Below are 45,728 nucleotides of genomic sequence, written 5' to 3'. Positions count from 1 at the left end.
CCACGGTCAGAAGGTGCAGAGCGCCGGCAACAACATGGCCAACACCGACGCCTCCGTCGGCTCCAGCTGGGCCTGACCAACCAGGGCCCACCGGGGCAGTGCACCGTCACCGGCTGATCGGAGATCCACGCGGCGGCCGATCGACCAGAGGTGGAGGGCATGGATTTCGGAGCATTGCCACCGGAGATCAACTCGGGCCGAATGTATTCCGGCCCCGGTTCGGGACCGTTGCTGGCGGCCGCCGCAGCGTGGGACGCATTGGCCGCCGAATTGAGTTCGACCGCGTCGTCGTACAACGCGGTGGTCACCAGCCTTACCCAAGCGTGGTCCGGGCCGACGGCGGCGACGATGTCGGCGGCCGCACGGCCCTACGCCGGCTGGATGGGCAGCACGGCCGTGCAAGCCCAGCAGGCCGCCGCTCAAGCCCGGGCCGCTGCGGCCGCCTACGATGCCGCGTTCGCCGCGACGGTGCCGCCACCGGTGATCGAAGCGAACCGCAGTCTGTTGCTGTCGCTGATCGCCACCAACATCCTGGGCCAGAACACCGCGGCGATCGCCGCCGCTGAGCTGGAATACGCCGAAATGTGGGCCCAGGACGCCGGGGCGATGTACGGCTACGCCGGCGCCTCTGCCAGTGCCACCGCCTTGCCCCCGTTCGCCGCGCCGCCCCAGACCACCAACCCGGCCGGCTTGCAGGCCCAGGCCGCGGCAGCCACCCAGGCGGCGACCGGAACGGCTGCCCAGACGCAGTCGTCGTTGAGCCAACTGATCTCGATGGTGCCGCAGGCGCTGCAGAGCATGGCGGTATCGGGGCCCGCGCAGGCGGACCCGACGGCGATACTTGATTTTCTGGCCGGCCCGCTGTCGCCGATCTCGCTGTTCGGAGTGGGCGGCATTCCCTACCTGCTGGCGATCCAGTGCGTGCTGCTGCCGATGAACGGCGCGAACGTGGTCTCCGCGGTCAACCGGGCGATGGGGCCCAAACCCTGGCTCGACGAACCGAAGGCGCTTCCGGCCGGGGCGCTGGCAGGAAGCCGATTGGCCGGTGCCCCGATGGTGTCAGCGGGATTGGGCAACGGCGGGGCGATCGGGCGACTATCGGTGCCGCAGGGCTGGATCGCCCAGACCACGACCGCCAAGGCTGTCGCCGCGGTCTTCCCGGAGGCCGGGCCGCAAGCCGTCGCGGCGGTTGCCGCGGAGGGCGAAACCGGTCTGGCCGGCGATCTGGCCCTGAGTAGCCTGGCCGGACGCGCCATGGCGGTCAGCCGGGGAGCCGCCGGTCGCGACGTGGGCGGGGCGACCGGCCTGGCGGCGGCGAGCAAGCCCAGTAAGCCGAGCAAGGCGACCATCATCGTGATCCCCCCGTCGGCGGAGGACTGAGCGGTGTCCGGCGTGGACTTCGGCGCGCTGCCACCGGAGATCAACTCCGCGCTGATCTATGCCGGCCCCGGTAGCGGCCCGATGCTGGCCGCGGCCGGCGCCTGGCGGGGGCTGGCCGGGGAACTCAGCGCGGTGGCCGCGTCCTATCAGGCGGTGATCGCCGAGCTCAGCGGGCAGAGCTGGTTCGGTCCGGCATCACAGGCGATGGCGGCCGCGGCGACGCCGTACGCGAACTGGCTCCGCACCACCGCGGCGGCGGCCGAGCACACCGCGAGCCGAATGATGCTGGCGGTGAGCGACTTCGAGCAGGCGTTTGCCGCGACGGTGCCGCCGCCGGCCATCACCGCCAACCGGGCCCAGTTGGTGGTCCTGGTGGCCTCCAACGTGCTCGGGCAGAACAGCACAGCGATCGCGGCGACCGAGGCCGAGTACCACCTCATGTGGCTGCAGGACGCGACGGTGATGTACGGCTACGCGGCCCGCTCGGCCGCCGCGACGACGCTGCAGCCCTTCACCCCGCCGCCCCCGGTGACCGATGGGTCGGCCGGAGGGGACACCGCGGCCACCCAGAACCAGCTGTCCCCACTGCTGAACGCCATACCGCAGACACTGCGCGGGCTCTCCGGCTCCGGGGGTGCGCAGGCCTCGCCGATCGGTGCGCTGGCCTCGGCGCAGAGCACCGACCCGGCGGCGCAGGCCGCCTCCTACATCGAGACGTTGGCGCGCACCGTCCTGCCCGCCAACGACACCAACATCTCGGTGCTCTACGGCATGGGCCAGTATGCCCGCAACCTCAACACCGACCTCGACATCTCCCAGGCCACCGGTGGCAGGGCCGGGTTCGGTTCCGGCGCAAGGGCATTGGCCGGTGCCGAATCGACTGCTCTGACCGAAGGCGTTCGGCCGGTGGTGGCCGCGAACGCAGGGAGCGCGCGAACTGTCGGCAAGCTCGCGGTCCCGCCGACCTGGGCCGAGTCGCTACCCGAGACCGCGCCCACCGCGTGCGCGGCGCCCACCGCCGCGTCGGCGGCCGCGGCCGCACCCGCCGGACATGGTGCCGGCGTCGCTGCGGCCGGCTTGGCCGCCGGACGGCCGGGCCGTCGCGCACCTGCAGGCCGGGCGGAGGCACCCAGCGAGCGAATCGCCGACCGACTCACCGGGATCGAGGTACGGCACTGGCACGTCGAGCCGGGCGAGCTCAAGAGCCTGTTGGGGGAGGTGGCCGGGCAACCCGGTATCCACGAGGTCTACTTCGACACCGGCGAACCGGTTCCGGGTCAGGAGTGATCGCCATGGATTTCGCCGCACTGCCGCCGGAGGTGAATTCCGGGCGCCTGTATGCCGGCCCCGGATCGGGACCGATGCTGGCCGCTGCAACGGCGTGGGCGCGTCTGGCCGCCGAAACCGGTTCGGCCGCCAGGGCTTACCGGTCGGTGCTGACCGGCCTGACCGACCAGGGGTGGCTGGGACCGACGTCGGAGGCGATGGCGGCCGCCGTGACGCCCTACCTGGCCTGGCTCGACGCCACCGCGGCGCTGGCTGAGCAGACCGCCGCGCGAGCCATCGCGGCCGGAGCCGCGTTCGACCAGGCCTATGCGGCCGTCGCGCCCCCGCCGGTGATCGCCGCGAATCGCAGCGCGCAGACGACTTTGGTCGCGACGAACGTGCTCGGGCAGAACAGCGCGGCGATCGCGGCGCTCGACGCCGATTACGCCCAGCTGTGGGTGCAGGATGCGATCGCGATGTACGGATACGCGGCCCAGTCGGCGGCCGCGACCACACTGACCCCGTTCACCGAACCGCCGGCGACCACCGATCCTGCGGGTCTCGGCGGACAGGCGGCGGCAGTCGCCGCGGCCACCGCGGGCAGTGCACACGACCAGCTGTCGCAGCTGATCACCGCGATACCGCAGGCACTGAATGGGCTTGCTCCGGCGGCGGGGCTTGCAGCGGCGTCGACGCAACCGGCACAGACCGCCACCGGCCTGTCGTTGACCCAGGTCGTCTCGTATGTCGAACTGGTGGCCAAGAGCATCGTGCCGTTCAACGATGCGATCAAGACCATCCTTTACGGACTGATCCAGTACTCACGCAATCTCACTATCGACCTCGACATCGCCGCGGCCACCGGCGGCAGCGCCGGATTCGGTTCCGGTGCAACGGTGCTGGCCGCCGATGCGTCCATCCCGGTCGGCTCCGCGCCGATCTCGGCCAGCGCGGGCAATGCGGGCACGATCGGCAGGCTCAGTGTCCCGCCGAACTGGGTGGCGACCGCGCCGGTGGCCAAGATGGCGGCCGTCGCGTTGCCGGGTGCCGGGCCGGCCGCGGCTGCCGCGATTCCCACCGGGGTGTTCGGGGACCTGGCCCTGGCGGGCCTGGCGGGGCGGGCACTCACCGGCGCCGCGCCACGCAGCCGTCCCGCCGCGGCGATGAACGGCCATGCGCAGAGCCGGCTGGAACGCCTGGTCACCGAGCTGGCGGGCACCACCGAGGTGCAGCACTGGCACGTCGACCCCAGCCGCCTCGACAGCCTGCTGGAAGAGCTCGCCGAACAGCCCGGTGTGCACGCCGTACACGTCAAGCGCGACGGTCAGAACACCACCGGACCCGATCGGCAGCCCGGCTGACGCCGGCGCTAATTCTGCTTCGACGACAGGCTCTTTCGGCGCCGGTATAGTCCGGCTGCCGAGAAGCGGTCGGTGACGCGCCGCGCCCGATTGACCATGCCAGCCACCTGGTGCACTATGGTGAGGCAAGCACCTCGTTAGGTGAGGCGTCTGCATGGATACAGGCCACTGACCCCGAACGTCGAAAGACGCCCCGGGTCAGGACAGCTCTTCCCGGATTAAGGGTTGAGCCCAAGTGGCTTCCGGGTCTGCATTGTTTGCGCAGGCCAGGACACGCCGTGCAGTGCCGAAGCTCTGACGAGAGGGGTGCGGGGTCCGGCCGTGTCGCCGGGCGCATTCACCTCTTTGTGCATCAGTGCAGGCACCCGCGTGTGCCCAGGCCGAGAGGAGGTGAGAGCGACATTGAGTCCGAGTGATAGTTCCTATCCGAGATCGATGGTCGTCTCCTTCGCTCTCGGTACCGCTTTCACCAACTGATTCTCACCGGCGCTGACCTATTCGACTGGCGTGACTTCCGTTCGCGGAATGCGCCAGGATCCGATATGTCCTGAAATCGCTTGATGGCTCGGCCTTTTCGCTGAGCGGCGATTCGCTCGTCATGCCCAGCTCCGGCATGTCGTCATGACCTGCTGCCGAGTCTCCTGCCGGCCAACACGGCTGTAAACGCCTCGGGACATCGACCGTGCCCGCACACCCGCCAAGACCACCCAACGATTCACGAAAACCCTCGATCAAAAAGGAGCAATGCCATGGACTTCGGAGCATTTCCGCCGGAAATCAACTCGGCTCGCATCTACACCGGCCCCGGCTCGGGACCGATGATGGCCGCCGCAGGGGCCTGGGACAAGATGGCCGCCGAACTCGGCGCGGCCGAGGCCGCCTACCAGTCGGTCATCAACGGACTCGTCAGCGAAGCCTGGATGGGGCCGGCGTCGGCGGCGATGGCCGCCGCGGCCGAGCCCTACGTCGCATGGATGGGTGCCACCGCCGCCCAGGTGGAGCAGGCGGCGGCACAGGCGAAGGCGGCCGCCGCGGCGTTCGACGCGGCGTACGCGATGACGGTGCCGCCGCCGCTGATCGTGGCAAACCGCAGCCAGCTCGCGACGCTGGTGGCCACCAACTTCCTGGGCCAGAACGCCGCGGCGATCGCGGCCACCGAGGCGCACTACGGCCAGATGTGGGCCCAGGACGCCGCCGCGATGTACGGCTACGCGGCCGCGTCGGCGGCGGCCACCAAGGTGACGCCGTTCAGCCCGCCGCGCGAAGTCGCCGACCCGTCGGCGCAGGGCGCCCAGCAGGCCGCGACCGCCCAGGCTGCCGGCACATCGGCCGCGTCGAACGCGCAATCCACGCTGTCCCAGGCGATCACGAACACCCCGCAGACGCTGCAGGCTCTCGCGGCGCCGGTGCAGCCGCCGACCACGGGAGGCGAGGCGATCAGCGCCGGCGACCTGGGCAACGCGATGACCAACCTGATGAGCAGCTCCTTCAGCCCGATGGGCCTGGCGGGCATCACCCAGGCCGGCGCGGACATCGCGGTCATCCGCGGTGCCATGCTGGCCGCCGCCGACCCGCTGGGCTTGGGTGCGGTCGACCCGATGGACATGCTGCTGCCGAGTCTGGGCCTGCACGGCCTCGGCGCCGGCTTGGGCGGCGGACTCGGCAACGGGTTGGGCGGGCTGGGCACCGCCTCGGCGACCATGGGTCAAGCGGCCTCGGTCGGGGGGCTGTCGGTACCGCAGTCCTGGGCCGCGGCCGTGCCGACCACCGCACCCGCCAGCGGCGTCGCGGCCACGGGGTGGACGGTCGCCGCGCACGCCGCGGAGCCCGGCGCGGCCGGTATGCCGGGGGTGCCGCTGGCGGGCGCCGGGCAAGGCCGCAACTACGGTTTCGCCGCCCCGCGCTACGGCTTCAAGCCCACGGTGATGGTTCGGCCGGTGGTCGCCGGTTAGGCCGTGTGACAGGGTTAGCTCATGCAGACGCTGAGCGTCGCCGAGTTCACGCTGCGACTGGCCGTCGGGTTGGGCTGCGGCGCGCTGATCGGGCTGGAACGTCAGTGGCGGGCCCGGATGGCGGGGCTGCGCACCAACGCGCTGGTGGCTGCCGGCGCAACGCTGTTCGTGCTGTACGGCGTCGCCGCCAACGACACCAGCTCCACCCGCGTCGCCTCCTATGTGGTGTCCGGGGTGGGGTTTCTCGGCGGCGGGGTGATCCTGCGCGAAGGGTTCAACGTCCGGGGCCTGAACACCGCGGCCACCCTGTGGTGCTCGGCCGCCGTCGGCGTGCTGGCGGCGGCGGGAAACCTGCTGTTCGCGGTGATCGGAACCGGTGCGATCGTCGGCACCCACCTGTTGTTGCGGCCGTTGGGCCGGCTCATCGACCGTGACCAGCACATCGAGGAGGACGAGCCGCAGTCGCCCTACCGGGTGCAGGTGATCTGCCGGCCGAAATCCGAGAAGTACCTACGCGCCCAGATCGTGCAGCACACCGCCGGCAACGACCTGGTCCTGCGCGGGATCCACACCGGCCGCGCCGCCGACGACAACATCGCGCTCACCGCGTCGATGCTGTCCGACAGCCGGGCGCCGGACCGTCTCGAGCGCCTGGTCGGCGAACTGTCGCTGCAGCCGGGGGTCTATGCGGTGCACTGGCACTCCGAGGATCAGGCGGCACTGTCGCCGGAATAATGACGGACGGGACACGCCGTTAGGCTGGTGTCGGTGGAGGTGAGCACGGTGGATGCTATCGCTGGTGTGTGGTCGGTGTTGCCCGGGCCGATGCGCGACCCGGTGCTGTTCGCCATTCCGTTTTTCCTGCTGCTGCTGACCCTGGAATGGACTGCGGCCCGCAAGCTCGAAGATCTCGAACGCGGGTCCTACCGGAGCAGGGACGCATGGACGAGCATCTCGATGGGATTGGTGTCGGTGGCCACCACCGCCGGGTGGAAGTTGCTGGCGCTGCTCGGCTACGCGGCCCTCTACACCTATGTGGCGCCGTGGCACCTCTCGCCGAGGGATTGGTACACCTGGGTGATCGCCATCCTCGGGGTGGATCTGCTCTATTACACCTACCATCGGATCGCGCACCGGGTCCGGCTGATCTGGGCGACCCACCAGGCCCACCATTCCAGTCAGTACTACAATCTGGCTACCGCGCTGCGGCAGAAGTGGAACAACAGCGGAGAGATCCTGGTGTGGATTCCGTTGCCGCTGCTGGGGATTCCGCCCTGGATGGTGTTCGCCGCATTCTCGGTCAACCTGATCTACCAGTTCTGGGTGCACACCGAGCGGATCGACAAGCTGCCGCGCGTCATCGAATTCTTCTTCAACACTCCGTCGCACCACCGGGTGCACCACGGCATGGACCGCGAGTACCTGGACAAGAACTACGGTGGCATCCTGATCATCTGGGACCGGCTGTTCGGCACCTTCGCACCCGAGCGGTTCCGTCCGCACTACGGGCTGACCAAGCAGGTCGACACCTTCAACATCGTGAAACTGCAGTTCCACGAATACGCCTCGATCATCGCCGATGTGCGCGGCGCGAGCCGCTGGCGCGACCGGCTCGGATATGTGTTCGGGCCGCCCGGCTGGCAGCCGGTGCCGTCGGGAGCGGCGGAGGCGTCGGCGGCACTGCGGCAATGAGGCGCGCACCGTCCGCGGTTCGCATAGGCTTGCGACGTCGCATCAGCGCGACAACGCCCCGGCGTGTTCGGCCGCGGCGTCCCGACGGGAAGGGAACAACGTGGCACAGAGCTTGGGAGACACGCTCACCGCAGGGAAGAAGCTCGTCAAAGGCGAGTCGCTGACCTCCAAGAACGGGGCGTACACCCTGACATTGCAAGACGACGGCAATCTGGTGCTGGCTTCGCGCGGCAAGGCGGTCTGGGCGTCTGGCACCAACGGCCAGGATGTGGTGCGCGCCGAGGTGCAGCCCGACGGCAACTTCGTGCTCTACACCGCGGACAAACCCGTCTGGCACACCGACACCAAGGGCAAGAAGGACGTCAAGCTGGTGCTCCAGGACGACCGCAACCTGGTGCTGTACGCCGCCGACGGTGCCGCCTGGTCCACCAAGACCGAGACCGACGCTCCGCCGCCACCGGCCGAAGAACCCAAGGCCGAAGCAGCCCCGGAAGCGCCCGCTGAGCCTGCTGCGCCCGCTGCGCGTAAGTACACCGTGGTCTCCGGTGACACGCTGTGGGCCATTGCCGAGCGGTTCTACGGTGACGGCAACAAATACCCGCAGATCGCCGAGGCCAGCGGTATCGCCAACCCGGACTTGATCCACCCCGGTCAGGAGTTGACGATCCCCTGACCGCCGCTGACGGCCGACGCGGCGGCCCGGAGTCCACACGGAGCCGGGCCGCTGCGCTGCGCCGGTGATTACGGCGGTCGAATCCCGGCCGGAACCGAACCGGCCTCAACGATCGGAGTCGACGGTGCGCGGGCGCATTGTGCGGGTGCTGGCGGTGGGTGTTGCAGTCGGGGCGACGGCCGCGGCTCCGGCGATCGGCACCGCTCGCGCCGATCTGGTGCTGGTGTTTCCCGGCATGGAGATCCACCAGGACACCCACGTCTGCACGCTCGGTTACGTTGACCCGGTCATGCGCGTCGCCTTCACCGCCGGGCATTGCCGGGGGAGCGGCCCGGTCAGAGACCGGGACGGCAACGTCATCGGCACGCTGGCGACCTTCCGCGACAACACCCCCAACGGTGCCACCGTCAACACCGACCAGGTGATCGCCGACTACGAGGCGATAGTGCTGGCCGACGGCGTCGACACCAATGACATCCTTCCCGGTGGTTTGCGCCTGGAGGCCGGGCCGGACGACCACGTGGCCCCCGGCGAGCCGGTCTGTCACTTCGGCATCGTCACCGGAGAGACCTGCGGAACCGTGGAGCGGGTCAACAACGGCTGGTTCACCATGGACCACGGCGTCCGCAGTCAACAGGGTGATTCCGGTGGCCCGGTGTATGTGATCCGCGGCCCCGGCCTGGCCCGGATCGTCGGCCTGTTCAACAGCGTGTGGGGGGAGTACCCTGCCGCCGTGTCATGGTCGGCGATCTCCCAGCAGGTCCGCGAAGACGTCGGCGTGCCGACCCCCTGACATGATCCCGACGCCCCGACCACCCGTTCAGATCGCTTGGGTCACCGGTGATCTGGCCGCCACCGAAGCGATGTTGAGCGCGCTGTTGGGGGTGCGCAAGTGGGTCCGCATGCCGGGGGTGCACTTCGCCCCGGACACCTGCCGTTACCGGGGCGAGCCGGCTGATTTCGTCGCCGACATCGCGCTGAGCTATCTCGGCGACATGCAGCTGGAGTTGATCGCACCGGTGAGCGGGCGCAGCCTCTACGACGACTTCCTGCGTGTCCACGGTCCGGGTCTGCACCATGTCTGCATCGAGGCCGAGGACCCCGAAAACTTCGACGTTATGCTGAACGACGCCGCCGAGCAGGGCGCCGACGTGGTTGCCCGGGGCGTGATGCCCGGCGGCATGAAATTCGCGTACGTCTCGGCTCCGGAAGCCGGCATCCCCTACCTGGAGATCGCCTACGTCCCGGCCGAGATCCGTGCGGTCTTCGACTACATCAAACAGGAGCAGCGGCAATGAGCACCCAGATCCCGGACACCACCAGTGCCGAAGCTGTTTCGGAGTGGTCCGACGACGTCGACGTCGTGGTGATCGGCTTCGGCATCGGTGGCGGCTGCGCGGCGGTCACCGCGGCAGCGGCCGGAGCCCGGGTTCTGGTGCTGGAGCGCGCGGCCGAGGCGGGCGGCACCACCGCCATGGCCGGCGGCCACTTCTACCTCGGCGGCGGCACCGCGGTCCAGGAGGCCACCGGGCACACCGACAGCCCGGACGAGATGTACAAGTACCTCGTCGCGGTGTCGCGTGAACCCGAACACGACAAGATCCGGGCCTATTGCGACGGCAGCGTCGAGCACTTCAACTGGCTCGAGGACCTGGGCATCAAGTTCGAGCGCAGTTACTACCCGGAGAAGGCGGTGATCCAGCCCAACACCGAGGGGCTGATGTTCACCGGCAACGAGAAGGTGTGGCCGTTTCTCAACGAGGCCGTTCCGGCGCCGCGCGGGCATAAGGTTCCGGTGCCCGGTGACACCCAGGGCGCCAAGATGGCGATCGACCTGCTGCTCAAGCGCGCCGAAAACCTTGGCGTGCAGATCCGATACGAAACCGGCGCCACCGGTCTGGTCACCGATCCTTCCGGCGCCGTCGTGGGTGTCACGTGGAAGCACTTCACCGAAAGCGGTGTCATCAAAGCGAAGTCGGTGGTGATTGCCGCCGGCGGCTTCGTGATGAATCCGGAGATGGTCGCTCAGTACACGCCGAAGCTGGCGGAGAAGCCATTCGTGCTGGGCAACACCTATGACGACGGCCTGGGCATCCGGATGGGGATGTCGGTGGGCGCCGCCACCAAGCACATGGACCAGATCTTCATCACCGCACCGGTCTATCCGCCCTCGATCCTGCTCACCGGGATCATCGTCAACAAGGAGGGCAAGCGTTTCGTCGCCGAAGACTCGTATCACTCACGTACGTCGGGGTTCGTCATGGACCAGCCCGACAGCGCGGCGTTCCTGATCGTGGACGAGACGCACATGCGCAAGCCGCAAGTGCCCTTGGTTCCGCTGATCGACGGTTGGGAGTCGGTACCGGAAATGGAAGCGGCGCTTGGTATTCCGGAGGGAAACCTGGTGGCGACGCTAAACCGCTACAACATGTACGCGGCGCGCGGGGAGGACCCGGACTTTCACAAGCAGCCGCCGTTCCTCGCTCCGCAGGACACCGGGCCGTGGGGCGCGTTCGACCTGTCGCTGGGCAAGGCGATGTATGCCGGGTTCACGATCGGCGGGCTGGCGACCTCGGTGGACGGCCAGGTGCTGCGCGACGACGGCAGCCCGGTGCCCGGGCTCTACGCCGCCGGCGCGTGTGCGGCCAACATCGCCCAGGACGGCAAGGGCTACGCCAGCGGCACCCAGTTGGGGGAGGGTTCGTTCTTCGGCCGTCGCGCCGGGGAACACGCGGCCAGATCTCGGCGCGAGCAGACATAGAGTCGCACTGAACGGTCTGCGCCGATGCGATTCCGCGTCTGCTCGCCGCGGGAGACTAGACCGCGGAAACCGGACCGCGGGAGACTAGACCGCGGAAACCAGACCGCGGGAGACTAGGGAGACTAGACCGGACTCAAGTCCCAGCGGCCGCCCCCGAGCAACTCGAGCACCTGGTCATGGTGCTGGCGCACCGTGTGCCGGTGGCTCACGCTGACCAGGATGGTCTGGGGAAGCTCGGCGCGCAGCAGCCGGTAGAGCGTCAACTCCAGACCTTCGTCGAGCGCCGAGGTCGACTCGTCCAGGAAGGCCGCCTTCGGCCGGGTCAACAGCAGCCGGGCGAACGCCACCCGCTGCTGCTCGCCGGGAGAGAGCACCTTGGCCCAATCCTCGACGTCATCGAGCCGGTCGACCAGATGCGGTAGCGCCACCTTGACCAGCGCGTCGGAGATCTCGGCGTCGGAGACCTCGCCGGCCGCCAGCGGGTAGGCCACCACCGCCCGCAGATCACCGAGCGGAATGTAGGGCAGCTGGGAGATGAACATGGTTTCGTTGACCGCGTCGGGGCGCCGAAGGGTGCCCGACGCGTACGGCCACAGCTGGGCCAGGCTGCGCAACAGCGTGGTCTTGCCGCTGCCCGACGGCCCGGCGATCATCAGCGCGTCGCCGACCCCCAGATCGACATCCAGGGCTTCGATCAGCGGGTCCCCGTCGGGTTTGCGCACCTCCACGCCCTCGATCGTCACCGTGCCGTCCGGGCTGGGCTTGACCAGCAGCTCGGGCAGGTCGCGGGCCTCGCGGTCGACCTCCACCAGCCCGTGCAGACGGATGATCGAGGCGCGGTAGCCGGCGAAGTTGTCATAGGCGTTGCGGAAGAACGACAGCGAATCGGAGATGTTGCCGAAGGCGGACGCGGTCTGCGCGACCCCGCCGAACATGATCTGCCCGGAGAACAGCCGCGGTGCCTGGATCACCCAGGGCAGCGGCACGATCGCCTGACTGACCGACAGGTTCCAGCCCGCGAACCCGATGGTCCGGTTCACGAATTTCAGGTAGTTGTCGATGATCGCCGAGAACCGCTGCCGCAGCTGGATCCGCTCGGCGAGCTCACCCCGGTAGAACGCGACGGACTCGGCCGCATCGCGTACCCGCACCAGGGCGTAGCGGAATGCCGCGTTGGTGAGCTCGTTGCGGAAGCTCAACCGGATCAGCGGCCGGCCGATCCAGAACGCGACGATGGTGGCGATGGTGACGTAGACCAAAACGATCAGGAACATCGCCCGGGGGATGTCGACGCCCAACACGGTCAGCGTGCCCGACAGGTTCCACAGGATGGCCGTGAACGACACCACCGTCACCATCGATTGGACGGCGCCGAACAGCAGGGTGGAGCCGGTGCCGTTGGCCGGGGCGTTCGGATTGGCGCCGTTGCCGGCGGTGAAGATGTCGATGTCCTGCTGGATGCGCTGATCGGGGTTGTCGATGGCGCCCTCGATGGCCTCGCCGATCGCCGGGTCCAGCGGCGACTTGATGAAGTGGGCGCGGTAGTAGGCCCGCCCCTCCAGCCAGTCGCCGGTGAGCCGCTCGGTCAGCCAGATGCGCCAGTTCACCATGAAGTGCTGGGTCAGGTAGATGTCGAGCATCACCCGCGCCACGTGCAGCACCGCCATCACGCTGAAGATGCCGATCGACATCCAGAAGCCGTGCACCCCGGACTGTTTGATCGCGTCGTCGCCGCCGGCGGCGCCCTGGAACGCGGTCTGCAGCGAGGAGTACATGTCGTTGCCCTGGAAGCTGAACAACACGTTGAGCCGCACGGCGGTGATCACCGAGAGCAGCAACACGCCCAGCATCAGCCAGACCCGGCCGCTGTCACGCCCGGTGAAGTAGGCGCCGGTGATCTCCCAGAACTGGCGCCCCCAGCGGGTGCTCACCCGCAGCAGCGCCGCCACGGCCAGCACACCCACGGCGCTGATGACCCAGGCCATCGCGATCCACCGCAGCGAGTCGGGCAGGGCGTGCGACCAGTCGATGGACGGGTTGAACAGCTTCGAGTCCACTGCCACGTCTCCTTGCTGTCCGGGGTGTATCCGAGTCGAGAAAATCCCGTGCGAAACCTACCCCAGCGGTGTGCCGTCGCGTCGGATGAGCGGAGCCGCAAAGGCCGGTGGACGCGGCGGTGCCCCCGCCTCGCAGACGGTGGCCACCGCGTACGGTTGTGCTGTGGCTAACACCTCCAAAACGGTCTCCGGGACCACACGTGCCAAGTCGGGCCGGCTGAGTGGAAAATTCTGGAAACTGCTGGGCGCCAGCACCGAGAAGAACCAGAGTCGCTCGATGGCCGAGGTCAACGCGGCGGCCGACTACGCCAAGAAGGCCGCCGGACTCGACGACGAGCAGCTGCGCAAAGCCGCACAACTGCTCAACCTCAAGGATCTGGCCGACGCATCGGACATTCCGCAGTTCCTCGCGATCGCCCGCGAGGCCGCCGAGCGAAGCATCGGGCTGCGCCCGTTTGATGTTCAGCTGCAGGGCGCACTGCGGATGCTGGCCGGTGACGTGGTCGAGATGGCCACCGGCGAAGGCAAGACGCTCTCGGGTGCCATCGCCGCCGCCGGCTACGCCATCGGCGGACGGCACGTGCACGTCGTGACGATCAACGACTACCTGGCCCGCCGCGACGCGGAATGGATGGGACCGCTGCTGACCGCGATGGGGGTGACGGTCGGCTGGATCACCGCCGACTCCAGCCCGGCCGAGCGCCGCGCGGCCTACCAGTGCGACGTCACCTACGCGTCGGTCAACGAGATCGGTTTCGACGTGCTGCGCGACCAGCTGGTCACCGACGTCGAGGATCTGGTCTCGCCCAACCCCGACGTGGCGCTGATCGACGAGGCCGACTCGGTGCTGGTCGACGAGGCGCTGGTGCCGCTGGTGCTGGCCGGCACCACCCATCGGGAGACACCCCGCATGGAGATCGTCGAGCTGGTCGGCCGGCTGACCCCCGGCGTGGACTACGACTCCGATGAGGACCGGCGCAACATCCACCTCACCGAGAAAGGAGCGCGGCGCGTCGAAGCCGCGCTCGGCGGCATCGACCTGTACTCCGAGGAGCACGTGGTGTCGACGTTGACCGAGGTCAACGTCGCCCTGCACGCCCACGTGCTGTTGCAGCGCGACGTGCACTACATCGTCCGCGACGGCAAGGTGCAGTTGATCAACGCCTCGCGCGGGCGAATCGCTGCCCTGCAGCGCTGGCCGGACGGCCTGCAGGCCGCGGTGGAAGCCAAAGAGGGCATCGAGACCACCGAGACCGGCGAGGTGCTCGACACCATCACGGTGCAGGCCCTGGTCAACCGGTACCCGACGGTGTGCGGCATGACCGGGACGGCGTTGGCGGCCGGCGAGCAGCTGCGCCAGTTCTATCAGCTGGGGGTCTCACCCATCCCGCCGAACATGCCCAACATCCGCGAGGACGAGGCCGACCGGGTCTACATCACCGCCGCGGCCAAGAACGACGCCATCGTCGCCCACATCGTGGAGGTGCACGAGACCGGGCAGCCGGTGCTGGTCGGCACCCACGACGTCGCCGAGTCCGAGGAGCTCTACGAGCGGCTGCGCAAACGCGGGGTCCCGGCGGTGGTGCTCAACGCCAAGAACGACGCCGAGGAGGCCACGGTGATCGCCGAGGCCGGCAAGCTCGGTGCGGTCACCGTCTCCACCCAGATGGCCGGGCGGGGCACCGACATCCGGCTGGGCGGCTCCGACGAGGCACACCACGACAAGATCGTCGAGCTGGGCGGTCTGCACGTGATCGGCACCGCCCGGCAGCACACTCAGCGTCTGGACAATCAGCTGCGCGGTCGGGCCGGCCGCCAGGGTGACCCGGGCTCGTCGGTGTTCTTCTCCAGCTGGGAGGACGAGGTCGCCGCGACCAACCTGGAAGCCGGCAAGATGCCGACCGAGACCGACGAAGACGGTCGGATTGTGAGCCCCAAGGCCTCCGGGATGCTCGACCACGCCCAACGCATCGCCGAGGGCAAGCTGCTCGACATCCACGCCAACACCTGGCGCTACAACCAGCTGATCGCCCAGCAGCGCGCGATCATCGTGGAGCGGCGCAACACGTTGCTGTCCACGCCGACGGCCCGCGAGGAGCTCGCCGAGCTGGCCCCGCAGCGCTACGCCGAGCTGCGGGAGAAATTCGGTGACGACGCCGATGCGAAGCTGGAGAAGATCTGCCGGCTGATCATGCTCTACCACCTGGACCGCGGCTGGGCCGATCACCTGGCGTTCCTGGCCGACATCCGGGAGAGCATCCACCTGCGTGCGTTGGGCCGGCAGAATCCGCTCGACGAATTCCACCGGATGGCCCTGGACGCGTTCGCATCGCTGGCCGCCGACGCCATCGAGGCCGCCCAGCAGACCTTCGAGACATCCGAACAGATCGAGTCCGAGCCGGGCATCGACCTGTCCAAGCTGGCGCGGCCCACCTCGACGTGGACCTACATGGTGCGGGACAACCCGCTCAGCGACGACACGATGGACGCGCTGAGCCTCCCCGGGATCTTCCGCTAGGGGTAGGCGCGAACATGCCTGTGGGGTCAGACCGTGACCGGGTGCTGACGGTGCCCAACGTCATCAGCCTGGCCCGGCTCGGGCTGATCGGCGCCTTTCTGTACCTACTGCTGGTCGCGCGGGCGGACGGGCCGGCGGTGGCGATCCTGATGCTCAGCGGGTTCTCGGACTGGGCCGACGGCAAATTGGCCCGGTTGCTGGACCAGTCCTCGGCGCTGGGCGCGCTGCTCGACCCGGCGATCGACCGGCTCTACATGGTGGCGGTCCCGGTCGCCTTCGGACTGCGCGGCCTGGTGCCGTGGTGGATCATCGGCGTGTTGCTGGCCCGCGATGTGCTGCTGGCCGCGGTGCTGCCGGTGTTGCGCAGCCGGGGATTGACCGCGCTGCCGGTGACCTACATCGGCAAAGCCGGCACCTTCGCGCTGATGTCGGCGTTTCCGCTGATCCTGCTGGGGCAGTGGGACGCGCTGGCCAGCCGGGTGGTGCTGTCGGTCGGCTGGGCCTTCCTGATCTGGGGCCTGGGCATGTACCTGTGGGCGTTCGTGCTGTACCTGATTCAGGTGGCGCTGGTGGTCCGCACCATGCCCAAGGTCGCACCCCGAGTGGCCGATGTCTGAACCGTTCTTCGCGCTCAGCGGCTACGAAGGCCGCGATGACGGGGGTGCGCACGAGGCCGGCCGCCCGCAGCGGTTCGCGGTGCCCTCGCTGCTGCGCTCGCTGCTGTCCGAGCACCTCGACCCCGGCTACGCCGCCGCGGCGGCCGCCCGCGACGGCGGGCGGGCCACCACGAGGCGGGCCCGGATCGCGGGCTGGGAGGCGCTGGCGGCGCTTGTGGTGGCGACGGTGTTCGCGGTCGCGTTCGCGCAGGCCAAAACGTTGGCGCCCGGCGTGCGTGACGCCCAGCAGGTGCTGGCCACCAACGTGCGGTCCGCCGAAGACGTGACCGGCAGGCTCGCCGACAAACGCGACACGCTGACGAACCGGGTCGATGACTTGCGCCGGCACCGGCTGGCCGACGACGCCGAGGGGCAGCGGGTGCTGGCCGGCCTCGACGCACTGAGTCTGGCCTCCGCCAGCACCCGGGTCACCGGCCCCGGCCTGACCGTCACGGTGACCGACCCGGGTGCCGGGCGAAACCTCTCCGACGCCTCCAAACAGCGGGTGTCGGGCAGTCAACAGATCATCTTGGACCGCGACCTGCAGCTCGTCGTCAATTCGTTGTGGGCCAGCGGCGCGGAGGCGATCGCGATCGGCGATGTCCGGATCGGCCCCAACGTGACGATCAGGCAGGCCGGCGGGGCGATCCTGGTCGACAACAAGCCGATCAGCAGCCCCTACACGGTGCGCGCCATCGGTCCGCCCCGCGAGCTGCGCGAGGCCTTCGACCGGACACCCGGGCTGTACCGGCTGCGACTGCTGGAAGTGTCCTACGGGGTGGGGGTGCGCGTGGACGGCCGGACCGGTGCCGACCTGACCCTGCCAGCGGGTTCGCTGCGAGATGTCCGGTTCGCCAAACAGATAGGGGAGTCGTGACGCAAGCTTGCGCTGCAAGCCGTGGCGCCGTCGGCGTCGCGTCGGAGGTCGGGAGGCCGGGGTGAGTTCTCGATGATCGGTATCGTCGCGCTGATCGCCGGAATCGTGCTGGGGCTGATTTTCCAACCCAGCGTTCCGGAGGTGGTTCAGCCCTATCTGCCGATCGCCGTGGTGGCGGCGTTGGACGCCGTGTTCGGCGGTCTGCGGGCCTACCTGGAGCGGATTTTCGACGCGAAGGTGTTCGTCGTGTCATTCGTCTTCAACGTTCTGGTCGCTGCGCTGATCGTCTACCTCGGTGACCAGCTGGGGGTCGGAACGCAGCTGTCCACCGCCATCATCGTGGTGCTGGGCATCCGCATCTTCGGCAATGCCGCGGCGCTGCGTCGACGACTGTTCGGGGCCTGACGCCGGTGGGTACCGAACCGGTGCCGCACGGGCGGCACGAGCTGCCTGTGACCGACCACGATGCGCCGTCACGGCGCGCCTGGTTCGGCCGCTCCGGGCCGCTGTTCGGGGTGCTGGCGATGCTGCTGTGCCTGCTGCTGGGAGTCGCCATCGTCACCCAGGTCCGGCAGAACGACTCCGCCGACGCCCTGGAGACGGCCCGGCCGGCCGATCTGCTGGTGCTGCTGGATTCGCTGCGGCAGCGCGAAGCCGCGCTGGGCACCGAGATCGCCGAACTGCAGCAGACGCTCAACGCGCTCCAGGAGTCCGGCAGCAGTGACCAGGCGGCGATCGAGAACGCCCAGGCCCGGCTCTCCGCGCTGGCGATCATGATCGGCACCGTCGGCGCCGTCGGGCCCGGAGTGGTCATCACCGTCGACGATCCGGCGCGCGGGGTCGCCCCGGAGACCATGCTCGATGTGATCAACGAGCTGCGCGCCGCCGGGGCCGAGGCGATGGAGGTCCGCGACGACACCAAGGCGGTGCGGATCGGAGTGGACTCCTGGGTTGCCGGTACCCCCGGGGCGCTGGAATTCGACGGGATAGGCTTGGCTCCGCCGTATTCCGTTCTGGCGATAGGCGATCCACCCACCCTGGCAGCAGCGATGAACATCCCCGGCGGGGCAGTCGACAGCGTCAAGCGGCTCGGCGGCGCCATGGGCGTGCAGCAGGCCGACCGGGTAGAGGTGACCGTGTTGCGGCAACCGAAACCCCGCCAATACGCTCAGCCAGTCAAGTGAACCCGACCAGCGCAAGGAGCACGATCACCGTGAGCTCGGAAAGCCAAGTTCCCTCCGATTTGTATTACACCGCTGAGCATGAGTGGGTTCGGCGCACCGGGCAGGACACCGTCCGGGTGGGCATCACCGACTTCGCGCAGGCGGCACTGGGTGACGTGGTTTTCGTGCAACTGCCCGGCGTCGGCACCGAGGTGACCGCGGGGGAGAGCTTCGGCGAAGTGGAGTCGACCAAGTCCGTTTCGGATCTGTACGGGCCGATCTCGGCGAAAGTGGTTGCGGTCAACGCCGAGCTGGACGCCGGCCCGCAGCTGGTCAACTCCGACCCGTACGGCGCGGGGTGGCTGCTGGATCTCCAGGTCGGCGACGGCGGGGCCGAAGCGCTGGATGCGGCCCTGTCGGGACTGCTGACCCCCGACGCGTACCGCGCGACGCTGGCCGAATGAATATTGCTAGCCTGCCTGCCGGGACGCGGGTATTCCGTGACACGATCCCGCGGTGCGGGGCACATTATCGACCGCTGCGCGGTACGGTCGACTCAACGATTGTGGGTCCGGTGCCATGGATGTCCGGCGGGTACGACCAGGTAGCACGACAGTGGCCAGTGAGGAGCAGTGGGTGACGGAGAAGGACTCGGGAAACGGGCACGAGCAGGCAGGCGACGAGGTCACGGTGGAAACCACATCGGTCTTCCGCGCTGACTTCCTGAGCGAACTCGACGCACCCGCGCAGGCCGGCGGTGAGAGCCTGACCTCCGGTGTCGAAGGGCTGCCCGCGGGATCTGCGCTGCTGGTCGTCAAGCGGGGCCCCAACGCCGGGTCGCGTTTCTTGCTCGACCAACCGGTCACCGCGGCCGGGCGCCACCCCGACAGCGACATCTTCCTCGACGACGTCACGGTCAGCCGCCGCCATGCCGAGTTCCGGCTGGAGGGCAACGAATTTCAGGTCGTCGACGTCGGCAGCCTCAACGGCACCTACGTCAACCGGGAGCCGGTGGATTCGGCGGTGCTGGTCAACGGCGACGAGGTCCAGGTCGGCAAGTTCCGTCTGGTGTTCCTGACCGGCCCCAAGCCGGGTGAGACCGAGGCCGGGCCGGGGAGCTGAGTTGAGCGCGCCTGACAGCCCTGAACTGGCCGGGATGTCGATCGGGGCGGTACTGGATCTGCTTCGTCCCGAATTTCCGGATGTCACGATCTCCAAGATTCGCTTTCTGGAGACCGAGGGGCTGGTGACGCCGCAGCGCGCGGCGTCGGGCTACCGCCGGTTCAGCGCGTACGACTGCGCGCGGCTGCGGTATGTGCTGACCGCGCAACGCGACCAGTACCTGCCGCTGAAGGTGATCAAGGCGCGGCTGGACGCCGAGCCGGACGGGGCGCTTCCGCTGACCGAGTCGCCCTATCCCGTCCCGCGGTTGGTGCCGGCCGCCGACGATGCCGCTCACAACGGCACGGCGCTGCCGACGCCGCCGCGACGGGTCCGGCTGAGCCGGGAGGATCTCCTGGAACGCTCCGGCGCCGATGACGCCCTGCTGACGGCGCTGGTCAGATCCGGCGTGATCACCGCCGGGCCGGGGGGATTGTTCGACGAGCACGCGGTGGTGATCGCGCAGTGCGCACGCGGCCTGGCCGATTACGGCGTCGAGCCACGACACCTGCGGGCGTTCCGCTCGGCCGCCGATCGGCAGTCGGACCTGATCGCCCAGATCGCCGGGCCGCTGGTCAAGGGCGGCAAGGCCGGCGCACGCGACCGCGCCGACGACTTGGCCCGCGAGGTCGCGGCACTGGCGATCGCGCTGCACACCGCGCTGCTCAAGTCGGCGGTACACGACGTTCTGCACGGCTGAGGACTAGACTTCGCTTCGGCGGCTTGTTGTGCGATATGCGGTTGTCCGACCGGGTTTCGCAGCGAGTCGGGCTGGCAGACAGCCACTGGGACACAAGCAAATGTGGAGGGCTGACTGGAGATGGGTGAAGTACGCGTGGTCGGCATTCGCGTCGAGCAGCCACAAAACCAGCCCGTGCTGTTGTTGCGCGAAGCCGACGGTGACCGATACCTCCCGATCTGGATCGGGCAGGCCGAAGCCGCCGCCATCGCCCTGGAGCAGCAGGGCGTGGAGCCGGCCCGGCCGCTGACCCACGATCTGATCCGCGACCTGATCGCCGCGCTGGGGCATTCGCTCAAAGAAGTCCGGATCGTCGATCTGCAGGAAGGTACGTTCTACGCCGACCTGATCTTCGACCGGGACATCACGGTTTCGGCGCGTCCGTCGGATTCGGTGGCGATCGCGCTGCGGGTGGGGGTGCCGATCTATGTCGAGGAGGCGGTGCTGGCCGAGGCGGGCCTGCTGATTCCCGACGAGAGCGACGACGAGAGCTCCGGTGCGGTGCGCGAAGACGAGGTGGAGAAGTTCAAGGAGTTCCTCGATAGCGTGTCGCCCGACGATTTCAAAGCAACCTGACCCGGCGCGGCGGCCTCAGCCCAGTCACAGATGCATCTCATCTGCGAGCGGTATGACGACACGCCCACGGCGAACGCGTGGCGCGGAAAACGCGGCCCCCATACTTGATCCAGAGGCGGGAACAACGGCGCGGCGGCTCGCCGGACAGCGTATGCTCACCAGCAACTCGGGCAAGAGCAAACGCGGCCACCGGCCAGCCAGTGGCAACGAGCGCGATCGGCGAGAGGAAGCATCGTGGGCGAGCAACCGGGGCAGGACCAGCTGGACTTCGCGGGTCGGTCCGAATCGGACCGCGATGTCGAGGCTGCCGCCACCGCTTCCGGCGCGGGGGAACCGGTGCAGGCCGGGCTGTTCCCCGACGACTCCGTCCCCGACGAACTGGTCGGCTACCGCGGTCCCAGCGCCTGCCAGATCGCCGGAATCACCTATCGCCAGCTGGACTACTGGGCCCGCACCTCGCTGGTGGTCCCCTCGATTCGGGGCGCGGCCGGCTCCGGCAGCCAGCGGCTGTACTCCTTCAAAGACATCCTGGTGCTCAAGATCGTCAAGCGGCTGCTCGACACCGGCATTTCACTGCACAACATCCGGATCGCCGTCGACCACCTGCGTGAGCGCGGGGTCCGCGACCTGGCCAACATCACGCTGTTCTCCGACGGCACCACCGTCTACGAGTGCACGTCGGCCGAGGAGGTCGTCGACCTGCTGCAGGGCGGCCAGGGCGTGTTCGGCATCGCGGTGTCGGGTGCCATGCGGGAACTGACCGGCGTCATCTCCGACTTCCCCGGCGAGCGTGCCGACGGTGGCGAGTCGATCGCCGCACCGGAAGACGAACTCGCCAGCCGCCGCAAGTTCCGCGACCGCAAGACCGGCTAGCGCCACCTCCCTTCGCGCGGCGCCGCGCGTCGTGATCACGGCGTGCGTTTGCGCCTCGCATCGCCGGGTAAACTGGTCAGCGCATCGCACTCGACGCGGGAGAGTTCTGCGGCAGCCAGCCGCAGACGCCGAAGGAGCAACACCTCTCCGACAACCTCTCAGGCCCACGGACCGCCCGGGATTCCGATGCCTCTGGAAAGTGGCGGCGGCCGGTGACGGCGCCGCCCGCCGATGGGGAAAGGCCCGCACCCGCGCCCGGCGCGGTGGCCGCGGCCGAAGCTCTCAGGCGCCCGGCGTACGGGTGAGGACAGAGGGGGAGGGCCAGATCGACTGACTCGTCATAGCCCGCTCCCGATGCCAGGAGACCCACTCGTGTCCCAACCCACCGAATTCCGCTTTGTCGACCGGCACCTCGGTCCCGACAGCGCCGCCCTCGCCACCATGCTCGCCACCATCGGTGTGGACTCGCTGGACGACCTGGCCGCCAAGGCGCTGCCGGCCGGCATCCTCGACGCGCTGAACCCCGACGGTGTGGCGCCGGGGCTGGACGGTCTGCCGGCCGCCGCCACCGAGACCCAGGCGCTGGCCGAGTTGCGCGAGCTGGCCGACGCCAACACGGTCGCGGTGTCGATGATCGGCCAGGGTTACTACGACACGCTCACCCCGCCGGTGCTGCTGCGCAATATCATGCAGAATCCGGCCTGGTACACCGCCTACACGCCGTATCAGCCCGAGATCAGCCAGGGGCGGCTGGAGGCGCTGCTGAACTTCCAGACCATGATCGCCGACCTGACCGGGTGCGAGATCGCCAACGCGTCAATGCTCGACGAGGGCACCGCGGCCGCCGAGGCGATGACCCTGATGCACCGCACGGTGCGCGGCAAGACAGACCGGCTGCTGGTCGACGCCGACCTGTTCACCCAGACCGCGGCGGTGCTGGCGACCCGCGCCGAGCCGCTGGGAATCGAGATCGTCACCGTGGATCTGCGGGACGGGCTGCCCGAGGGTGACTTCTTCGGGGTGGTCACCCAGTTGCCGGGGGCGTCCGGCCGGATCACCGACTGGTCGGAGTTGATCGCGGCCGCCCACGAGCGGGGTGCGATGGTGGCGGTCGGCGCCGACCTGCTGGCATGCACGCTGATCACTCCGCCCGGCGAGATGGGCGCCGACGTCGCCTTCGGCAGCGCCCAGCGCTTCGGGGTGCCGATGGGCTTCGGTGGACCCCACGCCGGGTATCTGGCGGTGCACGCCAAGCACGCCCGGCAGCTGCCGGGACGGCTGGTCGGGGTGTCCGTGGATGCCGACGGCTTACCGGCGTACCGGCTGGCGCTGCAGACCCGCGAGCAGCACATCCGCCGCGACAAGGCGACGTCGAACATCTGTACCGCGCAGGTGCTGTTGGCGGTGATGGCCGCGATGTACGCCTCCTACCACGGCGCCGAGGGCCTGACCGCGATCGCGCGGCGGGTGCACGGTCAAGCCGAGAAGATCGGCGCTGCCCTCGGTGAGGCATTGGTGCATGACCGCTACTTCGACACGGTGCTGGCCCGGGTGCCGGGCCGCGCCGACGACATCATCGCGGCGGCCAAGTCCGCCGGCATCAACCTGTGGCGCGTCGACGCCGACCACGTCTCGGTGTCCTGCGACGAGGCCACCACCGACGCCCATGTGGCCGCGGTGCTGGAGGCTTTCGGGGTGCGGCCCGCCGAGCCGGTATCGGTGGATATCACCACCCGCACCTCGGAATTCCTCACCCATCCGGCCTTTTCGCGCTACCGGACCGAAACCGCGATGATGCGGTACCTGCGCTCGCTGTCGGACAAGGACATCGCCTTGGACCGCAGCATGATTCCGCTCGGCTCGTGCACGATGAAGCTCAACGCCGCGGCGGAGATGGAATCGATCACCTGGCCGGAATTCGCCTGCCAGCACCCGTTCGCCCCGGCCGGCGACGCCGCCGGGCTTCGCCGGCTGATCGCCCAGTTGGAGCGCTGGCTGGCCGGGATCACCGGGTATGACGCGGTGTCGTTGCAGCCCAACGCCGGCTCGCAGGGCGAATACGCCGGTCTGCTGGCTATCCACGCCTTTCACGCCAGCCGCGGTGAATCCCACCGGAACATCTGCCTGATCCCGTCCAGCGCGCACGGCACCAACGCCGCCTCGGCCGCGCTGGCCGGGATGCGGGTGGTGGTGGTGGCCTGCCGGGACAACGGCGACGTCGACCTCGATGATCTGCGTGCCAAGATCGCCGAACATGCCGAGAACCTGTCGGCGCTGATGATCACCTACCCGTCCACCCACGGGGTCTACGAGCACGACATCGCCGAGATCTGCGCTGCGGTGCACGACGCGGGCGGGCAGGTCTACGTCGACGGCGCCAACCTCAACGCGCTGGTCGGGCTGGCCCGGCCCGGGCGCTTCGGGGGCGACGTCAGCCACCTGAACCTGCACAAGACGTTTTGCATCCCACACGGCGGCGGCGGCCCCGGTGTCGGGCCGGTGGCGGTGCGAGAGCACCTGGCCGGGTTTCTACCCGGACACCCGATGGCCCCTGAGTTGCCCGGCGGCGCACCGGTATCGGCGGCCCCCTACGGTTCGGCGTCGATTCTGCCGATCACCTGGGCCTACATCCGGATGATGGGCGCACAGGGTCTGCGGGCGGCGTCGCTGACCGCGATCGCATCGGCGAACTACATCGCCCGCCGACTCGACGAGTACTTCCCGGTGCTCTACACCGGCGAGAACGGCATGGTCGCCCATGAGTGCATCCTGGACCTGCGGGGAATCACCAAGGCCACCGGCGTGACGGTCGACGATGTCGCAAAACGATTGGCCGACTACGGTTTCCATGCCCCGACCATGAGCTTCCCGGTGGCCGGCACCTTGATGGTGGAGCCCACCGAAAGCGAGAGCCTGGCCGAGGTGGATGCGTTCTGCGAGGCGATGATCGCCATCCGCGGTGAAATCGACCGGGTCGGCGCCGGTGAGTGGACTGTCGAGGACAACCCGTTGCGGGGTGCTCCGCACACCGCGGAGTGCCTGATGGTCGAGAAGTGGGAGCACCCGTACACCCGGGAACACGCGGCCTATCCGCTGGGGCGCGACTTCCGCCCGAAGGTCTGGCCCCCGGTGCGCCGGATCGACGGAGCCTTCGGCGACCGCAACCTGGTCTGCTCCTGCCCGCCGGTGGACGCCTATGCCTGAGCCCGGAAGCATCCGGGCCCAGGCGCGGGGATCGGCTCAGAGGCCGTTGAGGCCGTCGAAGAAACCGTCCAGCCCGTCCATCACGTTCTGGAACTGAGCCGAGAGCTCGTTGCCCATGTCGTTGATTCCGGCAACCATGATCTGGAACTGGTTCGACAGGTCGTTGCCGAGAACGTTGAGGATGTTGCACAGGCTCGGCACCAGCTCACCGGTGGTGGGGTCGGTGTCCATGTTCTCGGCGAACTGCCACATCTGCGCCCAGAAGCCCTGCTCCCACTCGTCGAGATTCGCGCCCAGCGCGTTCATGCTCGCGCCCAGATCGGACCAGTCGAGATCGGCGAGCGAGGAGTTCACCACGTCGTTCAAGCTGGTGAACTGCTGATTGAGCACCTCGGGGACGTACTGCACGAAACGGCCGATCAGCTCGTTGACCTCGGCCATCTGAGTGGCGAACTGCCCCAGGCCCAGGAAGTCGCCCGGTTCCGGCGTGCTTGCCGCGGTGAGTTCGACCGCAGCCGTGGTCGGTTCGGCCGCGGTGTGCGGCGCAATCGGGCTGATGACCATGAACCCGGTCCACAGCAGGGCGATACCTGCCACCGCATCGAGCCGAGTCACCTGCTGTCCGACCATTGATTTCCCCCCAAAAGTCTTGTGCCGCTGTTCAGTTAGCGAGGAAAACCTACACGTGGGCGGAGGCCTTGCGGAAGTCGGAATAAAAACAATCACACTTTGTGCAATTTAGTTGCGTGCCGCGGGGAATCGGGTTGTAATGGCAGCCGACGGTCGACCCGAGCGGCGACCGGGCGATTCCGGGCACCGCTCGGGTCGACCGCTGCGCGCGTTGGGGTGCTGTAGTATAGCGAGGCTGCTGGCTTCCGAAACAGTTGCGCTGGCGAAAAATCAGTGAACTCTCATGTGTGACAAGAAATTAGTTTAAGCTGGTCTCACCTAACCGGTGACGGGGATCACACTGAGGAGAGATCATGCAGCAACTTGCGCTTCGCCCGTATCTCACCGCCGGCATCGCCGTCGCGGGCGCCGGCATCGTCGCGGTCGCGCCGATCGCGCCGGTGACACCGCTGCTCCCGGCCGCCGGCGCCGAGTTCCACGCCGTGCAGCTGACCGATGCCTGGTCGGATCTGTTCACCCACACCACCGCGAACCTGACCAACATCAGTGACAACGCCGACTGGGGCGCCATCACGGCGGTCTTCGGCAAGCTGTTCACCGACCCGTTCGGGGTGATCAGCGCGTTCACCAGCATTACGCCGACCATCACCACCGACATCTCCGACCTGCCGGCGACGGTCTCGGTGCAGCTGCCGCCCGGCCTCGAACTGGCGATCGCCAGCATGGGCGCGCAGGCGCTGACCTCCCAGGCGATCAGCAACGCCGCGGCCCAGATGGCCGGCGGGGACTTCTCCGGCCTGTTCAGCGCGCCGGCCACCATCGCCGACGCCTACCTCAACGGTGCCCAGAACGTCAGCCTGCTCGGCGGCATCATCAACATCCCGGTGCTCAACGGCGTGCTCGCCCCGGTGCAGAACCTGGAGGTGAACCTCAACCTGGTCCAGTTGCTCAACGCCCTGGGTCTGGGCAACCTGGACCTGACCAACCTGGACCTGCAGAACCTGATCGATCAGCTCGGGCTGGGCAACCTGACCCTGGGCAGCCTGCTCAGTGAACTGGGCATCAGCGACGACGGGCTGGGCGACCTGCTCAACCTCGGCAGCGGGATCACCGACCTGGGCGGGCTGCTGAGCTTCCTGGGGCTCGGCAACCTCGGGTTGGGCAGCCTCGGCTTGACCAGCGTCTTGAACGGGCTGGGCCTGGACACCGGAGTCGACCTGAACGATCTGCCGCTCAGCAGCGTGCTGAGCGCGTTCGGGATCGACCCGACGACGCTGCTGTCGCCGGCCAGCCTGCTGGCCCTGGTGGGGCTGGACCCGGCGAACGCGCTGTCGACGACCATGCTCAACAGCCTGCTCGGCACGCTGGGGCTCGACCCGACCGGCGGGGTGTCGACGGATGTGGTGAACGGCCTGTTGAGTTCGCTGGGACTGGACCCGGACGGGGTGATCTCGCCGGCGGTGCTGACCGATCTGCTGAACTCGCTGGGGCTGGATTCGGGCAGCGCCCTGACGCCGGACGTGATCAACAGTCTGCTCGGCGCGCTGGGACTCGACCCGAGCACGTCGGTGTCGACGACGATGTTGAACGCGCTGCTCGGTTCGCTGGGCCTGGACCCGTCGAGCACGGTCAGCCCGGATCTGCTGCTCAGCCTGATCGGCCTGGGCGCCGGCGATGCACTGCCCGGCGGGAGCGTGGTCAGTTTGCTGACGTCGGCTCTGGAGGGCGTGCTGAGCGCGTTCGGCATTCCGTTGAACGGCGTGGTGACCGGGGCGGTCAGCCTTCTCATCACCACTATCAGCGCCCTCATACCTTCCACCGCCCCGAGCATCGGCGGCCTGCTCGACGGCCTGTTCAGCGCCTTGGGTATCACGCCCGCCAGCCTGGGCCTCGACGATCTGCTCGGTGGCCTGGGGCTGTCGACCGCCGGCCTGACACTCGATGACCTGCTGGGTGCGCTGGGACTCTCCGGTGCCGGCACGACGATCGGTGACCTGCTCGGCGACCTGGGCCTGGACGGCAACGGCCTGACCGTCGGTGATCTGCTCGACGTTTTGGGTTCGACACCCGGCGGCCTGACGATCGGCGGCCTGCTCGGCGATCTGGGGTTGGACGGCAGCGGCCTGTCGATCGGCGGCCTGCTCGGTGACCTGGGTCTGTCGTCGAACGACCTGACCCTCGGTGGCCTGCTCGGCGATCTGGGGATCGTGCTCGGTCAGGACCTGACCGTCGGCGGGGTGCTGGAGGCGCTGGGCTTCCCGGCGTCGACCGGCGACCTGTCGCTGAGCGAGCTGCTGGGTGGATTGGGTCTAGGTGGCATCGACATCACCGGCCTGCTCAACGGCCTGGACCTGGGTGGCCTGATCAGCGGCCTGGGTCTCGACGACCTGCCGCTGAACCTGGGTGACCTGATTCCCCCGCTGGACCTGACCCTGACCGATCTGCTCGACAGCTTGGGCCTGGGGAACCTGGACCTGGCCGACATCAGCGTCGGATCCTTCGGTGGCATGATCACCCAGCTGGTGGACGTCATCCCGCAGCAGATCCTCGACGCCCTGGGCGCCTGACGGGCGGGATCAGCCCAGCAGCGTGTTCAGCGCGCCGGCCAGCTCGGGGGTGTTCGCCCCCCGAAGGTTCTGATACGTGCCGCCGGACAGTTGAGCCACCGACTGCCAGGTCGCCTGATCGGCGTCGGCGCCGAAGTCGATGACGTTCACGGCGACCGGGCGTTCGGGGTCGGTGTTCGACCGGATGAACTCCTGCAATCCGGGGCCGTCCAGCGTCCGGTCGGTGTGCGGGCCGGCGGTGATCACCAGCACCGAGTTGGTTTGCCCAGCACGGTAGTTGGACAGCGCCTGGTTGTAGACCAACCGCAGCGTGGTGAACGACACCGCGCCACCGGACGTCGAGCTCAGGCCGTCGAGTTCCCCGACCAACGTCTCGGACCGGAGTCCGCCGTTGACCTGTTCGTCCAGGGGGCCGGCGGTGACCACGTTGCGGCCCTCCACACCGTCAAAGGTCCACAAACCCACCGCGGAGTTCGGCGGCAGCGCCCTGATCCGTTGGTCCAGGGCGGCGATCACGTGGGCCAGCCGGGTCTTGCCGCCCTCGTCGGTGGTCATGGACGCATCGAGCATGATCGTCACCGCCGAACTGCCCGGCAGGGTGGTCAGCGCATTGGCCAAGGTGGCCCGCATCGCGTCGTCGCCCACCGACAGGGTGTCCGACACCGCCGGGAAGTCGGTGACTTCGCTGCTCGGCGAGGCGACGCCCTCGACCCGGAATCCGGCCTTGGCCAACTCCGCGAGCTGGTCCGGCTTGCGGGCGAAGCGGGCGAACTCGCTGGCGGCGCTGACCTGTTCCTGCGACAGCCACGACCCGGCGAGCAGGACGGTGGGGTAGTCGGCCACCGGCACCGGCCCGGCCGGCAGCCAGGAACCGAGCGAGCGCGACGGATCCGACAAGGACTGCGCCCGGGTGAACAGTTGCTGCTCGGTGGTCACCACCGCGTGTACCGGTGCGGCCGCCGGATCGCCTTGGCGCAGCAAAACGTTCATGGCCTCAGCCAGTGAGCTGTCGGCGAGTTGGGGCTGGGCGCCGGCCAGTCGGTGTACCGCGGGAGTCCCGTCGGTGGCGGGGGCGCCCTTCGGGGCGGTGCCGGCCGCCACGGCCTCACCGGCCAGGAAAGCTGCATCGCCGTTGCCGCCGATCGGCAGCGCCAGCCGCAACTGCCCCCAGCCGGGAAGCCCGAGTCGGCCCAAACCGTCGGGGTCGGTCTGCAGCTCCGGCAGGCTCGCCCAGGTCTGCTTCTGCAGAGCGGGCTTGAGTTCGGGTCGGACGGCCAGCAGCACCGGCGAGGTGACCAAAGAGCGGCTGTCGCTGACGGTCTCCTGGCCCGCCGAGGCCTGCAGGCGGGCCGCCGAAATCGAGCTGCCCGGGATCCACAGTGCGGGGCGCTGACCCAACTGGGCCGGCCAGTCACCGATGAATCCGCTGACGACGGCGTCCGAATCCACCGGTTTGACCTGGACCGACACGCAGCGATCGCCCACCGGCTTGGCGGTCTTGTTGAAGCGGTCGGCGAATCCCTGCACGTGATCGGCGATCGAAGGGTCCGCGACAACGGCGACAGTCAGGTCGCCCTCCGCGCAGGCGCCAGCGGCCACGGCCGACCGATGCGACAGTGAGTTGCCGAAGAAGCGCCACAGGATCACGGCGCCCACCACGACGATCACCGTCACCAGTGCGGCGACCACACCGACGCTGACACCACGGGGCCCGGCGTCGTTGCGGTGCCGGCGCCACCGGTCCAGGTTGCGGTGGCCGCCGCGAGGCTCGTCGCGTTCCGCCGAGGGGGATTCGCCGGCATGCGCGCCGAATGCGCCGAAAGGCCCGGTGCGGTAACGCGTTTCTTCGTCGTCGTGGCCGCCGCGCCGCATGTACTGCGCCGGGTCGGCGTCGTATCCGGCTCCGCCGCCGAACGAATCGTCGTAGAGCGCGTCGTGATAGTCGTCGACGTACTCGTCGTCGTCCGGGTCGCCGAAGCCGAACGGATCGGGCGTTGCGGTGTCGTCATCGCCGTAGTCGGGCTCGTCGCGCCCGAGTGGGTCCTCAGCGAAATCGTCCGGGCCGGGCAAACTGTGCCTACCCACGGTGGATGCGTCCTCTCCGCCCGGTCAGCTCTGCGGCCACGGTCAATTCCACTGAAGATCCGCCTGGGGCTCAGACGCCGGCGCGGGCTTTGAACTCTCGGCGGCGCCGGTGCAGGATCGGCTCGGTGTAGCCGTTGGGCTGACTGGTTCCCGACAGGATCAACTCCCGCGCGGCCGCGAACGCGATGCTGTCGTCGAAGTCCGGCGCCATCGGCAGATAGTTCGGGTCGCCCGCGTTCTGCCGGTCCACGGCCGGGGCCATCCGTTCCAGACTGGACTGCACGTCGTCAGCGGTGATCACCCCGTGCCGCAGCCAGTTTGCCAGCAGCTGGGACGAGATCCGCAGTGTCGCACGGTCTTCCATCAGTGCGACGTCGTGGATGTCCGGAACCTTCGAGCACCCCACACCTTGGGAGATCCAGCGCACCACGTACCCGAGGATGGACTGGCAGTTGTTGTCGACCTCTTCGCGGATCTCGTCGGGCGCCCAGGCCAGCCCCTCGGAGAGTGGAATCGTCAACAGCTGATCGATTGTGGCGCGGCGCTTTCCGGCCAGCTCCTTCTGCACCTCGAAAACGTCCACCTGGTGGTAGTGCATCGCGTGCAGGGTGGCGGCGGTCGGCGAGGGCACCCAGGCGGTGGTGGCACCGGCGCGCGGATGCCCGATCTTCTGCTCCACCATGTCGGCCATCAGGTCCGTCATCGCCCACATGCCCTTACCGATCTGGGCGTGGCCGGTGAAACCGGTCGCCAGGCCCGCATCGACGTTGTTGTCCTCATAGGCCAGGATCCACGGCTGCGATTTCATGGTGGCCTTGCGGACCATCGGCCCGGCCTCCATCGAAGTGTGGATCTCATCGCCAGTGCGATCCAGGAAGCCGGTGTTGATGAACACCACCCGGTCGGCGGCGGCTTTGATGCAGGCCCGCAAGTTGACGGTGGTGCGCCGCTCCTCGTCCATGATGCCGATCTTGAGAGTCGCCTGCGGCAACCCCAGGACATCTTCGACCCGGCTGAACAACTCGGCGGTGAACGCCACCTCGTCGGGCCCGTGCATCTTGGGTTTGACGATGTAGATCGACCCGGTGCGGCTGTTGATCAGCGGCCCGGTGTCCTCGGAGGCGGACAGGCCGTGCATGGCGATCAGGCCGGTGAACAGCGCATCCTGAATGCCCTCGAACACTTCGGCGCCCTCGTCGCCCTCGGCGCCGTAGAGGATGGCGTCGTTGGTCATCAGGTGGCCGACGTTGCGGACGAACATCAGGCTGCGCCCCGGCAGGGTCACCGTCGCCCCGTCCGGCCCGGTGAACTCACGGTCGGCGGCCAGGGTGCGGGTGAATGTCTTGCCGTCCTTGCTGACCTCTTCGGCCAGGTCCCCGCGGTTCAGGCCCAGCCAGTTGCGGTACCCGAGCACCTTGTCGTCGGCGTCGACGGCGGCCACCGAGTCCTCGAAGTCCATGATCGTGGTGACCGCGGACTCCAGCACCACGTCCTTGATGCCCGCGGCGTCTGTTGCCCCGATCGGCGACGACGGGTCGATCAGGATCTCGATGTGCAGTCCGTGATGGGCCAGCAGTACCGACGACGGCGATTCGGCGTCACCGGTGTAGCCGACGAACTCTCCCGGCGCGGCGACCGTTGTCTCCAGGCCGTCGCCCAGCGTGACCACCAGCGCGCCGTCCTTCACCGCGAAGGCCTTGACTTCGGTCCACGCGCCGTTGGCCAGCGGCACCGACTCATCGAGGAACTTTCGCGCGTAGGCGATCACCTTGTCGCCACGCACCGGGTTATAGCCGCTGCTCTCCCCGGGGGGCACCTTCGTGGCGCCGTCGTCCTCGCTGATCACGTCGGTTCCGTACAGCGCGTCGTACAGTGACCCCCAGCGGGCGTTGGCGGCGTTGAGCGCGAACCGGGCGTTGAGCACCGGCACCACCAGCTGTGGGCCGGCCTGCGCGGCGATCTCGTCGTCCACACCCGCCGTGGTGATCGTGAAGTCCTCCGGCTCGGGCAGCAGGTAGCCGATCTCGGTGAGGAATTCCCGGTAGGCCTCGGTGTCCAAGGGCTCGATCACCCGGTGCCGGTGCCACTTGTCGATCTGTGCCTGCAACTCGTCGCGACGCGCCAGCAGTTCCTGGTTTTTCGGGGTCAGGTCGGCGACGACCTTGTCCACACCCGCCCAGAAGCTGTCCGGGTCGATGCCGGTGCCCGGCAGCGCCTCGTCGGTGATGAAGTTGTACAGCACGCGAGCCACCCGCAAATCGCCCACCGACACCCGGTCCGTCATCATTTCCTCCCTCATAGCCAATCCACCACCTTACCGGCCGACCGCCTGACTATCCGCATCCGGCGACTGCCAATAGCAGGTCACACCGCTTGAGCAGGGCTGCCCGCAACGGCGCGGCCCGTTGCGCGATCCCGGTCTGGCAACGGACGTATTCGGCACGGCCGGCCGGGTTTTCGATGCGGATCGGCTCATAGCCGTACCCGCTCAGGTCATATGGGCTCGCCCGCATGTCGATCTCGCGCGCCGCCGCCGCCAATTGCAGGCAGTCCAGCAGCAACTCGGAGTCGATCAGCGGTCCCAGCTTGTAGCACCACTTGTACAAGTCCATGGTGGCGTGCAGACAACCCGGCTGTTCCCACGCGGTCTGGGTGGCCCTGCTCGGCGTCCCGGCGTTGCGGGGCACGGCCGCCGGAGTGAAGAACCGGAATGCGTCGAAATGCGTGCAGCGCAACGGTATTGCTTCAACGACCCGGTCCAGTTCGGCTGTGGTCAATCGCAGCGGAACGTGGCCGTGCCGGACGGTCTCGCTGCGATACAGCATCGCCCACTCGTGCAGGCCGAAACAGTTCAGCTGCGCCGGGCGGGCGGCGGTGGCCCGTAACAGCCGTGCGACAAACATCACGGTGTCGGCACGCTCACGGACGAACGCCTCGGCGACACCGACGCGGCCGTTCGCCACGGCGTACCCCCGGCGACCCCGGTAGTCGCGCAGCGCCGCGGCCCCCGTCAGCGCCACCCCGAATCCGGGGTTCCAGGCGCGCAACTGCCGCGGGCGCAGGCTGTAGTACCCGAACAGGAATTTCGGTACCGGATCCCCCGCGGCGATTCGGCGCAGCGCAGGGGTGAGAAAGTGCTCCAGTCGCAGCCGGTAGGCCGTCGCCCGGGCCTGCCACTGCTCGGTGTCCAGTGCGGATTCGCTCTCGTCACACACGATGCGTTCCATCGCGGACGGTGCCGACGACGTCCTGGACCAGGTCCTCGAGGGCCACCATCGCCACCACGGCGCCGTCCTCATCGACCGCCAGGGCCAGATGGCTGTTGGTGCGCCGCAGCAGGGTCAACGCGTCGGCCAGCGGCAACGACGCCGGAACCCGGGGCAGCGGCCGCACCACGCCGATGTCGACTACCGCCTGGCCGGCTCCGGAGCTCTGCGGGCTCTCGGGGCCTTCGAGAAGCGGCAGGACGTCCTTGATGTGCAGGTAACCGACGAATTCGCCCTGGTCCACGACGGGAAACCGCGAGTAGCCGGTCTGCGCGAGCGCTAGTTCGACGGCGGCCACGGCGGGGCCACGGCCGGCGGCCGCCGCCGGAACGGCCCGGATGTCGCCGACCGGGAGCGCCACGTCGGCGACGGCACGGGTGCGGATCTGCAGGGCGCGGGTCAACCGGGTGTACTCCTCGAGATCGAGCAGCCCCGCCGAGACCGACTCGGCGATCATCTCGCTCAGTTCGACGGTGGACACCGTGATCTCCAGCTCGTCCTTGGGCTGCACCCGCAGGGCGCGCAGCACGGCGTGGCCGCACCGGTGATAGAACGCGATGAACGGCCGGGCGGCCGCCATATAGATCAGATAGGGCGGGATCAACAGCATCGCCGCCGTCTCCGGGCCGGCCAGGGTGATGTTCTTCGGCACCATCTCGCCGAACAGCACGTGCAGCGTGACCACGATCGACAGCGCCACGACGAACGCGACGGTGTGCAGCAGCGGGTCGGGGATACCCGCCAGCCGGAACGGCTGCTCGAGCAGGTCGGCGACGGCGGGTTCGCCGATGCGGCCGAGCAGAATCGAGCACACCGTCACACCGAGCTGGAAGCCGGCCAGCATCAACGGGAGCTGCTCGCCGGCGCGGATCACGGTGACCGCGGCACGGCGGCCCTGTTCGGCCAGCGCCTCGAGCCGGTCCCGGCGCGCCGAGATCAGCGAGAACTCCGCGCCGACGAAGAAGCCGTTCGCCCCGATCAGCAGCACGGTCAACATCACGTTGAACAGGTCAGCCATTGCCGGCCCCCAACTGGGTGAGCGCCAGCAGGTCGATGCGTCGACCGTCCATCCGGACCACCCGGGCCAGCCAGCGGGGCGGGTGGGCGGACAGCTCGTCGGGGTCGAACGCGGTCAGTTCGACGGTCTCGCCGACCGCCGGAATGTGCCCGAGTTCCTGCAGCACCAGCCCCCCGATGGTCTCGTAGGAGCCCTCGGGGGCCCGGTAACCGGTGGCGGCGGCCACCTCGTCGATGCGCAGCAGACCCGACACCTGCCAGCCGCCGCCGGCCACCACCACGTCGGGGGTGGCGTCGTCGTGTTCGTCGCGGACGTCGCCGACGATCTCCTCGATCAGGTCCTCCACCGTGACTATGCCCGCGGTGCCGCCGTACTCGTCGACGACCAGGGCGGCCTGCTGGCCGTTGGCCCGGACCTGTTCCATCACCGCATCGCCGTCGAGGGTGGACGGCACCACCGCCACCGGCTTGGCGATGGCGGTGACCGGGGTGGTCGCCCGCTCGGCGGCCGGCACCGCGAAGACCTGTTTGACGTGCACGATGCCGACGGTGGCGTCGAGGTCGCCGTCGACCACCGGGAAGCGGGAGAAACCGGTCTCGATGGCGGCCGCGGCCAGATCCGCGACGGTGTCACCGGCCTGCAGGCTCACGATTTTGGATCGCGGTGTCATGAGCTCGGCGGCGGTCAGGGCACCGAACCGCAGGGACCCGCCCACCAGGGCGGCGGTGCTGGGGTCCAATGCTCCGCTGCGTGCGGAATTGCGGACCAGCGAGGCCAGCTCCCGCGGCGAGCGGGCCGATGCCAGCCGATCGGCGGGCTCGATGCCCAGCCGCCGCAGGATGAGGTTCGCCGCACCGTTGGTGAGCTTGATCGCGACCGTGAACACCCGCGAGAACAGCAGCTGTGGTCCGGCCACCGCCCGGGCGATCGGCAGCGGCCGCGCCACCGCCAGGTTCTTGGGCACCAATTCGCCGAAGACCATCGACAGCGAGGTGGCGACCACCAGGGCCAGGGCCAATGCCACCCCGGCGGCGGTCGCTTCGGGGAGGCCCAGTGCGGCAAGCGCGGGTCTCAGCCACCGCGCCAGCACCGGCTCGGCGAGATAGCCGGTGGCCAGCGTGGTGATCGAGATGCCCAGCTGGGCGCCGGACAGCTGGAACGACAGCGTGCGGTGGGCGTCTTGGATGTAGAGGTCGCGGCGTCCGCCGCGGCGGGCGTTGGCCTCCACGGCGCTGCGCTCCAGCGTGGTGAGGGAGAACTCGGCGGCGACGAACACCGCGGTGCCCAGGGTGAGGACCAGAAACGCCAGCAGGCTGAGCAAGGTCAAGGCGGTGGTCATGACGATCCACTGCTGGCCGCTAGGGGTCTCACCGGGGCCTCACCAGCCGAACGGGAGCGGATGGCCCTCGGCGAAGCCGGCGGCCGACTGTACCCCGAGCACGGCACGCTCATGCAACTCGGCCAGGTCGGTGGCGCCGACGTAGGTGCAGGTGCTGCGGAGGCCGGACGTGATGTGGTCCAGCAGGTCCTCGACTCCACCGCGATCGGGGTCCAGCGCCATCCGCGACGTCGAAATGCCTTCCTCGAACAGCGATTTGCGGGCCCGGTCGAAGGCACTATCGGCGGCGGTGCGCGCGGCCACCGCCCGCTTGGACGCCATTCCGTAGCTTTCCTTGTAGGGCCTGTCCTCGTGGTCGAACATCAACTCGCCGGGGGATTCGTAGGTGCCGGCAAACCAGGAGCCGATCATCACGTTCGACGCGCCGGCGGCCAGGGCCAGGGCCAGGTCGCGAGGATGGCGCACCCCGCCGTCGGCCCAGACGTGGGCGCCGAGCTCGTGTGCCGCCGCTGCGCATTCCAGTACCGCAGAGAACTGGGGGCGCCCGACTCCGGTCATCATCCGGGTGGTGCACATCGCGCCGGGGCCGACACCGACCTTGACGATGTCCGCCCCCGCGGCGACCAGTTCCCGGGTGCCGTCCGCCGACACGACGTTGCCGGCCACCAGGGGGACGCCCGGTTTCATGGCGGCCACCGAGCGGATGGCCTGCATCGCTTTTTCCTGATGCCCGTGCGCGGTGTCGATGACCAGCACATCCACCCCGGCCGACAGCAGCGCAGCCGCCCGGGTCGTCACCTCGCCGGTGATGCCGACCGCGGCACCGATCCGCAGCCGGCCGGCCGCGTCGGTGGCGGGGGTGTAGATGCCGGCCCGGATCGCCCCGGTGCGGGTCAGTACGCCGGCCAGCGTGCCGTCGGGGTTGGTCAGCACCGCGACGCCGATCGGTGCGTGCTCCAGTAGGTCGAAGACCTTGCGCGGTTCGGTTCCGATCGGTGCGGTGATCAGGTCGGAGATCGCGACGTCGCGAACGCGGCTGAACCGGTCCACGCCCTCGCAACACGCCCGGGTCACCAAGCCCGTCGGGCGGCCGTCGACCGTCACCACCGCGGCACCGTGGGCCCGCTTGGGGATCAGCGCCATCGCGGCGGACACCGAGTCGTCGGGGGAGAGCACCACCGGGGTGTCGGCGACCAGGTCGCGGCTTTTGACGAATTCCACGGTCTGGCCCACCGCGCCGATCGGCAGGTCCTGGGGCAGCACCACGATGCCACCGCGCCGGGCCACGGTCTCGGCCATCCGCCGGCCCGCCACCGCGGTCATGTTGGCCACCACCACCGGGATGGTGGTTCCCGATCCGTCGCGGGTGGACAGGTCGACGTCGAGGCGCGAATCCACGGCCGAGCGGTTGGGAACGATGAACACATCGTCGTAGGTCAGGTCGTAGCCGGGGTCGTGCCCGCGTGCAAACCTCATCGGACGCACACTCTCGGGCCGTTGGGTTCCGACGAGCCCATCTGTTCGCCTCCACAGGGTCCTGAGCCGGGGTTCGGGCAAACACCGGCGCCTCTCCGACCGCCGGGCGACACGTCGCGGCCCGGTCAGCCACGGTACCGCCAGCGCGCCGTCGGGCACCACTGGGTTTGGGGCTGGGTGAACCCGATGAAAAATTGATCTTCCTCACAGTCGGATAGTCGGGTAAGCTCATGACGTCGTTTAGGGGATCAGACATGACAGTTAGCTACGGCTGGCGGGGTGTGGCCATTCGGACCCCGGTCGGATCCCCGGTTGTCCCGCGGCTCGCGCCGTTCGGGCCTGCCGCCCTCAACCGGCGCGGGCCAGAAACTCCAGCGTTGTGGCGGGGGTGCGACGTCGAAGGCTACCTGCAGCGCAAACTGCACCGGCAGTGGCGTAACCGCGGTTCGTAGCCGGTCAGTTCCGAACCGATCTCCGGCCACCGCCGCGGGCACCGGGTGCGCACCGATCAGTTTGTAGCGCAAGGGTTATGGGCGTTCTTCTGACCACTGACGAGTAGGCGACGCAGGACTGGAACCCGGCGAAGCGCAGACTGCCGCCCGCGGTGACCCCGATAGGGACGAACAGCTCGCAGACGCCTCCGCGTTGCCACCTGCCCGATCGCGCCGTCCCGCTGCCGGTATCGGCTCCCGTGGCCGCCGGAGTGCCCGGAGAATGTCGGTGGATACCGCGGACACCCCGTCGATCAAAGTTAGCTAGCAGCAAATTCAATAGGCTCCCGCGATACTTAGAAATGACCAAACTGCGGAAATTTCTGGGCGTTAACTTCGCAGGTGAACCCACGCTACTTCCCACCAAAAGAGGTACGCACATGCAGGCAAACCATCTCCTGTCCCTCACCGCCGGTGCTGCCCTGGTCGGCGGCATCGCGGTCGCTCCGGTGCCGGCGCCGGTGCCCGCGGCAGCACCGGACATCCAGCTCACCAGCGGCGAGAACCAAGACGTCGTGATCGATGTCATCCGGCACGCCCAGATGATCTCGCCCTATGAAAACCTGCTCACGCCGTCACCGGCGTTCCCGGGGGCTCCGCTGAGCGACCTGGGCCTGCAGCAGGCGCAGGACGTCGGGCAGAAGCTGTTCGACGAGCTCGGCCCGGTCGCCGGGATCTTCGCCGGCCAGGGCCTCCGTGAGATGCAGACCTCCGCGCCCTTCGCGGCGCTGGAGAACATGTCCGACAACGTGCAGATCCTGCCGGGTCTCAACGAAGTCGACAGCGGAATCTATGCGCTGGACCCGATCGAAAGCCTCGGCGGCCGGCTCGCCTTCCTGACCGTCGGTGCGTGGTCGCTCGGCGCACCGCTGGGGTTGGCGCTGGTGCCCGGGCCTGGGTCCGAGGACGGCAACGGCCTGATGTTCAACGCGCGCTTCACCGACGCCATCAACACGATGTACGACCACGCCATCGCCAACCCGATCGTCAGCGACAACGGCCAGATCACCGATGTGGCGTTCAACAGCGAGGCGTCGATCTTCGCCTGGGTGCTGATGAACGTCAAAAACCCCGACATACCGTTCTTCCTGCAACGCATCATGGAGTCGCACACCGTCGCCAACGGATTGTCCACCATCCTGTTGCCCAACGCCGGCATCGTGCAGATCGAGGGCAATCCCACCGACGGGTGGACCCTGCTGAGCTGGGACGGCGAAGCCATCCCGGAAGATCCCGACCTGGCTAGCGCATTCTTCGTCGACGTGCGTGATGTGGTCCTGCCCTCGCAGACGGCGCTGTGGAATATCGGCGAGGCCATCCTCACCAGTGACCCGACCACGATCATGAACGCGGTTCAGAGCGGCTTCGAGCAGATCAGCTCGGCGCTGACCCAATTCCCGGGGGCGGTGCTGAACGACATCATCAACGCCTTCGGCGGCAGCGGCGACGCGCTGGGCGATTTGTTCGCCGGACTGTGATCAGGAGGTACCCATGAAGGTAGACGCACTCGCGACCGCCATCGCGCTGGCCGGCGCCGGCTTCATCGGCGTCCCGGCGCAGCCCGTCGGACCGGCCGTAGCCGGCGCCGGCTGGGCGCTGGCCAGCGCTGAAGCCCAGGACATCGTGATCGACGTCGTCCGGCACGGGCAGCGGATGCCACCGTTCAACGACGTCATCACGCCGTCGCCGGACCATCCGGGCCCGCCGCTCAGTGACCTCGGAGTGCAGCAGGCGCAGGAGGTGGCCGATCGGCTGCACAGTGAGCTCGGGGACCACGTCGCCGGGATCTTCTCCGGGCAGGCCATTCGCGACGTCGACACCGCCGCGCCGTTCGCCGCGCTGGAGAACATGGCGACGCAGATCCTGCCCGGGCTCAACGAGATCGACAGCGGTATCTACGCCGGCCAGCCGATCGCCAGCCTGTCCGGTTTCCTCTATCAGTTCACGCCGATGCTGTGGACGCTGTTCGGGTTGGTGCTGGTGCCCATCCCGGGCTCGATCGAGGACCCCAACGGGGTGGTGATGAACCAGAAATTCACCGACGCGGTCGACGCGATGTACAGCGCCGCGATGGCCAACCCGGTCGAAAGCGACAACGGGGACATCACCGTGGTGGCGTTCAACAACGAGGCTGACATCGCCGCGTGGGTGGCGCTCAACGTCAAGAACCCCGACATCTCGCTGCTGCTGCCGCTGACGCTGCAGACGATGTTCGCCAATGACGACGGCTCACCGCTGCTGCCCAACACCGGTGTCGTGCAGATCGCGGGCAACCCGACCGACGGCTGGACACTGGTCAATTGGAACGGGATCGCCGTCCCGGCGGATCCGGGGCTGCTGACGTCGCTGCTGATGGACCTGCGTGAGGTGATCATGGCTCCGCAGGTCGCGGTGTGGAACCTCTATCAGGCGCTGCTCGACGGCGATCCGGCCGGCATCACGACCGCGCTGCAGACCGGCCTGCAGGACGTGGCCTCGACGTTCCTCGGGTTCCCGGAAGCCGTCTTCACCGACATCACCGACGCGCTGACGAATCTCGGTGAGGCAGCCGGCGCCGGGTCCGCGCTGGACGATCTGCTGGCGTTAATCTGAGCCATGGCCCTTTCGAGCATGGCGCCCAGCGTGCGCGAATGGCTGGACGGCGGCAGGTTCGTGCCCACCGACGTGGGGCGGGTGTTCGTACGCTCAGCCTCCGGCGAGGGGCCGACTGTGCTACTGCTACACGGCTTTCCGTCTTCCTCCTACGATTTCCGCGGTGTCGTCGCCCGGCTGGCGGGCCGGTCCTGGCTGACCATGGACTTTCTCGGGTTCGGATTGTCGGACAAGCCGCGCCCGCACCGCTACAGCCTGTTCGAACAGGCCGATCTGGTGCAGCAGGTGGTGGCCTCGACAGTGACCGGTCCGGTGGTGCTGGCCGCCCACGACATGGGCACGTCGGTGACCACCGAGTTATTGGCCCGCGACATCACCGGCACGCTGGGCTTCGACCTGCAACGCGCCGTGCTGTCCAACGGCAGCGTCATCCTGGACCGGGCCAGCTTGCGGCCCAGTCAAAAAATGCTGCGTAGCCGCTTCGGCGCCCTCGCCGCTCGGGTATCCAACCGGCGCGGCTTCACCCGCGGCTTCGGCCGGCTGTTCTCCGCGCGGCACCCGATGTCTCCGGAGGAGGCTGCCGCCCAGTGGGATTTGTTGTCCCACAACGACGGTCATCGAATCCTGCACCTGCTCACGGCCTACCTCGACGAACGGGTGCGCTACGCGCAGCGCTGGCACGGCGCGGTGCGCGACTGGCCCAAACCGTTGGGGTTCGTGTGGGGGCTGGGCGACCCGGTCGCCACCACCAATGTGCTCGACGGCCTGCGTGAGCTGCGCCCGGCCGCCGACGTCGTCGAACTGCCCGGGCTCGGCCACTACCCGCAGATCGAGGACCCGAAGGCTTACACCGACGCCGTGTTGGGGTTGCTGGTCTAGGCCGGCACTTCGCTGCGGTCGGCGCTCCACTGCGTGTGGAACTTACCCTGCGCGTCCACCCGGCCGTAGGTGTGGGCGCCGAAATAGTCACGTTGGGCCTGGGTCAGGGCGGCCGGCAGCCGCTCGGTGCGCAGGCCGTCGTAGTAGGCCAGGGCCGAGGAGAAGCCGGGGGCCGGGATGCCGAGGCTGACCGCTGTGGTCACCACCCGCCGCCAGGAGTCGATGGCCGCCTCGACCGCGTTGCGGAAATACGGGGCGGCGAGCAGGCTCACCAGGTCGGGGTCGGTGTCGAAGGCCTCTTTGATGCGGTTGAGGAACTTCGCCCGGATGATGCAGCCGCCACGCCAGATCGTCGCCAGGTCTCCCGGGGTGACATTCCAGCCGTACTCGGCGCTGCCGGCCTGAATCTGGTTGAAGCCCTGGGCATAAGCAACGATCTTGGAGGCGTACAGCGCCTGCCGGACGTCTTCGGTGAAGCGGGCCGCATCCGCGGGGCGTTCGCCGAGGCTGCCGGCCGCCAGCCCCACCGCGGCGCGACGCTGCGGGACCGATCCCGACAGCGCCCGGGCGAACACCGCCTCGGCGATGCCGGTGACCGGAACACCCAGATCCAGAGCGGACTTCACGGTCCAGCGTCCGGTGCCCTTCTGCTCGGCCTCGTCGACGATGACGTCGACCAGGGGCCGGCCGGTCTTGGCGTCGACCTGGCGCAGCACCTCGGCGGTGATCTCGACCAGGTAGCTGTCCAGCTCCCCGGCGTTCCACTCGGTGAACACCTCGGCGATCTGCGGCGCGGCCAGACCCAGCCCGTCGCGCAGCAGGTGATAGGCCTCGCCGATCAGCTGCATGTCGGAGTACTCGATGCCGTTGTGCACCATCTTCACGAAGTGCCCCGCGCCGTCCGGCCCGATGTGGGTGCAGCACGGCACGCCGTCGACGTGGGCCGAGATCTCCTCGAGCAGCGGGCCCAACGACTCGTAGGACTCCTTGGGGCCGCCCGGCATGATCGAGGGCCCGTTCAGTGCGCCTTCCTCGCCGCCGGAGATTCCGGCCCCGACGAAGTGCAGGCCGCGGGCGGCCATCGCCTTCTCCCGGCGAATGGTGTCGGTGTAGAGCGCGTTACCGCCGTCGATGATGATGTCGCCGGGCTCCATCGCGTCGGCGAGTTCATTGATGACGGCGTCGGTCGGGTCACCGGCCTTGACCATGATCAGGACCCGGCGCGGCTTTTCCAGGGCGGCCAGGAATTCCGGAATCGACTCGCTGCGCACGAAGCTGCCTTCGGAGCCGTAGGCGTCGAGCAGTGCGTCGGTTTTGGCGACCGACCGGTTGTGCAGCGCCACGGTGTAGCCGTGGCGGGCGAAGTTGCGCGCGATGTTGGACCCCATGACTGCCAGTCCGGTCACGCCGATCTGGGCGGTGCCAACAACTTCCGACGCGCTCATGTATTCGCCTCTCGGTGGTAGGTGATTCGGTGCCCGGCCCGCCGGGCGGCGCGGGTTACCCCGCGATCAGTCGGTGCAGCTCGGTCAGCCACGGTACCGCCAGTGCCACCGTGGGCACTGTCAGCACCCCGGCTGCGGCCGTATAGGCGGCCGCAGCCAGCACCGGGCTGTTGCCCCGCCCCGACAACCGCTGCACGCGCAGCACCGTGTTGGTGCCACCGGCCGCCAGCGCCCCGGCGGGGACTTTGGTGGAGGCACAGGTCACCAGGGCGCGGGCCAGGGGAGGGGCCCCGGCCACCCGAACGGCGGCGTCGTCGGCGAGCAGTTCGATCAACAGCCGGACCGCGCCCAGGGCGCTGGCGCTGCGCACGAACCAGGGGAACGCGGTGTGCACGGCCGAGAAGGCCTCGAGTACCAGGTCGTGCCGGGCGCGCAGGTGGGCCCGCTCATGGCAGAGCAGCGCGGCCAACTCGGTGTCACCGAGTGCGTCGAGCGTGCCGGAACTGACCACCACCCGGCTCCGCACGCCGGGCAGGCAGTAGGCCAGCGGCTGCATCACCTGCAGAATGCGCAGCCCGCTGGCGCGCACCGCGGGCGGTCGGTCGGTGACGCTCACCAGGTCGACAAGCATGCGGTGGTGGGCCCGGCGCTGCCGGGTGCGGATAGCGACCCGCAACACCGTCCAGGTCAGGCGCATCCCGACCATCAGGGTCAAGACGAAGACCGCGACGTAGAAGGTCCACAGCGGCCAACCCAAACGATCCAGGGAGCCGAGGATGGTCGACGTGAGGCGGCCGTCCGGTCCGGGCATCAGCAGCCGGCTTGCGGTGGCCAGGCCGGCGCTGAACGCGGACAGCACCGCGGCGATGGCGATGGCCTGCCAGAGCACCAGCGCGGCCCGAGGAGCGCGAAGTGGCCAATCAGCGCGTGCCAGCAGGGCGGGTACCGGCCCCACGAGCAACAGCGCGACGATGGAAAAGGCCAGCGCGGACACGCTGTAAGTCTCCCTCAGGACGCAGGTCGGCCGCTACCTGGGAGGCGGATGCGATGTTTGGCCTCCAGTTCGTCCAGCGCACGCCGCAACGCGTCGGCCTCGTCCACGCCGACGCGTTCGACGAAGTGCACCAGTGCGGCCCGGCGGTCACCGGAGTCGGCGGCCTGATCGAGGGCTTCGACCATCAGCCCGGCGACCAGCTCGTCGCGGCCCCGGACCGGGGTGTAGCGGTGCGCGCGGTCGTCGCGGATCTGGGAGACCAGATTCTTCTTGGCCAGCCGCTGCAGGACTGTCATCACGGTGGTGTAGGCCAGGTCCCGCCGCGCTGACAGCGCCTCATGGACCTGGCGCACGGTCTGGGCCTCCGGCGCGGACCACAGGTGGTCCATCACCGCTCGTTCCAAATCCCCTAAGTGGGTCTGCTTCGCCATGTGGTAATCAACTCCCTGGGCAACGGAGCAAGCCTACCCTCAATTACTACCGGCTGTCGTATGGGCGGCTGTGCGTCTACTGGGCTGTGCAGGCGGACCAGAAGCCGTCGTGTACAACCATGACATGTCTGCAACCGGCCTCACGCCCGCCGACTTCGCGCCGTTCGACAGCGAAATCGGCCTGGTCTTCACCGAAATCAGCCCGGACGGCGCCAGCGCCACACTGGAGTTGCAGCCCAAGCTGTGCCAGCCGGCGGGCATCGTGCACGGTGGGGTGTACTGCTCGATCGTCGAGAGCGTGGCAAGCGTCTCGGCGCACACATGGCTCAACTCCGACGGTGGCCAAGCGGGCGGAACCGTGGTCGGGGTGAACAACAACACCGACTTTTTGCGAGCGGTCTCCTCGGGGACGGTGTACGCCGCGGCCACCCCGATCCATCGCGGCCGTCGCCAACAGCTGTGGCTGGTGACCATCACCGATTCCGAGCAGCGGATGGTGGCCCGCGGCCAGGTCCGGTTGCAGAATCTGCCGGCTGATCCGACCGCGGCTAACTGACCGCGCGTTCGGTGCCGCGTTGCGCCTCGGCGGCCAGCACTTCGAGCTGTTCCAGGCGGGTTCGCGCGAACGCCTGCTGCTCGGTGATGGTGAGCTGCCCCCGCCGGGTGCTCAGGAACGTCACGTTCCACGACAGCAGCGTGCTGATCTTGTTCTTGAACCCCACCAGGTAGATCAGGTGCAGCCCCAGCCAGGCCAGCCAGGCGAGGAAACCGCTGAACTCCAGCGGCCCGATCTTGGTGACCGCCGAGAACCTCGACACGGTGGCCATCGAGCCCTTGTCCAGGTACTGGAAGGGCTCCCGGTCGGCCGGGTCGGCACCGCCGAGCTCGGCTTTGATGGTGCTGGCGACGTGCTTGGCGCCCTGGATGGCACCCTGCGCCATTCCGGGGACGCCCTCGACGGCCGCCATGTCCCCGATGACGAACACGTTCGGGTGGCCGGGCACCGACAGGTCGGGCAACACCTTGACCCGCCCGGCGCGGTCGAGCTCGACGTCGGACTGCTCGGCGAGGTCGCGGCCCAGCGGGCTGGCCGACACACCGGCGGACCACACCTTGCACTGCGATTCGATCCGCCGGATGGTGCCGTCGGAGTCCTTGACGGTCAGCCCGTTGCGGTCGACATCGGTGACCATGGCCCCCAGCTGGATCTCCACGCCCATCTTCTCCAGCCGCTCGGCGGCCTTGCGGCCCAGCTTCTCGCCCATCGGGGGCAGCACGGCAGGAGCGGCATCGAGCAGGATCACCCGCGCCTTGGTCGAATCGATGTTGCGGAACGCGCCCTTGAGCGTGTAGTTGGCCAATTCGGCGATCTGCCCGGCCATTTCGACACCGGTGGGGCCCGCACCGACCACCGTGAAGGTCAGCAGCTTCTCCCGCCGGGCGGCATCCCGGGACCGCTCGGCCTGCTCGAAGGCGCTCAGGATACGGCCCCGCAATTCCAGGGCGTCGTCGATGGTCTTCATGCCGGGCGCGAACTCGGCGAACTGGTCATTGCCGAAGTAGGACTGCCCGGCGCCGGCCGCGATGATCAGGCTGTCGAACGGGG

Annotated in this window: 38 protein-coding genes and 2 riboswitches (1 of these 40 only partly in view); of the genes, 26 read left to right on the top strand and 12 right to left on the bottom strand. The window is 68.7% G+C overall.

Annotated elements, in window-relative coordinates; translation table 11 throughout:
• Window positions 1-159: 159 nt before the first annotated feature.
• The 10 genes from BST28_RS12060 to BST28_RS12015 all read left to right on the top strand — a co-directional run bounded on the left by BST28_RS12060 (window position 160) and on the right by BST28_RS12015 (window position 11,085).
• Complete coding sequence (locus BST28_RS12060) at window positions 160-1,380, top strand: PPE family protein (RefSeq protein WP_065289768.1); 1,221 nt, start codon at window positions 160-162, stop codon at window positions 1,378-1,380.
• A 3-nt stretch (window positions 1,381-1,383) separates the two neighbouring features.
• Window positions 1,384-2,667 (top strand): PPE family protein, encoded by a 1,284-nt coding sequence (locus BST28_RS12055; protein ID WP_234808265.1) that lies wholly within the window; start codon window positions 1,384-1,386, stop codon window positions 2,665-2,667.
• A 5-nt stretch (window positions 2,668-2,672) separates the two neighbouring features.
• Window positions 2,673-4,007, top strand: a complete 1,335-nt coding sequence (locus tag BST28_RS12050; RefSeq protein WP_065289769.1) for a PPE family protein — start codon at window positions 2,673-2,675, stop codon at window positions 4,005-4,007.
• Window positions 4,008-4,133: 126 nt separating this feature from the next.
• Window positions 4,134-4,320, top strand: a riboswitch (M-box (ykoK) riboswitch).
• Between the two features lie 436 nt (window positions 4,321-4,756).
• Window positions 4,757-5,959 (top strand): PPE family protein, encoded by a 1,203-nt coding sequence (locus tag BST28_RS12045; RefSeq protein WP_083081171.1) that lies wholly within the window; start codon window positions 4,757-4,759, stop codon window positions 5,957-5,959.
• A 21-nt stretch (window positions 5,960-5,980) separates the two neighbouring features.
• Window positions 5,981-6,694: an MgtC/SapB family protein gene (locus BST28_RS12040; RefSeq protein WP_065287308.1), complete on the top strand. Its 714-nt coding sequence runs from the start codon at window positions 5,981-5,983 to the stop codon at window positions 6,692-6,694.
• 48 nt (window positions 6,695-6,742) lie between these two features.
• Entirely contained in the window at window positions 6,743-7,651 is a 909-nt protein-coding gene (locus tag BST28_RS12035) for a sterol desaturase family protein (RefSeq protein WP_029249612.1), read from the top strand.
• Between the two features lie 112 nt (window positions 7,652-7,763).
• Complete coding sequence (locus BST28_RS12030) at window positions 7,764-8,324, top strand: LysM peptidoglycan-binding domain-containing protein (protein ID WP_029249611.1); 561 nt, start codon at window positions 7,764-7,766, stop codon at window positions 8,322-8,324.
• 136 nt (window positions 8,325-8,460) lie between these two features.
• The gene (locus BST28_RS12025) at window positions 8,461-9,117 is read left to right on the top strand and encodes an Rv1815 family serine proteinase (RefSeq protein WP_065287406.1); all 657 of its coding nucleotides are present in this window, start codon (window positions 8,461-8,463) and stop codon (window positions 9,115-9,117) included.
• Window position 9,118: 1 nt separating this feature from the next.
• Window positions 9,119-9,622, top strand: a complete 504-nt coding sequence (locus BST28_RS12020; RefSeq protein WP_083081169.1) for a VOC family protein — start codon at window positions 9,119-9,121, stop codon at window positions 9,620-9,622.
• The gene (locus BST28_RS12015) at window positions 9,619-11,085 is read left to right on the top strand and encodes an FAD-binding protein (RefSeq protein WP_065287310.1); all 1,467 of its coding nucleotides are present in this window, start codon (window positions 9,619-9,621) and stop codon (window positions 11,083-11,085) included. Before BST28_RS12020 ends, BST28_RS12015 begins: the two co-directional genes overlap by 4 nt.
• Before the next feature lie 122 nt (window positions 11,086-11,207).
• Here BST28_RS12015 and BST28_RS12010 read toward each other — a convergent pair whose 3' ends face one another.
• Window positions 11,208-13,142 (bottom strand): ABC transporter ATP-binding protein/permease, encoded by a 1,935-nt coding sequence (locus BST28_RS12010; RefSeq protein ID WP_019738381.1) that lies wholly within the window; start codon window positions 13,140-13,142, stop codon window positions 11,208-11,210.
• A 163-nt stretch (window positions 13,143-13,305) separates the two neighbouring features.
• Between BST28_RS12010 and secA2 the strand changes: the two genes are divergently transcribed.
• The 11 genes from secA2 to gcvP all read left to right on the top strand — a co-directional run bounded on the left by secA2 (window position 13,306) and on the right by gcvP (window position 24,909).
• Complete coding sequence (gene secA2, locus BST28_RS12005) at window positions 13,306-15,660, top strand: accessory Sec system translocase SecA2 (protein WP_029249468.1); 2,355 nt, start codon at window positions 13,306-13,308, stop codon at window positions 15,658-15,660.
• A gap of 14 nt (window positions 15,661-15,674) precedes the next feature.
• Window positions 15,675-16,277: a CDP-alcohol phosphatidyltransferase family protein gene (locus BST28_RS12000; RefSeq protein ID WP_029249469.1), complete on the top strand. Its 603-nt coding sequence runs from the start codon at window positions 15,675-15,677 to the stop codon at window positions 16,275-16,277.
• On the top strand, window positions 16,270-17,193 hold the full coding sequence (locus tag BST28_RS11995; protein ID WP_083081166.1) for a DUF881 domain-containing protein: 924 nt from the start codon (window positions 16,270-16,272) through the stop codon (window positions 17,191-17,193). The genes BST28_RS12000 and BST28_RS11995 overlap by 8 nt, the downstream gene beginning before the upstream one ends.
• Before the next feature lie 72 nt (window positions 17,194-17,265).
• The gene (locus tag BST28_RS11990; RefSeq protein ID WP_019735670.1) at window positions 17,266-17,598 is read left to right on the top strand and encodes a small basic family protein; all 333 of its coding nucleotides are present in this window, start codon (window positions 17,266-17,268) and stop codon (window positions 17,596-17,598) included.
• Window positions 17,595-18,377 carry a DUF881 domain-containing protein gene (locus tag BST28_RS11985; RefSeq protein WP_413784769.1) on the top strand — a complete coding sequence of 261 codons (783 nt, stop codon included), beginning with the start codon at window positions 17,595-17,597 and terminating at the stop codon, window positions 18,375-18,377. Before BST28_RS11990 ends, BST28_RS11985 begins: the two co-directional genes overlap by 4 nt.
• A 29-nt stretch (window positions 18,378-18,406) precedes the next feature.
• Window positions 18,407-18,820: a glycine cleavage system protein GcvH gene (gcvH, locus tag BST28_RS11980; RefSeq protein ID WP_029248903.1), complete on the top strand. Its 414-nt coding sequence runs from the start codon at window positions 18,407-18,409 to the stop codon at window positions 18,818-18,820.
• 172 nt (window positions 18,821-18,992) lie between these two features.
• Window positions 18,993-19,478: a glycogen accumulation regulator GarA gene (garA, locus tag BST28_RS11975; RefSeq protein ID WP_029248902.1), complete on the top strand. Its 486-nt coding sequence runs from the start codon at window positions 18,993-18,995 to the stop codon at window positions 19,476-19,478.
• A gap of 1 nt (window position 19,479) precedes the next feature.
• The gene (ftsR, locus tag BST28_RS11970) at window positions 19,480-20,217 is read left to right on the top strand and encodes a transcriptional regulator FtsR (RefSeq protein ID WP_019735666.1); all 738 of its coding nucleotides are present in this window, start codon (window positions 19,480-19,482) and stop codon (window positions 20,215-20,217) included.
• Window positions 20,218-20,337: 120 nt separating this feature from the next.
• Complete coding sequence (locus BST28_RS11965) at window positions 20,338-20,832, top strand: bifunctional nuclease family protein (RefSeq protein ID WP_019735665.1); 495 nt, start codon at window positions 20,338-20,340, stop codon at window positions 20,830-20,832.
• 234 nt (window positions 20,833-21,066) lie between these two features.
• Complete coding sequence (locus BST28_RS11960; RefSeq protein ID WP_019735664.1) at window positions 21,067-21,705, top strand: MerR family transcriptional regulator; 639 nt, start codon at window positions 21,067-21,069, stop codon at window positions 21,703-21,705.
• Between the two features lie 86 nt (window positions 21,706-21,791).
• A riboswitch (glycine riboswitch) is annotated at window positions 21,792-21,889 on the top strand.
• Between the two features lie 188 nt (window positions 21,890-22,077).
• The gene (gene gcvP, locus BST28_RS11955) at window positions 22,078-24,909 is read left to right on the top strand and encodes an aminomethyl-transferring glycine dehydrogenase (protein WP_234808263.1); all 2,832 of its coding nucleotides are present in this window, start codon (window positions 22,078-22,080) and stop codon (window positions 24,907-24,909) included.
• Between the two features lie 36 nt (window positions 24,910-24,945).
• Here gcvP and BST28_RS11950 read toward each other — a convergent pair whose 3' ends face one another.
• Entirely contained in the window at window positions 24,946-25,524 is a 579-nt protein-coding gene (locus BST28_RS11950) for a hypothetical protein (protein ID WP_133054297.1), read from the bottom strand.
• A 368-nt stretch (window positions 25,525-25,892) separates the two neighbouring features.
• Here BST28_RS11950 and BST28_RS11945 point away from each other — a divergent pair, with 368 nt between their 5' ends.
• On the top strand, window positions 25,893-28,106 hold the full coding sequence (locus BST28_RS11945) for a hypothetical protein (RefSeq protein WP_019735661.1): 2,214 nt from the start codon (window positions 25,893-25,895) through the stop codon (window positions 28,104-28,106).
• Window positions 28,107-28,115: 9 nt separating this feature from the next.
• Here BST28_RS11945 and BST28_RS11940 read toward each other — a convergent pair whose 3' ends face one another.
• The 6 genes from BST28_RS11940 to BST28_RS11915 all read right to left on the bottom strand — a co-directional run bounded on the left by BST28_RS11940 (window position 28,116) and on the right by BST28_RS11915 (window position 37,290).
• On the bottom strand, window positions 28,116-30,191 hold the full coding sequence (locus BST28_RS11940) for a substrate-binding domain-containing protein (protein ID WP_065287314.1): 2,076 nt from the start codon (window positions 30,189-30,191) through the stop codon (window positions 28,116-28,118).
• A gap of 70 nt (window positions 30,192-30,261) precedes the next feature.
• Complete coding sequence (locus BST28_RS11935) at window positions 30,262-32,475, bottom strand: malate synthase G (protein ID WP_029249516.1); 2,214 nt, start codon at window positions 32,473-32,475, stop codon at window positions 30,262-30,264.
• A 49-nt stretch (window positions 32,476-32,524) separates the two neighbouring features.
• Window positions 32,525-33,418, bottom strand: coding sequence for a hypothetical protein (locus BST28_RS11930; RefSeq protein WP_019738604.1), 894 nt, complete (start codon window positions 33,416-33,418; stop codon window positions 32,525-32,527).
• Window positions 33,399-34,475 carry a hemolysin family protein gene (locus BST28_RS11925; protein ID WP_065287315.1) on the bottom strand — a complete coding sequence of 359 codons (1,077 nt, stop codon included), beginning with the start codon at window positions 34,473-34,475 and terminating at the stop codon, window positions 33,399-33,401. The genes BST28_RS11930 and BST28_RS11925 overlap by 20 nt, the downstream gene beginning before the upstream one ends.
• Window positions 34,468-35,814: a hemolysin family protein gene (locus tag BST28_RS11920; protein ID WP_065287316.1), complete on the bottom strand. Its 1,347-nt coding sequence runs from the start codon at window positions 35,812-35,814 to the stop codon at window positions 34,468-34,470. Before BST28_RS11920 ends, BST28_RS11925 begins: the two co-directional genes overlap by 8 nt.
• 39 nt (window positions 35,815-35,853) lie before the next feature.
• Window positions 35,854-37,290: a GuaB1 family IMP dehydrogenase-related protein gene (locus BST28_RS11915; RefSeq protein ID WP_019736522.1), complete on the bottom strand. Its 1,437-nt coding sequence runs from the start codon at window positions 37,288-37,290 to the stop codon at window positions 35,854-35,856.
• Between the two features lie 871 nt (window positions 37,291-38,161).
• On the opposite strand from BST28_RS11915, the gene BST28_RS11910 reads away from it, so the two are divergent.
• From BST28_RS11910 to BST28_RS11900, 3 genes are read left to right on the top strand one after another with little or no spacing between them, the layout of a single operon-like run.
• Complete coding sequence (locus BST28_RS11910; RefSeq protein WP_019736523.1) at window positions 38,162-39,259, top strand: phosphoglycerate mutase family protein; 1,098 nt, start codon at window positions 38,162-38,164, stop codon at window positions 39,257-39,259.
• Window positions 39,260-39,272: 13 nt separating this feature from the next.
• The gene (locus tag BST28_RS11905) at window positions 39,273-40,373 is read left to right on the top strand and encodes a histidine phosphatase family protein (protein ID WP_065287318.1); all 1,101 of its coding nucleotides are present in this window, start codon (window positions 39,273-39,275) and stop codon (window positions 40,371-40,373) included.
• Window positions 40,374-40,391: 18 nt separating this feature from the next.
• Entirely contained in the window at window positions 40,392-41,252 is an 861-nt protein-coding gene (locus BST28_RS11900; protein WP_019737706.1) for an alpha/beta fold hydrolase, read from the top strand.
• Here the strand turns inward: BST28_RS11900 and gnd are convergent.
• Genes gnd through BST28_RS11885 form a run of 3 tightly spaced genes read right to left on the bottom strand, consistent with a single transcriptional unit; the run spans window position 41,249 to window position 44,122 of the window.
• Complete coding sequence (gnd, locus tag BST28_RS11895; protein WP_019737705.1) at window positions 41,249-42,697, bottom strand: NADP-dependent phosphogluconate dehydrogenase; 1,449 nt, start codon at window positions 42,695-42,697, stop codon at window positions 41,249-41,251. The genes BST28_RS11900 and gnd overlap by 4 nt on opposite strands.
• Window positions 42,698-42,752: 55 nt before the next feature.
• Window positions 42,753-43,691: a M56 family metallopeptidase gene (locus BST28_RS11890; protein WP_083081163.1), complete on the bottom strand. Its 939-nt coding sequence runs from the start codon at window positions 43,689-43,691 to the stop codon at window positions 42,753-42,755.
• 14 nt (window positions 43,692-43,705) lie between these two features.
• Window positions 43,706-44,122 carry a BlaI/MecI/CopY family transcriptional regulator gene (locus tag BST28_RS11885; RefSeq protein ID WP_019737703.1) on the bottom strand — a complete coding sequence of 139 codons (417 nt, stop codon included), beginning with the start codon at window positions 44,120-44,122 and terminating at the stop codon, window positions 43,706-43,708.
• Window positions 44,123-44,246: 124 nt separating this feature from the next.
• Here BST28_RS11885 and BST28_RS11880 point away from each other — a divergent pair, with 124 nt between their 5' ends.
• Complete coding sequence (locus BST28_RS11880) at window positions 44,247-44,678, top strand: PaaI family thioesterase (RefSeq protein WP_029249313.1); 432 nt, start codon at window positions 44,247-44,249, stop codon at window positions 44,676-44,678.
• On the opposite strand, the gene ndh is transcribed toward BST28_RS11880, so the two are convergent.
• Window positions 44,671-45,728: the 3' portion of a type II NADH:quinone oxidoreductase Ndh gene (gene ndh / locus BST28_RS11875; RefSeq protein ID WP_019737701.1), read on the bottom strand. Its footprint extends 328 nt past the window's final position; only the last 1,058 of its 1,386 coding nucleotides appear in the window; the start codon falls outside the window, past its right edge; the stop codon is at window positions 44,671-44,673. The genes BST28_RS11880 and ndh overlap by 8 nt on opposite strands.

The sequence above is a fragment of the Mycolicibacter kumamotonensis genome (assembly GCF_002086285.1).
GTDB lineage: Bacteria > Actinomycetota > Actinomycetes > Mycobacteriales > Mycobacteriaceae > Mycobacterium > Mycobacterium kumamotonense.
This window is presented reverse-complemented; position numbering and strand designations above follow the sequence as displayed.

Bases quoted from the DNA above. Each gene is read 5' to 3' on its own strand.
- gnd (WP_019737705.1), bottom strand. From the start codon at position 42,697: ATGAGCGCGTCGGAAGTTGTTGGCACCGCCCAGATCGGCGTGACCGGA.
- BST28_RS11910 (WP_019736523.1), top strand. From the start codon at position 38,162: ATGCAGGCAAACCATCTCCTGTCCCTCACCGCCGGTGCTGCCCTGGTC.
- BST28_RS11905 (WP_065287318.1), top strand. From the start codon at position 39,273: ATGAAGGTAGACGCACTCGCGACCGCCATCGCGCTGGCCGGCGCCGGC.
- BST28_RS11885 (WP_019737703.1), bottom strand. From the start codon at position 44,122: ATGGCGAAGCAGACCCACTTAGGGGATTTGGAACGAGCGGTGATGGAC.
- BST28_RS12015 (WP_065287310.1), top strand. From the start codon at position 9,619: ATGAGCACCCAGATCCCGGACACCACCAGTGCCGAAGCTGTTTCGGAG.
- BST28_RS11990 (WP_019735670.1), top strand. From the start codon at position 17,266: ATGATCGGTATCGTCGCGCTGATCGCCGGAATCGTGCTGGGGCTGATT.
- BST28_RS11925 (WP_065287315.1), bottom strand. From the start codon at position 34,475: ATGGCTGACCTGTTCAACGTGATGTTGACCGTGCTGCTGATCGGGGCG.
- BST28_RS12040 (WP_065287308.1), top strand. From the start codon at position 5,981: ATGCAGACGCTGAGCGTCGCCGAGTTCACGCTGCGACTGGCCGTCGGG.
- BST28_RS11900 (WP_019737706.1), top strand. From the start codon at position 40,392: ATGGCGCCCAGCGTGCGCGAATGGCTGGACGGCGGCAGGTTCGTGCCC.
- BST28_RS12060 (WP_065289768.1), top strand. From the start codon at position 160: ATGGATTTCGGAGCATTGCCACCGGAGATCAACTCGGGCCGAATGTAT.
- BST28_RS12000 (WP_029249469.1), top strand. From the start codon at position 15,675: ATGCCTGTGGGGTCAGACCGTGACCGGGTGCTGACGGTGCCCAACGTC.
- BST28_RS11995 (WP_083081166.1), top strand. From the start codon at position 16,270: ATGTCTGAACCGTTCTTCGCGCTCAGCGGCTACGAAGGCCGCGATGAC.
- BST28_RS11965 (WP_019735665.1), top strand. From the start codon at position 20,338: ATGGGTGAAGTACGCGTGGTCGGCATTCGCGTCGAGCAGCCACAAAAC.
- BST28_RS12045 (WP_083081171.1), top strand. From the start codon at position 4,757: ATGGACTTCGGAGCATTTCCGCCGGAAATCAACTCGGCTCGCATCTAC.
- BST28_RS11920 (WP_065287316.1), bottom strand. From the start codon at position 35,814: ATGACCACCGCCTTGACCTTGCTCAGCCTGCTGGCGTTTCTGGTCCTC.
- BST28_RS11915 (WP_019736522.1), bottom strand. From the start codon at position 37,290: ATGAGGTTTGCACGCGGGCACGACCCCGGCTACGACCTGACCTACGAC.
- BST28_RS11935 (WP_029249516.1), bottom strand. From the start codon at position 32,475: ATGACGGACCGGGTGTCGGTGGGCGATTTGCGGGTGGCTCGCGTGCTG.
- BST28_RS11930 (WP_019738604.1), bottom strand. From the start codon at position 33,418: ATGGAACGCATCGTGTGTGACGAGAGCGAATCCGCACTGGACACCGAG.
- BST28_RS12050 (WP_065289769.1), top strand. From the start codon at position 2,673: ATGGATTTCGCCGCACTGCCGCCGGAGGTGAATTCCGGGCGCCTGTAT.
- BST28_RS12020 (WP_083081169.1), top strand. From the start codon at position 9,119: ATGATCCCGACGCCCCGACCACCCGTTCAGATCGCTTGGGTCACCGGT.
- BST28_RS11880 (WP_029249313.1), top strand. From the start codon at position 44,247: ATGTCTGCAACCGGCCTCACGCCCGCCGACTTCGCGCCGTTCGACAGC.
- BST28_RS11945 (WP_019735661.1), top strand. From the start codon at position 25,893: ATGCAGCAACTTGCGCTTCGCCCGTATCTCACCGCCGGCATCGCCGTC.